The sequence below is a fragment of the Nonomuraea sp. NPDC050394 genome (assembly GCF_044459065.1).
Lineage (GTDB): Bacteria > Actinomycetota > Actinomycetes > Streptosporangiales > Streptosporangiaceae > Nonomuraea.
Map to the genome: position 1 here is coordinate 330,139 of NZ_JBITIO010000001.1, position 55,967 is coordinate 386,105.

General features: G+C 70.8%; 51 protein-coding genes (2 of these 51 only partly in view). 28 read left to right on the top strand and 23 right to left on the bottom strand.

Annotation, left to right across the window (positions count from 1 at the left end; genetic code table 11):
* Positions 1-116 carry the end of a succinate--CoA ligase subunit alpha gene (gene sucD, locus ACIBKY_RS01755; protein ID WP_379610089.1) on the top strand. 760 nt of this gene lie to the left of the window's left edge, so only the last 116 of its 876 coding nucleotides appear in the window; its start codon lies off the left edge, out of view; its stop codon occupies positions 114-116.
* Between the two features lie 348 nt (positions 117-464).
* Entirely contained in the window at positions 465-2,084 is a 1,620-nt protein-coding gene (locus ACIBKY_RS01760) for a DUF6350 family protein (protein ID WP_397093623.1), read from the top strand.
* A gap of 289 nt (positions 2,085-2,373) precedes the next feature.
* On the opposite strand, the gene ACIBKY_RS01765 is transcribed toward ACIBKY_RS01760, so the two are convergent.
* On the bottom strand, positions 2,374-2,793 hold the full coding sequence (locus ACIBKY_RS01765; RefSeq protein ID WP_379630580.1) for a hypothetical protein: 420 nt from the start codon (positions 2,791-2,793) through the stop codon (positions 2,374-2,376).
* A 74-nt stretch (positions 2,794-2,867) separates the two neighbouring features.
* On the opposite strand from ACIBKY_RS01765, the gene purN reads away from it, so the two are divergent.
* The 3 genes from purN to ACIBKY_RS01780 all read left to right on the top strand — a co-directional run bounded on the left by purN (position 2,868) and on the right by ACIBKY_RS01780 (position 5,339).
* Positions 2,868-3,485 carry a phosphoribosylglycinamide formyltransferase gene (purN, locus tag ACIBKY_RS01770; protein ID WP_397093625.1) on the top strand — a complete coding sequence of 206 codons (618 nt, stop codon included), beginning with the start codon at positions 2,868-2,870 and terminating at the stop codon, positions 3,483-3,485.
* Positions 3,478-5,043: a bifunctional phosphoribosylaminoimidazolecarboxamide formyltransferase/IMP cyclohydrolase gene (gene purH, locus ACIBKY_RS01775; RefSeq protein ID WP_397093626.1), complete on the top strand. Its 1,566-nt coding sequence runs from the start codon at positions 3,478-3,480 to the stop codon at positions 5,041-5,043. Before purN ends, purH begins: the two co-directional genes overlap by 8 nt.
* A gap of 119 nt (positions 5,044-5,162) precedes the next feature.
* Positions 5,163-5,339, top strand: coding sequence for a hypothetical protein (locus ACIBKY_RS01780; RefSeq protein WP_397093627.1), 177 nt, complete (start codon positions 5,163-5,165; stop codon positions 5,337-5,339).
* Here ACIBKY_RS01780 and ACIBKY_RS01785 read toward each other — a convergent pair.
* From ACIBKY_RS01785 to ACIBKY_RS01795, 3 genes are read right to left on the bottom strand one after another with little or no spacing between them, the layout of a single operon-like run.
* A complete protein-coding gene (locus tag ACIBKY_RS01785) occupies positions 5,299-6,216 on the bottom strand; it encodes an ROK family protein (protein WP_397093629.1) in 918 nt (305 codons plus the stop codon). The two genes, ACIBKY_RS01780 and ACIBKY_RS01785, sit on opposite strands and share 41 nt — an antisense overlap.
* The gene (locus ACIBKY_RS01790; RefSeq protein WP_397093630.1) at positions 6,216-7,082 is read right to left on the bottom strand and encodes a hypothetical protein; all 867 of its coding nucleotides are present in this window, start codon (positions 7,080-7,082) and stop codon (positions 6,216-6,218) included. Before ACIBKY_RS01790 ends, ACIBKY_RS01785 begins: the two co-directional genes overlap by 1 nt.
* Positions 7,079-11,182 carry a glycoside hydrolase family 38 C-terminal domain-containing protein gene (locus ACIBKY_RS01795; protein ID WP_397093632.1) on the bottom strand — a complete coding sequence of 1,368 codons (4,104 nt, stop codon included), beginning with the start codon at positions 11,180-11,182 and terminating at the stop codon, positions 7,079-7,081. Before ACIBKY_RS01795 ends, ACIBKY_RS01790 begins: the two co-directional genes overlap by 4 nt.
* A gap of 213 nt (positions 11,183-11,395) precedes the next feature.
* Between ACIBKY_RS01795 and ACIBKY_RS01800 the strand changes: the two genes are divergently transcribed.
* The gene (locus ACIBKY_RS01800) at positions 11,396-12,364 is read left to right on the top strand and encodes a LacI family DNA-binding transcriptional regulator (protein ID WP_397093634.1); all 969 of its coding nucleotides are present in this window, start codon (positions 11,396-11,398) and stop codon (positions 12,362-12,364) included.
* 14 nt (positions 12,365-12,378) lie between these two features.
* A complete protein-coding gene (locus tag ACIBKY_RS01805) occupies positions 12,379-13,233 on the top strand; it encodes a bifunctional methylenetetrahydrofolate dehydrogenase/methenyltetrahydrofolate cyclohydrolase (RefSeq protein ID WP_379610079.1) in 855 nt (284 codons plus the stop codon).
* On the opposite strand, the gene ACIBKY_RS01810 is transcribed toward ACIBKY_RS01805, so the two are convergent.
* Genes ACIBKY_RS01810 through ACIBKY_RS01820 form a run of 3 tightly spaced genes read right to left on the bottom strand, consistent with a single transcriptional unit; the run spans position 13,207 to position 15,271 of the window.
* Positions 13,207-13,992, bottom strand: coding sequence for an ABC transporter permease (locus ACIBKY_RS01810; RefSeq protein ID WP_397093635.1), 786 nt, complete (start codon positions 13,990-13,992; stop codon positions 13,207-13,209). The two genes, ACIBKY_RS01805 and ACIBKY_RS01810, sit on opposite strands and share 27 nt — an antisense overlap.
* The gene (locus tag ACIBKY_RS01815; RefSeq protein WP_397093637.1) at positions 13,989-14,903 is read right to left on the bottom strand and encodes an ATP-binding cassette domain-containing protein; all 915 of its coding nucleotides are present in this window, start codon (positions 14,901-14,903) and stop codon (positions 13,989-13,991) included. The genes ACIBKY_RS01810 and ACIBKY_RS01815 overlap by 4 nt, the downstream gene beginning before the upstream one ends.
* Positions 14,900-15,271: a helix-turn-helix transcriptional regulator gene (locus tag ACIBKY_RS01820; RefSeq protein ID WP_397093638.1), complete on the bottom strand. Its 372-nt coding sequence runs from the start codon at positions 15,269-15,271 to the stop codon at positions 14,900-14,902. Before ACIBKY_RS01820 ends, ACIBKY_RS01815 begins: the two co-directional genes overlap by 4 nt.
* Positions 15,272-15,335: 64 nt before the next feature.
* Here ACIBKY_RS01820 and ACIBKY_RS01825 point away from each other — a divergent pair, with 64 nt between their 5' ends.
* Positions 15,336-16,400, top strand: coding sequence for a winged helix DNA-binding domain-containing protein (locus ACIBKY_RS01825; RefSeq protein ID WP_397093639.1), 1,065 nt, complete (start codon positions 15,336-15,338; stop codon positions 16,398-16,400).
* Here ACIBKY_RS01825 and ACIBKY_RS01830 read toward each other — a convergent pair.
* Both ACIBKY_RS01830 and ACIBKY_RS01835 read right to left on the bottom strand, forming a co-directional pair.
* Positions 16,394-16,816 (bottom strand): nucleoside deaminase, encoded by a 423-nt coding sequence (locus tag ACIBKY_RS01830; protein WP_397093640.1) that lies wholly within the window; start codon positions 16,814-16,816, stop codon positions 16,394-16,396. The genes ACIBKY_RS01825 and ACIBKY_RS01830 overlap by 7 nt on opposite strands.
* Complete coding sequence (locus ACIBKY_RS01835; protein ID WP_397093641.1) at positions 16,813-17,655, bottom strand: LLM class flavin-dependent oxidoreductase; 843 nt, start codon at positions 17,653-17,655, stop codon at positions 16,813-16,815. Before ACIBKY_RS01835 ends, ACIBKY_RS01830 begins: the two co-directional genes overlap by 4 nt.
* Positions 17,656-17,748: 93 nt before the next feature.
* On the opposite strand from ACIBKY_RS01835, the gene ACIBKY_RS01840 reads away from it, so the two are divergent.
* Positions 17,749-18,198, top strand: a complete 450-nt coding sequence (locus ACIBKY_RS01840; protein WP_397093643.1) for an Lrp/AsnC family transcriptional regulator — start codon at positions 17,749-17,751, stop codon at positions 18,196-18,198.
* Here the strand turns inward: ACIBKY_RS01840 and ACIBKY_RS01845 are convergent.
* Complete coding sequence (locus ACIBKY_RS01845) at positions 18,195-19,052, bottom strand: MurR/RpiR family transcriptional regulator (protein WP_397093645.1); 858 nt, start codon at positions 19,050-19,052, stop codon at positions 18,195-18,197. The genes ACIBKY_RS01840 and ACIBKY_RS01845 overlap by 4 nt on opposite strands.
* On the bottom strand, positions 19,049-20,464 hold the full coding sequence (locus ACIBKY_RS01850; protein ID WP_397093646.1) for a glycoside hydrolase family 3 protein: 1,416 nt from the start codon (positions 20,462-20,464) through the stop codon (positions 19,049-19,051). The genes ACIBKY_RS01845 and ACIBKY_RS01850 overlap by 4 nt, the downstream gene beginning before the upstream one ends.
* Before the next feature lie 91 nt (positions 20,465-20,555).
* Between ACIBKY_RS01850 and ACIBKY_RS01855 the strand changes: the two genes are divergently transcribed.
* Both ACIBKY_RS01855 and ACIBKY_RS01860 read left to right on the top strand, forming a co-directional pair.
* Positions 20,556-22,082 carry a glycoside hydrolase family 10 protein gene (locus tag ACIBKY_RS01855; protein WP_397093648.1) on the top strand — a complete coding sequence of 509 codons (1,527 nt, stop codon included), beginning with the start codon at positions 20,556-20,558 and terminating at the stop codon, positions 22,080-22,082.
* Positions 22,083-22,090: 8 nt separating this feature from the next.
* Entirely contained in the window at positions 22,091-23,206 is a 1,116-nt protein-coding gene (locus ACIBKY_RS01860; protein WP_397093650.1) for an anhydro-N-acetylmuramic acid kinase, read from the top strand.
* On the opposite strand, the gene ACIBKY_RS01865 is transcribed toward ACIBKY_RS01860, so the two are convergent.
* On the bottom strand, positions 23,201-23,845 hold the full coding sequence (locus ACIBKY_RS01865; protein WP_184957917.1) for an FHA domain-containing protein: 645 nt from the start codon (positions 23,843-23,845) through the stop codon (positions 23,201-23,203). The two genes, ACIBKY_RS01860 and ACIBKY_RS01865, sit on opposite strands and share 6 nt — an antisense overlap.
* A 291-nt stretch (positions 23,846-24,136) precedes the next feature.
* Between ACIBKY_RS01865 and ACIBKY_RS01870 the strand changes: the two genes are divergently transcribed.
* Positions 24,137-25,249: a citrate/2-methylcitrate synthase gene (locus tag ACIBKY_RS01870; protein WP_397093652.1), complete on the top strand. Its 1,113-nt coding sequence runs from the start codon at positions 24,137-24,139 to the stop codon at positions 25,247-25,249.
* Entirely contained in the window at positions 25,236-25,535 is a 300-nt protein-coding gene (locus tag ACIBKY_RS01875) for a DUF3017 domain-containing protein (RefSeq protein ID WP_397093654.1), read from the top strand. The genes ACIBKY_RS01870 and ACIBKY_RS01875 overlap by 14 nt, the downstream gene beginning before the upstream one ends.
* A 42-nt stretch (positions 25,536-25,577) precedes the next feature.
* Here the strand turns inward: ACIBKY_RS01875 and ACIBKY_RS01880 are convergent, their stop codons facing one another.
* Complete coding sequence (locus ACIBKY_RS01880) at positions 25,578-27,779, bottom strand: NADP-dependent isocitrate dehydrogenase (protein ID WP_397093655.1); 2,202 nt, start codon at positions 27,777-27,779, stop codon at positions 25,578-25,580.
* A 190-nt stretch (positions 27,780-27,969) separates the two neighbouring features.
* Between ACIBKY_RS01880 and ACIBKY_RS01885 the strand changes: the two genes are divergently transcribed.
* On the top strand, positions 27,970-28,995 hold the full coding sequence (locus ACIBKY_RS01885; protein WP_397093656.1) for a polysaccharide deacetylase family protein: 1,026 nt from the start codon (positions 27,970-27,972) through the stop codon (positions 28,993-28,995).
* Here the strand turns inward: ACIBKY_RS01885 and ACIBKY_RS01890 are convergent.
* Positions 28,992-29,927: a hypothetical protein gene (locus tag ACIBKY_RS01890; protein WP_397093657.1), complete on the bottom strand. Its 936-nt coding sequence runs from the start codon at positions 29,925-29,927 to the stop codon at positions 28,992-28,994. The genes ACIBKY_RS01885 and ACIBKY_RS01890 overlap by 4 nt on opposite strands.
* Entirely contained in the window at positions 29,924-31,312 is a 1,389-nt protein-coding gene (locus tag ACIBKY_RS01895; protein ID WP_397093658.1) for a hypothetical protein, read from the bottom strand. The genes ACIBKY_RS01890 and ACIBKY_RS01895 overlap by 4 nt, the downstream gene beginning before the upstream one ends.
* A gap of 89 nt (positions 31,313-31,401) precedes the next feature.
* Between ACIBKY_RS01895 and ACIBKY_RS01900 the strand changes: the two genes are divergently transcribed.
* Positions 31,402-31,905 carry a hypothetical protein gene (locus ACIBKY_RS01900; protein ID WP_397093659.1) on the top strand — a complete coding sequence of 168 codons (504 nt, stop codon included), beginning with the start codon at positions 31,402-31,404 and terminating at the stop codon, positions 31,903-31,905.
* Here ACIBKY_RS01900 and ACIBKY_RS01905 read toward each other — a convergent pair.
* Entirely contained in the window at positions 31,902-33,017 is a 1,116-nt protein-coding gene (locus ACIBKY_RS01905) for a saccharopine dehydrogenase family protein (protein WP_397093661.1), read from the bottom strand. The genes ACIBKY_RS01900 and ACIBKY_RS01905 overlap by 4 nt on opposite strands.
* Positions 33,018-33,152: 135 nt before the next feature.
* Between ACIBKY_RS01905 and ACIBKY_RS01910 the strand changes: the two genes are divergently transcribed.
* The 3 genes from ACIBKY_RS01910 (at position 33,153) to ACIBKY_RS01920 (ending at position 37,098) form a co-directional block, all read left to right on the top strand.
* Positions 33,153-35,138, top strand: a complete 1,986-nt coding sequence (locus ACIBKY_RS01910) for a transporter substrate-binding domain-containing protein (RefSeq protein ID WP_397093663.1) — start codon at positions 33,153-33,155, stop codon at positions 35,136-35,138.
* Between the two features lie 54 nt (positions 35,139-35,192).
* On the top strand, positions 35,193-36,167 hold the full coding sequence (locus tag ACIBKY_RS01915; protein ID WP_397093664.1) for a malate dehydrogenase: 975 nt from the start codon (positions 35,193-35,195) through the stop codon (positions 36,165-36,167).
* Between the two features lie 130 nt (positions 36,168-36,297).
* Complete coding sequence (locus ACIBKY_RS01920; protein WP_397093665.1) at positions 36,298-37,098, top strand: hypothetical protein; 801 nt, start codon at positions 36,298-36,300, stop codon at positions 37,096-37,098.
* Here ACIBKY_RS01920 and ACIBKY_RS01925 read toward each other — a convergent pair.
* Both ACIBKY_RS01925 and galE read right to left on the bottom strand, forming a co-directional pair.
* The gene (locus ACIBKY_RS01925; protein ID WP_397093666.1) at positions 37,088-37,210 is read right to left on the bottom strand and encodes a hypothetical protein; all 123 of its coding nucleotides are present in this window, start codon (positions 37,208-37,210) and stop codon (positions 37,088-37,090) included. The genes ACIBKY_RS01920 and ACIBKY_RS01925 overlap by 11 nt on opposite strands.
* A 68-nt stretch (positions 37,211-37,278) precedes the next feature.
* Positions 37,279-38,226, bottom strand: a complete 948-nt coding sequence (gene galE, locus ACIBKY_RS01930) for a UDP-glucose 4-epimerase GalE (RefSeq protein WP_397093667.1) — start codon at positions 38,224-38,226, stop codon at positions 37,279-37,281.
* A gap of 86 nt (positions 38,227-38,312) precedes the next feature.
* Here galE and ACIBKY_RS01935 point away from each other — a divergent pair, with 86 nt between their 5' ends.
* Together ACIBKY_RS01935 and trpS are read left to right on the top strand one after the other, a co-directional pair.
* On the top strand, positions 38,313-39,629 hold the full coding sequence (locus ACIBKY_RS01935) for a hemolysin family protein (protein WP_397093669.1): 1,317 nt from the start codon (positions 38,313-38,315) through the stop codon (positions 39,627-39,629).
* Positions 39,630-39,643: 14 nt separating this feature from the next.
* Positions 39,644-40,648, top strand: coding sequence for a tryptophan--tRNA ligase (trpS, locus tag ACIBKY_RS01940; protein ID WP_397093671.1), 1,005 nt, complete (start codon positions 39,644-39,646; stop codon positions 40,646-40,648).
* A 615-nt stretch (positions 40,649-41,263) separates the two neighbouring features.
* Here the strand turns inward: trpS and ACIBKY_RS01945 are convergent.
* A complete protein-coding gene (locus ACIBKY_RS01945) occupies positions 41,264-41,860 on the bottom strand; it encodes an MBL fold metallo-hydrolase (protein ID WP_397093673.1) in 597 nt (198 codons plus the stop codon).
* Between the two features lie 74 nt (positions 41,861-41,934).
* Between ACIBKY_RS01945 and ACIBKY_RS01950 the strand changes: the two genes are divergently transcribed.
* Positions 41,935-42,861: a GlxA family transcriptional regulator gene (locus tag ACIBKY_RS01950; protein ID WP_397093674.1), complete on the top strand. Its 927-nt coding sequence runs from the start codon at positions 41,935-41,937 to the stop codon at positions 42,859-42,861.
* On the opposite strand, the gene ACIBKY_RS01955 is transcribed toward ACIBKY_RS01950, so the two are convergent.
* Positions 42,858-43,364 (bottom strand): MarR family winged helix-turn-helix transcriptional regulator, encoded by a 507-nt coding sequence (locus ACIBKY_RS01955; RefSeq protein WP_397093675.1) that lies wholly within the window; start codon positions 43,362-43,364, stop codon positions 42,858-42,860. The two genes, ACIBKY_RS01950 and ACIBKY_RS01955, sit on opposite strands and share 4 nt — an antisense overlap.
* A gap of 62 nt (positions 43,365-43,426) precedes the next feature.
* Between ACIBKY_RS01955 and ACIBKY_RS01960 the strand changes: the two genes are divergently transcribed.
* On the top strand, positions 43,427-44,620 hold the full coding sequence (locus tag ACIBKY_RS01960; RefSeq protein WP_397093676.1) for an amidohydrolase family protein: 1,194 nt from the start codon (positions 43,427-43,429) through the stop codon (positions 44,618-44,620).
* 134 nt (positions 44,621-44,754) lie between these two features.
* Positions 44,755-45,696, top strand: coding sequence for a YihY/virulence factor BrkB family protein (locus ACIBKY_RS01965; protein ID WP_397093677.1), 942 nt, complete (start codon positions 44,755-44,757; stop codon positions 45,694-45,696).
* A 10-nt stretch (positions 45,697-45,706) separates the two neighbouring features.
* Here ACIBKY_RS01965 and ACIBKY_RS01970 read toward each other — a convergent pair whose 3' ends face one another.
* The gene (locus ACIBKY_RS01970; protein ID WP_397093678.1) at positions 45,707-46,825 is read right to left on the bottom strand and encodes a D-alanyl-D-alanine carboxypeptidase family protein; all 1,119 of its coding nucleotides are present in this window, start codon (positions 46,823-46,825) and stop codon (positions 45,707-45,709) included.
* Between the two features lie 83 nt (positions 46,826-46,908).
* Between ACIBKY_RS01970 and ACIBKY_RS01975 the strand changes: the two genes are divergently transcribed.
* On the top strand, positions 46,909-47,121 hold the full coding sequence (locus ACIBKY_RS01975; RefSeq protein WP_397093679.1) for an SCO4848 family membrane protein: 213 nt from the start codon (positions 46,909-46,911) through the stop codon (positions 47,119-47,121).
* On the opposite strand, the gene ACIBKY_RS01980 is transcribed toward ACIBKY_RS01975, so the two are convergent.
* Positions 47,118-48,470, bottom strand: a complete 1,353-nt coding sequence (locus ACIBKY_RS01980) for a peptide ligase PGM1-related protein (protein WP_397093680.1) — start codon at positions 48,468-48,470, stop codon at positions 47,118-47,120. The two genes, ACIBKY_RS01975 and ACIBKY_RS01980, sit on opposite strands and share 4 nt — an antisense overlap.
* A 481-nt stretch (positions 48,471-48,951) precedes the next feature.
* On the opposite strand from ACIBKY_RS01980, the gene ACIBKY_RS01985 reads away from it, so the two are divergent.
* Positions 48,952-50,178 (top strand): M20 family metallopeptidase, encoded by a 1,227-nt coding sequence (locus ACIBKY_RS01985; protein ID WP_397093681.1) that lies wholly within the window; start codon positions 48,952-48,954, stop codon positions 50,176-50,178.
* Positions 50,179-50,531: 353 nt separating this feature from the next.
* On the opposite strand, the gene ACIBKY_RS01990 is transcribed toward ACIBKY_RS01985, so the two are convergent.
* Positions 50,532-52,409 (bottom strand): Xaa-Pro dipeptidyl-peptidase, encoded by a 1,878-nt coding sequence (locus tag ACIBKY_RS01990; RefSeq protein ID WP_397093682.1) that lies wholly within the window; start codon positions 52,407-52,409, stop codon positions 50,532-50,534.
* A gap of 269 nt (positions 52,410-52,678) precedes the next feature.
* On the opposite strand from ACIBKY_RS01990, the gene ACIBKY_RS01995 reads away from it, so the two are divergent.
* From ACIBKY_RS01995 to ACIBKY_RS02005, 3 genes are all read left to right on the top strand, one after another.
* Complete coding sequence (locus ACIBKY_RS01995) at positions 52,679-53,749, top strand: BMP family protein (protein ID WP_184957892.1); 1,071 nt, start codon at positions 52,679-52,681, stop codon at positions 53,747-53,749.
* A 180-nt stretch (positions 53,750-53,929) separates the two neighbouring features.
* Entirely contained in the window at positions 53,930-55,540 is a 1,611-nt protein-coding gene (locus tag ACIBKY_RS02000; RefSeq protein ID WP_397093683.1) for an ABC transporter ATP-binding protein, read from the top strand.
* Positions 55,540-55,967: the 5' portion of an ABC transporter permease gene (locus ACIBKY_RS02005; protein ID WP_397093684.1), read on the top strand. It continues 712 nt past the right edge of the window; 428 of the gene's 1,140 nt are visible here — the first part of the coding sequence; its start codon is at positions 55,540-55,542; its stop codon lies beyond the right edge, outside the window. The genes ACIBKY_RS02000 and ACIBKY_RS02005 overlap by 1 nt, the downstream gene beginning before the upstream one ends.

Here is a 55,967-nt window from a genome sequence, read left to right on the forward strand (position 1 = left end):
GTTCCGCCGGGACGGCGCAGGCCAAGAAGGAAGCGCTGGAGAAGGTCGGCGTCCGGGTCGGCAAGACGCCTTCCGAGACCGCCCGGCTGATGCGGGAGATCATGCAGGCCCGCTGAGCTCCGTCGCGTTCGCCGAACCCCTGTGCCGCCGTTCCCGGCGCGCGGGGGTTCCGGCTTTTCCCGGATGTACGACCCCCCTTTTCCCGGGTGTACGGTCTCCTTTTCCGGGTGTACGGCCCCGCCGCCGCCCCGACTGCCTTGGCCCGCGCCGTGGCCCACCAGACCGCCCGTGGGAGGGGCTCCTCTTGCGCTCCGGGATCGTGAGTTGGGATGTGCGGGCCGGCCCGGGTGTGAGCCTGGAACCCCGATGCGCGAAGCGGCTCCAGGGCGTAAAGGGGACTAATAGCAGTCGGGACGGCGCGGCGATGGGGGTGTAGGCGTCAAAGTTGAGGAAAATAGGTTCCCGTGACGGCGCTACTCGACCAGCTACGGACGGCTCCCCGCGCCGTCCTCGGCAAGATCCCCGGGGTCACTGGCGACGACGATGAGTCCAGGCGGCCGCTGCCGGTGTCGGGCATGCTGGCCGCCGCCTGTACGTTGGGCGTCGGGCTGGCGGTCCTCACCACCCTCACCCTGATCGGCTGGATGGCGGCGCCCCGCGGGGCGCTGGGGCCGGGTTTGCCGGGGGTGTTCCGTACCGCGGCGCAGCTCTGGCTGGCGGCGCACCACGCCGGGTTCGCGATTCCCGGTGGGCGGGTCGGGCTCCTGCCGCTGGGGTTGCTCATTCTGCCCGCCTTTCTGCTGTACAAGGCCGGGCGGTGGATGGCCAGGGACGCCGATCTGCGGTTGCGGCTGCCCGCCCGGCTGCCCAAGAACTCGCCCAAGGAGAAGGCCAACGCCCGTCGCCGGGCCCAGCTGATCCTGGTGGCGCAGGCGGGGGTCTCGCTGGCGGCGCCGTACGCGCTGCTGGCGGGGTTGATCGCGCTGGTCGCGCGCAACGACATCACCCAGCCCTACATCGGCGAGGCGCTGCTGAGCCACTTTCTGCTGGCGTTCGTCGTGGGGGCGCTGGCCACCGCGCGGACGATCGGGCCGTGGCGGTCGATGTTGCGGCTGCTGCCCGAGCGGGTGCGCGCGGTCACCGTGGGTACGGCCGTCGCCACCGCGATCATGCTGGCCGGTGGGCTGGTGCTCGTGGTCGTGGCCGTCGCCCTGAACTTCGGCGATGTCAGGGCACTGTCCGGGCAACTGTCGACCGGGTTCGTGGGCGGGGCGCTGCTGCTGCTCGTTCAGGGGCTCTACCTGCCCAACGCCGTGGTGTGGGCGATGTCGTACATCGCCGGTCCGGGGTTCGCCTTCGGCACGGGTACGCTCGTCGCGCCCACCGGGGTCCAACTCGGGATGGTGCCCAGCCTGCCGCTGCTCGGGGCGTTGCCCGACAGCGGGCCCGTGCCTGCGCCGATGATGGCGGTGATCGCGCTGCCGTTCGCGGCCGGGGCGGTGGCGGGGGTCATGGTGGCGCGGATCGCGCCGTCGCCGTCGTATGAGGTGGCTCCGCTGTGGGGGTTCTTCTCCGGGGTGAGCACCGGGCTGGTGGCGGGGTTGCTGGCGGCGTTGTCCGGCGGGCCGCTGCGGGGTGGACGGCTGGCGGCCGTCGGCCCGTCGCCTTGGGAGGTGGCGCTCTCGGTCTGCCTGGAGGTCGGGGTCGCGGCGGGCATCTCCGCCGGGGTGGCCAACTGGCTGCTGCTGAACAGGAAGGCACGCAAGCCGCTGGACAAGGCGGCCACGCCGGTGCGCAAGGCCGGTGCCGTACTCGCGAAGGCCGCCAGCAAGGTCGGCCTGGCTGAAGCCGACGCGCGCCCGCTGCCGGGCCACTGGATGGACGCCACAGAGGCGGACACGCAGCCGATCCCGGTGATCCGCGACGACTGGCAGGACGAACACGCCTCGGCGGCCGGGGCCGACACCGCCCCCCACAGCCGCTACGAACCCGACCGCCCGCCACGCCGCGACATCATCGACGAGTCGGACGACCGGGGCGGCCACGTCATCTACATCGACCCCTACGCCTGGGACCGCGACTAGCGGCCCCACGCACGGGAACCCCGGGCATAACTACCCGGCAGGCCCTTCGGGGCCCCGAAGAGCCAAGGGGACAAGCTTGTGAGCCCCGGTGCGCCGACGCCTTTGGGCGCGCGGGCCCCAAGCCGCGGAGCGTTCGGATTGCCGGGGTGCTGACCTCGGCGCGCGGGCCTCGGGGCGTCGCCGGGTGGAGACCCGGAGTACTTGGCCGGGAACCACTCGCAAGGCCCCGGGGTACCACCGGGAGCCGGGCGGGGCCGGTGGGCGCGCGAGTGAAGGCCGGGTGCGGGGGTCAGGGCTGGACGGTGTTGAGGATGCGGAGGACCTCCGGTGGCAGCTTCTTCTCCGTGGCGTCCCGGAACTGGGTGTAGCACTCACCCTGCGACGCCACCGTCCCCGCCCCCTTCATGCACTCCTGGTAGGCGGAGTACTCGTCCATCAGGTACAGCTGCAACGCGGTCGCGATGGCCGACAGCACCAGGGCCACGGTGGAGACGGCGATGCCGCCGGTCGCGGTCCCGGTGGGCTTCTTGGAGGCGCGGAGCAACGGCAGCGCCCGTATGCCGGTCATCATGGCGAAGACGGCCATCACCAGCCCGGCGAGGGGCAGCATGAACGTCATGGCCAGCGCTGCGATGGACAACCAGATCGCGCGGCGTCCCGCGGATTCCGCGGGCTGCTGGCCTGCCGGCGCCTGAACAGGTGTCGACACCTGACCTCCTCTGCGTCGCCGGGCGAGTGAGCAGATACGCTGTCAGCCCATCCCGGCTTCCAATTGGAGTGCGCGTGTCTAAGGCTGGGCGGCTCGTCGTCCTCGTTTCCGGCTCTGGAACCAACCTACAGGCCTTGCTGGACGCTTCCGCCGACCCGGCGTACGGAGCGCGCGTGGTGGCGGTGGGCGCGGACCGGGACGGCATCGAAGGCCTCGCCAGGGCCGAACGCGCACAGGTCCCGACGTTCGTGGAGAAGCTGCGCGATCACCCAGGCAGGGCCATATGGGATGAGGCGTTCGCGGCGCGCATCGCGGAGCACAAACCCGACCTGGTGGTCTCGGCCGGCTTCATGAAGATCCTCGGCGCCCCCACGCTGGAGGCGTACCCCGTGCTCAACACCCACCCCGCGCTGCTGCCGTCGTTCCCCGGCGCGCACGGGGTGCGTGACGCGCTCGCCCACGGCGTCAAGGTCACCGGCTGCACGGTGATGCTGGCCGACGCGGGCGTCGACACCGGCCCGATCATCGCGCAGGAGACCGTGAAGGTCCTCGACGGCGACGACGAGGCGACGCTGCACGAGCGCATCAAGACCGTCGAGCGGGAACTGCTCGTCGACATCGTGGGCCGCATGGCCCGAGAAGGCTGGACCGTCAACGGACGGACAGTGATCATTGGAGGGGCGCGTGACTGAGCGCAGCGAGGGAACAGATCAGCGGAGCACACGCATCGCCATCAGGCGGGCGCTGATCGCGGTGTACGACAAGTCGGGGCTTGAGGAGCTCGCGCGGGCTCTCGACGCCGCCGGCGTCGAGATCGTCTCCACCGGGGGTACGGCTGCCGCCATCGCCGCGGCCGGCATCCCGGTCACCAAGGTGGAGCGGCTGACCGGCTTCCCCGAGTGCCTCGACGGCCGGGTCAAGACCCTGCACCCGCGCGTCCACGCGGGCCTGCTGGCCGACCTCACCAAGCCGCATCACGTGGCCCAGCTCGACGAGCTGGAGATCGATCCGTTCCAGCTGGTCGTGGTCAACCTGTACCCGTTCCGGCAGACGGTGGCCTCCGGCGCCTCCGCGGAGGAGTGCGTGGAGCAGATCGACATCGGCGGTCCCGCGATGATCCGCGGCGCCGCGAAGAACCACGCCACCTGCGCGGTCGTCGTCGACCCCGCCGGCTACTCCGGGATCCACGCGGCCCTGGAGGAGGGCGGGTTCACGCTGGAGCAGCGCAGGAGCCTGGCCGGCGCCGCCTACGCGCACACCGCCGCGTACGACGTGGCCGTGGCGACCTGGTTCGCCGACGTCTACGCCGGTGACGGAGGGTTCCTGGGCGCGGCCTGGGAGCGCAAGGCGGTGCTGCGCTACGGCGAGAACCCGCACCAGGAGGCCAGGCTCTACACCGAGGGCGAAGGCGGCCTGGCCGACGCCAGGCAGCTCCACGGCAAGGAGATGTCCTACAACAACTACCTGGACGCCGACGCCGCCTGGCGCGCCGCCTGGGACTTCACCGAGCCCTGCGTGGCGATCATCAAGCACCAGAACCCGTGCGGCATCGCCACCGGCGCCGACGTGGCGGAGGCGCATCGCAAGGCGCACGCGTGCGATCCGGTCTCCGCCTACGGCGGCGTCATCGCGGTCAACGGTGAGGTCACGGCGGAGCTGGCCGGGCAGATCGCCGAGGTGTTCACCGAGGTCGTGGTGGCCCCGGCGTTCGCCGAGGACGCGCTGGCCGTACTGACGAAGAAGAAGAACCTGCGCCTGCTGGTCTGCCCGCAGGGCCCGGCGAACCCGACGGAGTTCCGCCGCATCGACGGCGGGCTGCTGGTGCAGCGGGTCGACCGGATCGACGCGCCCGGTGACGCGGCGGCGCGGTGGGAGCTCAAGGCGGGCGCGGCGGCCTCGCCGGAGGTGCTGGCGGACCTGGAGTTCGCGTGGCGGGCGAGCCGCTCGGTCAAGTCGAACGCGATCCTGCTGGCCAGTGACCGCGCCACGGTCGGCGTGGGCATGGGCCAGGTCAACCGGGTCGACTCCTGCCGTCTCGCGGTGACGCGGGCGGGCGAGCGGGCCGCCGGTTCCGTGGCTGCCTCGGACGCGTTCTTCCCGTTCGCCGACGGGCTGGAGGTGCTCATCGAGGCCGGTGTGAAGGCGGTCGTGGAGCCCGGCGGGTCGGTCCGTGACGAGGAGGTCATCGCCGCCGCCGAGAAGGCCGGCATCACCCTCTACTTCACCGGAACCCGGCACTTCTTCCACTGATCACTGTCCGATGCCACACCCGGGGTGCCCGCCCCGGGTGTGGATTTTGTGGTCAAAGAGCGGCAAAAATCCGGTTACCCTGATGGCTCCGTGCCGGTTCCTTCTCCCGGAGTGCCTCGATGCTCGATGTGATCCTGCGCGCCTACGTGGCGACGATGGACTTCGCGACCAGCCCGTTCGTCCTGGTGGGGCTCGCCTTCCTCGGCGCGTACCTGGGCGTGAAGGCCGTGGAGCGCATCCCGTTCACGCGCCGCATCATCGAGCGCCGCGAGGCTCAGGCGGCGGAGCGAGAGTAGTCCAGGCGAGCCTGGCGGCGCCGGCGAGGGCGGCCCGGACGCCGAGCGTGGTGGGGCGGACCTCGACCGCCTTCACGAACGCCAGCCCCGCCACCTCCGCGATGGCCCGGTCCAGCGGCTCGAACAGGACCTTGCCCGCCCCGGCCACGCCGCCGCCGATGACCACGGTGCTCACCTCGACCGCGGCGGCCATGGAGACGATCATCGCGGCCAGCGCGCGGGCGCCGCGCTCGAAGGCGGCGACGGCCGTCGCGTCGCCGTTCTCGGCGTCGGCGGCCAGGTCTTTGGCGTCGGCGCCGGTCCAGCCGTGTTCGCGGGCCCAGCGGACGAGGTTGGGGCCGCTGGCGTAGCGTTCGACGCAGCCTCGGCCGCCGCACTCGCATTCCTCGCCGTACGGGTCCACGGTCATGTGGCCGACATGTCCGGCGTTGCCGGTGGGGCCGAGCAGCGGGACACCGTCGATCACCAGTCCGCCGCCGATGCCGGTGGACACCACCATGCCGAGCAGCGACGCGCTGCCCCGTCCTGCGCCCAGCCAGTGCTCGCCGACCGCGAAGCACTGCGCGTCCCCGGCCAGCACCGTAGGCAGTCCGGTGAGCTCGGCCACCCGGTCGCGCAGCGGAAAGCCGCGCCAGCTCGGCATGTTCACCGGGCTGACCGTGCCCGCGACCGCGTCGAGCGGCCCGGCGCTGCCGATGCCGGCCGCCAGCGGCCGCGGGCCGCCTTCCGTGAGCTTGCGGACGAGGCCGGCGAGCGCGTCCATCACGTCGTCGCGCGGCGTGGGGACGGTGCCGTCGCGCAGCACCGCCCCCCGCTCGTCGACCAGCGCGGCGGCCAGCTTGGTTCCGCCGATGTCGATCGCGAGAACGCAGCCCATCAGTGCTTGTGATGGTTGTCGGGCTGGCGCGGGTCGCCCGGGTGTTCAAGACCCGGCACGAGCTCCACCCGCTCGGCCCGCAGCCCGTCCAGCCACCGCGCGAACGCGCGCCGCCGGGCGGCCTCCTCCAGCCCTCCATCCGGTACGCCCGCCCGGCCGGAGGCGGGAAGGGCGACGGCCACGTGCCAGCCCAGGGCGTCCTGGACCGGCCCGGCCAGGGTCCCGTACGGCTGCCCGCCCAGGGCCTCGGCCACGGCGGCGGGCAGGGTGGCGAGCGCGACCTCTCCCAGGGACTCCAGGTCGTCTTCCGACCAGGCGGCGGGCCGTTCCGCGTAGAGGCGGTGCCGTACCTCGGCGACCCCCTCGGCGGGCGTGGCCGACCGAGCCCGCCAGGCCGCGGGAACCTCCGCCGGGACGTGCTCGAACAGCGCCTTCACCCACGGGCTGCCGTTGTAGGCGGAGGCGTTGATGGAGCCCAGCTCGACCGCGGCCAGCCGGTCCAGGGCGGGACCCTCGACCGGGGGCAACCCCAGCCGCAGCGCCTCGTCCTCGCACAACACCTCGGTCAGGATCACCTGGGTCAGCCAGCGGGCCAGCTGCCGGTCCTCGGAGCTGCCCGGCACCGGCAGCGCGGCGCTGAGCGGCCCGTCGCGCAGTTCGGCGACGCGCCGGTCGAGGGGCTCGCGGGGGACCGGCCGGCCGTTGACCCAGCCGATCACCGCGCCCACGCCGGGCGCGGACGGCGCTCCGGTCGCGGGCGGGCGGGTACGGACGGGCGCCCGCCCGACGTCATGCCCGTGCCCATCTCCATGCCCATGCCCGTGCCCATCTCCATGCTCATGTCCGTGTCCATGCCCATGGCTCATCGGGTCACCTCCAGCCGCACGACCGGCGCGTACTGGCACCGGCCGAACCACATCACCTTCGCGAGAGCCCAAGCATGGCCGGGCGCCGCGTCCTGCGGCACCTCCACGGGGAAGTCCACCTCGACGCTCTGCCCGGCGGGCACGGTGAAGCCGCGGATGACCTGGGGCAGCATCTCCCACGTTCCCCAGGGCGCGGCCAGCTGGGCCTCGCCGCGGATCTCGCCGGCGGTGGTGTTGGCCAGCCGTACCGTGACCGCGTCGCGCGCGCCGGGACGGAGGGAGAGCGACTCCGCGGCCATCGTGACCGTCAGGCCGGTGGCGCGGCCCTCGGTGGCCTTGGTGCCCTGGGCGGCGGCCCAGTCGTCCTCGGGCGGCGGGCCGGCGACCGGGAGTTCGGGGGCCTCGCCGAGCGCCACGGTGGCGACGTCCTCGATGAGCTGTCCGTGGGCGAGGGTGCGGGCGGAGACGTAGTGGAGGCCCTGGCCGGGGGCGGGGGTGACGGTGGCGGTGAAGCGCACGTGGCCGTCGGCCTCCAGGCGGAAGGGACGGCGCTCGGGCGTTACGGCCCAGCCGTCGGGGACCTGAACGTCCACGACGCCCTCGTGGGCGTGGCGGCCCGCCACGACGACCTCGACCTCGAACGGGCCGGTCGGCGTGACCAGGCCGGGGGTGACCGCGACCGACAGCGGCAGGTAGCCGAGCGGGGCGGGACCCTTGTTGTGCAGCCAGTAGCGGCTGTAGACGGGCTGGGCGATCTCCGCGAGCGCGCCGGACTCCGCGTCGCCCAGGGAGACGGGCGCGATGAACGTCGCCACCTCCGATCCGGACAGTTCCAGCGAGGCGCCGGGCACGCGGGAGGATTCCAGCAGGTCGGAGCGGACGAGCCCGTCCAGGGGGAGCACCGGTGAGTCCAGGGACGCCGTGGAGCCAAGCCCGGTCGACTCCACCAGCCGGATCGTGACGCCGTCCGGCAGGTCGAGCGTGCCGTGGGCGTGCGGGTTCCCGGTGGCCTTGACGGTGCCGAACAGCACGTCGCGGGCGGGCGAGACGCTCAGCAGCGAATGAGCGGGCGGCAGCGTGCCCTGCCGGGCCTCGACCACCCGGGGCAGCATGGGCGTGACGAACTCCTGCCCGGCCGCCGGCAGGCTCAGCGCCCGCCAGTCGCCCTGCCCGGCCACCAGCGAGTAGTGGAACTCGTGCGTCCAGTGCTGCAGCTGGAACCCCGACCCGTCGGGCGTCGTACGGCGGGGCGGATCCAGCCAGATCCCCGAAGGCCACCCGGTGCACGAGCGCATCAGCGACAGATGCAGCGCCCCGGCCGGATCCACCGCGAACCCGGGCAGCCCGTAGGTGAGCAGCGCCACCGTCCGGTCCTCCAGCTCCTCGGCGCCCGCCGGGCAGACGGCCGAGATCCGCGCGTCGGCCAGGTCGGCCACCAGCTCGCTCACCGGCCCGGCCACGACCAGGGCGGGCAGGGAGCGTACGTCGCGCAGGTCCGCGCTGGGCTGCCACACCTCGGCCAGTGGCTTCTCGGCCGGTACCCAGACCAGCGGGGCGCCGGACTTCAACGCTTCCAGGTAGGCGGGGTCGCTGCGGGAGAGCAGCTCGTCGGCCAGCGGGTTGTCCTGCGGGCCGCCGATGATGACGCGGAAGTCGGGCAGGTTCGAGTCGACGTCCAGCCAGCCGTACCTGCTGCCGGAGGCGGTGGAGGTGGTGGCGGTTACGCCCGCCCGGGCGAGCGCCACGACCAGCTCGCGCGCCTTCGGCGCGTCCTCCGGGGATGGGACGACCACCTCGGCGACGCCGAGTGCCCGCGAGCCCGCCTCGCCGAGGTCGACACGGGCCGTCGCGGACAGGCCGAACCAGGTGTTGGCCGGGTTGTCGAGCGTCCAGGGGTGCTCGGCGGTGTCCACGTCGGGCAGCGCGAAGCCGCGGCCGACGACGGCGCCGGCGACGTCGGAGACCGGCAGCGCGCCGGGCACGCCGGCGGGGAAGCTCACGCGCAGGAGCCGGTCGGCGCCGGTGTAGTCGAGTACGCGGGTGCCGAAGTCGATCCGGTCGGAGCCGGTCAGCAGGGTGATCGTCTGCTCGTAGCCGAGCTCGCCGACCCGGCCGGTGACGATCAGCCGCTGGCCCAGCGGGCTGGTTTCGGCGCGGACGGTCGCGGCGGTCGTGCCGGATCCGGTGGACTGCCCGTTGGGCATGAGGTGCCAGGGGCCCTCGCCCATGTCGGGGTGGGCGGGATACTCCTCGTAGAGGCGCAGTTCGTTGCCGAGCCCGGTGAGGATCTCCCGGCCGTCCGCCTTGTCGTAGACGGAGGTGAGCGTGCCGCCCTGGGCGGGGTCGGCCTGGATCCGCCAGCGCTCGTTCTCGATCGTGGTACGGCTGTCGCCTGCCCACGACCCGCTATTTCCCGAAATAGCCGGACCTGAAATAACCGGATATGTGCGCCAGCCCATCGGAGGCACGTCCTCGGCCAGGAAGGTCGTGGTGCCGTTCTCGGTGACCGAGGGCACGCCATCGACGGTGAGGCCGGGCGCGAGCCGTACCGACACCAGGCCGTCGCGCGCGAACGACAGCGTGTTCGTCACCACCACGCCGCGCCCGTCGGCGGAGATCTGGGAGGTCAGGGCGTCGAGCGCCTGGTCGCGGGCCTCGGCGGCCAGGTCGTGGGCCTCCCGCCAGCCGGTGAGCAGGTCGATGTAGACCTGGTCGGACTCCGAGCCGGTGATCGCGTCGTGGTGGGCTCCGTAGGCGAGCTGCCGCCAGACCTTGTCCAGCGCGGTGTGCGGGTAGCCGCCGTGGCCGAGCAGGGCGGCGAACACCGACAGCCGCTCGGCGTCCAGCGCGGCCACCTCGGCGGCGCGCTGTGCCTGCTTGGTGTCGATGTAGGAGACGTCCTTGCCGGTGTAGATGGGGTTCATGTCCCGCGTCTGCGGGCTGAAGGACGTGACCTCGGCACGGACGGCGTCGAGGAAGTCGCGCGGCGTGCCGCAGACGAACTTCGGCCACACGTAGTGCCCGGCCCAGGTGCGGTGGATGTCGGTGACCCATTTGTTCGGCGGGGTGTAGTCGGTGCCGACGGGCAGCAGGATGTTCTTCGAGGCCGCGACCGGCTTCAGCGCGCGGTAGAGCTCGAAGACGGCCTGCGTGGCCTCCTCCAGCGAGGGCGAGGAGTCCATCCACCAGCCCGCGGAGTAGTGCGCGGGCATGTAGTGCGTCAGCACGCCCAGCCCCGACGGCGAGATCCACTCGAACTCGCTGGGGAACTGCATCAGGGTGGCGTCGTTCTTGGCCTCCTTGAAGTTCTTGCTGATCGGGCCCCACTGGTGGAACGGGCCGCGGGCCCACGCGCTGCCCGTCAGCCCGGCGGCGGCCAGGTAGCCGGGGAACTGCGGGTCGTGCCCGAACGCGTCGAGCTGCCAGGCGGTGCGCGGGTCGCCGCCGAGGATGTCGCGCTGGTAGCCGACGCCGTAGACGATGTTGCGGATCGTGGTCTCGGCGCCGGTCAGGTTGGTGTTGGGCTCGTTGTAGGTGCCGCCGAGCAACTCGACCCGCCCGGCGGCCATGAGCTCGCGCAGGTCCTTCCTGCGCTCGGGGTGGGTGTCGAAGAACGGCTTCAGGTAGTCCACCTCGGCCAGCACGAACTTGTAGTCAGGGTCGCGCAGCGCCAGCTCGATGTGCGCCTCCACCAGCGCGAACGCGTTGCGCTCCCAGAGCGGCCGGGTTGTGGAGTCCCCGGACAGGAACTCCCACGGGCTGGTGTAGGCGGCCTGCGTGTTCCACCAGACCGGGTCGTAGTGGAAGTGCGAGACCAGGAACATCGTCCACCCCGGCTCCTCGGCGGTGAACTCGGCCTCCAGCACCTCCCCGCCCAGCGTGACAACGATGGACACGACCGCCCCGGGAGCCACCGAGACGTCGAGTGGCACCTCCACGACCACCTCGCCGTCGCCGGCGCTCACCCGCGCCGGCCGCGCCTGCGCGACCCCCTCGCCGCGCACCTCCAGCGCCTGCTCCCGCTCGCCCTGAGCGGCTCTGACCTTCAAGATCTGGTACGGCGCGGCCTCCGACCCCACGAACAGATCGGTAGATTCCACGGACAACAGTCGAGCGGGCAAGGCGGACTCCTCGCTGGGGGCGACGCTGACGCCGTCACGATAAGCGCTCGCCGAACCGATGGCAACGTTGTCATCCGATCTTGGATGACAACGATGTCATTCTGGCTGGCCAGGCACATCCCCTACCCTTACCCGAAACCGCTGTCCGATCCGAGGTCCCCGTTGTCAGCACCGCTCCACCGCCGTCCGACCATGAAGGACGTGGCCCAGGCCGCGGGCGTCGCCCTGAAGACCGTCTCGCGCGTCGTCAACGGCGAGTCCACGGTCGCCCCCGACACCCTCGACCGGGTCAGGCGGGCCATCCACGAACTCGGCTACCGCCGCAACGAAGGCGCCCGCCAGCTGCGCCAGGGCCGCTCCCAGGCGATCGCCATGGTCGTGCGCGACATCGCCGACCCGTTCTTCGCCGCCATCGGCCGCGCCGTCGAGACCCGGGCCGAGACCGGCGAACTCGTCGTCATGATCGGCTCCAGCCACGACGAGCCCGCCCGCGAGCGCGAGGTCGCCCTCGGCTTCTGCGCCAGAAGGCCCAACGCGCTCATCATCGCGCCCATCGCCAAACGGCAGGACTACCTCCTGCCGGAGATGGCCGACGGGCTGCCGGTCTGCGCCGTGGACCGGCCGGCCCAGGGAATCGCCTGCGACGCCGTACTGTCGGACAACACCGGCGGCATCCGCGCGGCCGTCGACCACCTCGCCTCCCACGGCCACCGGCGCATCGGCTACCTCGGTGACGACCCCGCCGTCTTCACCTCCCGCGAGCGGGTGGCCGGCTTCCGTGCCGCCATGGCCGCACGCGGCCTGCAGGTCAACGAGGACGAGGTACGGCTCGGCGCCCCCACCCCCTCCTCGGTCGGCGCCGCCCTCCGGACCCTGCTCGACCCGTCCGACCCCGTGACCGCGCTGATCACCGCCAACAACCGCCTGACGGTGGAGGCCCTGCGGCAACTGGACCACCTCCAGGACCGCCCCGCCCTGGTGGCCTTCGACGACCTCGAACTCGGCGAACTGCTCCGCCCGGGGCTGACCGTCGTGGCCCAGAACCCGGAGGCCATCGGCAACGCCGTCATGGACCTGCTGGCGTCACCACACCCGGAACCGCGCGAGGTGCGCATCCCCGTGACGCTCATCCCCAGAGGCTCGGCGGAGTTCCCGCCGTGACAGGATGGCGAGCCATGACGGCAGTGAAACTCGACGGCAAGGCCACCGCCGCGAAGATCAAGGCGGACCTGGCGACCAAGGTGGCCGCCCTGAAGGACAAGGGCATCACCCCCGGACTCGGCACCGTCCTGGTGGGCGAGGACCCGGGCAGCCAGATCTACGTCGCGGGCAAGCACCGCGACTCCGAGGAGATCGGCATCACCTCGATCCGCGTGGACCTGCCGGCGACGGCCACGCAGGCCGAGGTGGAATCGGCCATCGACGAGCTCAACGCCGCCCCCGAGTGCACCGGCTACATCGTCCAGCTCCCGCTGCCGAAGCACCTGGACACCATGGCGCTGCTGGAGCGCATGGACCCCGCCAAGGACGCCGACGGCCTGCACCCCGTGAACCTGGGCCGCCTGGTCCACATGGTCGACGCGCCGCTGCCCTGCACCCCGCACGGGATCGTGCTGCTTCTGCAGGAGTACGGCATCCCGCTGAAGGGCGCCGACGTCTGCGTGGTGGGCCGCGGCATCACCGTGGGCCGCTCGCTCGGCCTGCTCCTGACCCGCAGGAGCGAGAACGCCACCGTCACCCTGTGCCACACCGGCACCCAGGACCTGGCCGGGCACGTCAGAAGGGCCGACATCGTGGTGGCGGCCGCGGGCGTACCCGGGCTGATCACCGCCGACATGGTGAAGCCGGGCGCGGCCGTACTCGATGTGGGCGTCTCCCGGGTGGACGGCAAGATCGCCGGAGACGTGGCCCCTGACGTCGCCGAGGTGGCCGGCCACCTCACGCCCAACCCCGGCGGCGTGGGTCCCATGACGCGCGCCCTCCTGCTGTCCAACGTCGTGGAATCAGCCGGACGTACGGCGCAGCCGTAGCACGGCCAGGGTCATGAAGACCGCGGTCAGGGCGAGAATCCAGACCGCGGTGACCAGGGCGGCATCGCCCGCCTCCCGGCCGGAGAACCAGGCGCGGAGCGTGTCGATCATGGCGGTGACCGGGCTGTGGTCGGCGAAGGCGCGTACCGGGCCCGGCATCGTGGCGGTCGGGACGAACGCCGAGCTGACGAACGTGAACGGCAGCACCCAGACCAGCCCCATGCCCTGGGCCGCCTCCCCGCTCCTGGCCATCAGCCCGATCCACGCCGCCACCCAGGAGAAGGCGAAGCCGAACGCCAGCAGCAGCCCGAACCCCGCCGCGATCCGGCCGGGCGAGCCGTGGAAGCGGAAGCCGACCAGCAGGCCGCAGCCGAGCATGACGGTCAGCGTGATGACGCTGCGCAGCACCTCGGAGGCGACGCGGCCGAGCAGCACCGACGAGCGGGTCATGGGCAGCGAGCGGAAGCGGTCCATGACGCCTTGCCGCATGTCCTCGGCCAGGCCGACGGCCACCGCGCCGATCGAGCTGAACAGGATCATCTGCACGAAGACGGCCGGGATGAGCGCCTGCACGTAGTCGCCGCCGGGCATCTGGATCGCGCCGCCGAAGACGTAGGCGAACAGCAGGATGAAGACGACGGGCTGGATCAGCGCGTACATGAGCAGCAGGCCGGGGGCGCGCACGATGCGCCTGGTGTTGCGGCCGGCCATCAGCCAGGCGTCGCGCAGCCACCATCGCGGGCCGGTCAGCCGGTTCACCGGTCTCCTCCGGTAAGGGCGAGGAAGGCGTCGTCGAGGGTGGGGCGGCGCAGGGCCAGGCCGGTGATGGGCACCCCGGCCGCGTCGAGGTCGCGCAGCAGGTCGGGCAGCACGCTCTCGGCCACGGGGACGGTGACGGTCTCGCCTTCCAGGGTGGGGCGGGTGCCGTACCTGCTCATGACCTCGGTCGCGGCCGGGGCCTGGCGGGGGTCGGCGAGGACGACCTCGGCGCGCGCGCCCCCGGCGCGGGCCTTGAGCTGTTCGGGGGTGCCGGTGGCGATGGACCTTCCCCGGTCGATGACGGTGACGGCGGAGGCCAGGCGGTCGGCCTCCTCCAGGTATTGGGTGGTCAGCAGGATCGTGGTGCCCTGCTCGGGCAGCCGCCGGATGGCCGACCACAGGGTGCGGCGCGAGCGCGGGTCGAGGCCGGTCGTGGGCTCGTCGAGGAAGAGCGCGCGTGGCCGCGTCATCAGGCTGGCGGCCAGGTCGAGGCGGCGGCGCATGCCACCGGAGTACGTGCCGGCCCGGCGTCCGGCGGCCGCGCCCAGATCGAAGGCGGCCAGGAGGTCGTCGGCCAGGCGGTGGGCCTCCTTGCGCGGCAGGCGGTAGAGACGGCCGACGAGCACGAGGTTCTCGTGCCCGGTGAGCAGGTCGTCCACCGCGGTGAACTGCCCGGTCAGCCCGATGAGCGCACGCACCTGGTACGGCTGCGCCGTCACCGACCGGCCGCCCACCTCGGCCCGCCCGGAGTCCGGCCGCAGGAGCGTGGCCAGAATTCTGATCAGCGTTGACTTGCCCGCACCGTTGGGCCCGAGCAGCGCGGTAATCGAGCCCTCCGCCACGTCAAGGTCGAGCCCGTCCAGGGCGACGACGCCGCGGTAGGCCTTGCGGAGGTTCTCCACGAGGATCATGGGGCTCCGTCCTGGTACAGGGCCTCGATGAGCTTGGCCAGCGCCCGCTGCGCGCTGGCCGAGGCGCGCGGCCCGACGGCGGCCAGCGAGGCGACCAGCGCGGACGCCTCGCCGGGTGTGAAGATCAGCGGCGGCAGCACGGAGCGGGCGTCGATGGCGTAGCCCCCTCCGGGTCCGCGCCGGGAGATGACGGGCACCCCGGCCTCCAGGAGATCGGCGAGGTCGCGCTCGATCGTGCGCGCGCTGACGCCCAGCCTCCCGGCCAGCGAGCCGGCGGAGAGCGCCCGGGGCGCGGTGGCCCTGAGTTCCTCGATCAGGCGGTGATGGCGTTCGACGCGGGGGACCAGCGCGTGGATGCTGATGAGCATGACTCCACGCTAAGCAGCGATACCCGACAAGCCCATGTCGGTCTTCGCTGCTACTAATGGCGATATGACGCCGATTTCTCTTCGCCAGCTCAACCGGACTCTGCTCGAACGCCACTTCCTGGCCGAGCGCACCGGCAGGTCCGTGATCGACGTCATCCGGCACGTGGTGGCGCTGCAGGGCCAGGAGCCCAACTGGCCGTACATCGGGCTGTGGTCGCGGGTGGAGGGTTTCCGCCGGGCCGACCTGGAGTCCTTGATCGCCGACCGGACGGTGGTGCGTTCGGCGATGGTGCGCAGGACCATGCACCTGGCCGACGCCGCCGACTTCGCGTGGCTGCGGCCGAGCGTACGGCCCATCGTGGAGGTGGCGCTCACGCACCCCTACTACGCCGACGAGATCGCCGGAGTCGACCTGCCCGCGCTGGCCGAGGCGGGCCGCGCGGCGCTGACCGGGCGCAGCCTCACCCGGGGCGCGCTGGGCGGCCTGCTCGCCGAGCACTTCCCGGTGCCGGTGCCCAGGCGGCTGGCCGACGCGGTGGAGCTTCTGCTGCCGCTGGTGCACACGCCGCCGGCCGCGGCCTGGGGACGGTGGGGGAGCCCGGCGGGCATCGAGATGGCGCTGGCCGAGGAGTGGACGGGCCGGCCCATGGAGCCGGGACCGGCGCTGGAGACGCTGGTGCTGCGCTACCTCGCCGCCTACGGCCCCGCCACCGTGATGGACGTGCAGGCCTGGGCCGGCGTGACCCGGCTGCGCGAGATCGTGGACCGGCTGCGCCCGAAGCTGGCGGTGTACAAGGGGCCGGACGGCAAGGAGCTGTTCGACCTGCCCGGCGCGCCGATCGCCGACCCCGACCGGCCCGTGCCGGTGCGGTTCCTCCCGGCCTTCGACACGGCGCTGCTCGGCCACCGCGACCGCACCCGGGTGATCAGCGAGGAGCACCGCAAGCGGTTCGCCAAGGGCGCCTCAGGCGGGGTGCCCATGTTCCTGGTGGACGGGTTCGTCCGCGGCACCTGGTCGGTCGCCGGGCAGGACCTGGTCGTGAAGCCGCTGACGCCCCTGTCGGACGAGGAGGACGCCGCCGTGGACGAGGAGGCGCGGCGCCTGCGGGAGTTCATCCGGGCTCAGTAGTAGCCCTCCACCGGGACGCGGGCCTCGTCGAAGAGCGCCGGGCCCTCCAGGCGCACCTCAGCGGAGGTGACGACCGACTTGAGGCCGTCGAGCTGGGCGCCGGACAGCGCGTAGACGACCCGGCCGAGGCCGGAGCGCTCGATCGCGCCGGTGCACATGCCGCAGGGCTGGCAGCTCGTGTACATCGTGGTGGCCGCCGCGGTGGCCGGGTCGAGCTCGCGCGCCGCCCAGCGGGCGAGCTTGAGCTCGGGGTGCGCGGTGATGTCGCGGTCGGTGATCGTGGTGTTGTGGTCCTCGACCAGGACGCTGCCGTCGGCGGCGGCCAGCAGCGAGCCGAAGGGCGGGTTGCCCGAGGCCCTGCCCTTGGCCGCCAGCGCGATGGCGCGGCGCAGCAGGCTTTCTTCGTCGGGTGTCACAGGTGCTCCCATCGTGCGGAGACGGTGGCCAGGGCCTGCCAGGCCACCTCTGGGTGAAGGGTCTCGTCCGGGTCGCCGTTGAACGGGTCGAGCAGGACGCTCTTGGCGCCGAGCGCGCGCAGTTCTTCCAGGTCGCCGAGGATCTGGCCGATCGTGCCGACGCCCGCCGGGCGGTCCCGGCCGCTCTCGGGGGAGTCGGTGAGCCGCAGGACGATGCGCGGGGCCAGCGCGGGCGCCGGCCGTTCCAGCTCGTCGGCGAGCTCGCGCAGCCGCGACAGGCGCTCGCGCAGCAGGGCCGGGGTGAGCCGCAGCGGGTGCCAGGCCTCGCCGAGCAGCACCGCCCGGCGCAGCGCGGCGTCGCTGCCGCCGCCCACCCAGATCGGGATGTTCCCCTCGCCGTAGTCGCCGGTGTCGGCCCACGCCGAGCGGATGGTCCGCAGGTGCTCGTCGGTCAGCTTCCCGCGGGTCTGGTACGGCACGCCGAGCGCCTCGAACTCCTGCCGGGCCCATCCCGCGCCCACACCCAGCACGAACCGCCCGCCGCTGAGCCGGTCGAGGTTGGCCGCCATCCGGGCGACCAGCAGCGGATGCCGGTAGGGCACGATGAGTACGGTGGTGCCGAGCCTGACCCGCTCGGTCACCCCGGCCAGCCAGGACAGCGTGGTGAAGGGCTCGTAGAAGGGCGCGGGATACTGCGCGGCCACGTCGGGCGTGATGGCCACGTGGTCGGAGACCATGAGCAGCCCGTATCCGAGCCCCTCGACGGTCTGCGCCCATCGCCGGAGAACGTCAGGATCGGTGCCGGGCCCGAAGTTGGGTACGTTGACGCCAAGTTCCACGTGATCAGGCTATCCACGGGCGACCTGGGGCCGGAAGGCCGACCCAACGGCATACGCGGCCGATCACCGGGAATCCGCCGGTATTTTGGACCCATGGCCGTGAATCTCGACGCCACCGACTGGGCGATCCTGGCCGAGCTCCAGCGCGACGGGCGCATCCCCCTGTCCGAGCTGGGCCGGCGGGTCAGCCTGAGCGCCTCGGCCACCACCGAACGGGTCCGGCGCCTGGAGTCGACCGGCGTGATCACCGGCTACTCCGCCGCGGTCGACCTCGCGGCGGTCGGCTACGCGGTCCTCGCCATCGTGCGCCTGAAGTACCCGGGCAGCCGCCACGAGCCCCTGCACCGGCTGCTCGGTCAGCGCCCGGAGATCCTGGAGTGCCTGCGCACCACGGGCGACGACTGCTACGTGATGAAGGTCGCCGCCTCCTCGATGGCGCACCTGGAAGAGATTGTCAACGACCTGGCCGAGTTCGGCAGCGCCAACACCAACATCGTCTACAGCCAGACCCTGCCCTACCGGGGCCCGCACCCCCGGCGCTAGCGGCCCTGGTAGCGGTCGGTGGCCTCCCGCGTGGCGCGGATGGCGGCGTCGGCCGTCTCGTAGGTGCGCTGGGCCAGGCCGACGAAGATGCAGTCCACGATGAGCAACTGGCTGATCCGGCTGGCCAGCGCGCCCGGCCGGAACGCGGTCTCGCGTCCGGCCGAGACCAGCGTGTGGTCGGCCAGGTGGGCCAGGGACGAGCGCGGGTTGTTGGTGATGGCCACGAGCGTGGCCCCGGTGTCCTTCGCGGTCTTCGCCGGGACGAGCACGTCCGGGGTCTCGCCGCTGCAGCTGATCGCCACCACCACGTCGTTCTCGCGCAGCAGGGCCGCGCTGGTCAGCGCCAGGTGGGCGTCGCAGAACGGGTGGGTGGACAGGCCTATGCGCAGGAGTTTCTGCGACATGTCGGTGGCGACCAGGCCGGAGGCGGCCACGCCGTACACGTCCACGCGGCGCGCCCTGACGATGGCCGCCACGACCTCGTCGAGCTGGTCGGGGTCGAGCTGGGCGGCGGTGTCGGCCAGCGCCTCGTACTCGGCCCTGGCCACCTTGGCGATCACGTCGGTCAGCGGGTCGTCGGGGCCCAGGTCGCCGGGCACCAGCCGTTCGGGCTCCTTGGCCACCGCGGCGGCCAGCGCGAAGCGCATCTGCGAGTAGCCGGCGAAGCCGAGCGCGCGGGCGGTGCGCACGATCGTCGCCTCGCTGGTGCCGGAGACCGCGCTGAACTCCGTGATCGTGCTCCTGACCACCAGGCCCGGATCGTCGAGGATGATCCGGGCGATGGCCTGCGCGGCGGGGGTCAGCGACGGCAGTACGGCCCGCACCGCCGCCACCGGGTTGGCCGGCTCGCTCACGTGGTGAGCCATTCCGCCGCGGCCTCGGCCGAGACGCGTGAGAGCCCGTTGGTCGCGACGAACGCCGCGCCCGCAGGTTCGCCGGGAATGCCGGTGTCCACGACGACCGTGTCCGGGCGTACCCGCACGGCCTGCGCGATCCGCTCCCTGACCCAGGCGTGCCGCGCCGAGTCGTGCACCACGAGGACGACGGGCCGTTCGTCGAAGGCGGGCAGCTCGCCCTCGGCGGCCATCACGACCCGCTCGGTACCGGGCAGCCGGGTCCCCAGCGCCGCGGTCAGACCGGTCGGCGTCGAGGGGTCGACGGCCTGGTTGAGCCGCGTGTTGACCTCGACGACGAGCGGCGCGTCCGCCAGCGTGGCGGCGCCGGTGACGGTCAGCGCGGCCCTGGCCGCCTCCAGGCCCACGCCGGGGTCCTCGGCGGCCGAACGGTCCTGCTTGCCGTACCACTCGGCGATCGCGCGCACCCGCGCGGCCGCTTCCGCCAGGCGCGACTCGGCCAGCTCGCCCGAGCGCACGGCGGCCGCGATCGCGTCGCGCAGTTCGCGCAGGCCCCGCTCGGTGGTGATGCCGACGCAGACGGCGTCCACGCCCGCGGCGAGCGCGCGCACGGCGATCTCGCCGGGCGTGTACCGGGCCGCGACGGCCTTCATCTCGATCGCGTCGGTGACGAGCATGCCGTCGAAGCCGAGCTCCTCACGCAGCAACCCCGTCAGCACGGTACGGCTCAGCGTCGCGGGCAGCGACGGGTCCAGGGCGGGCACCAGCAGGTGGCCGCACATGATCGAGCGCACCCCGGCGGCGATCGCCGCGCGGAACGGCGGCAGGTCGCGCTCCCACAGCTCCTCCACGGAGGCGTGCACGGTGGGCAGCGCCAGGTGGGAGTCGGTGATGGTGTCGCCGTGACCGGGGAAGTGCTTGGCGCAGGCGGCCACCCCGGCGCTCTGGAGGCCGCGGATGTAGGCGACGGCGTGCCTGGACACCAGGTCGGCGGCAGGGCCGAAGGAGCGGACGCCGATGACCGGGTTGGCGGGGTTGGAGTTGACGTCGACGGAGGGCGCGTAGTCGAGGGTGACGTCGGCCTCGGCCAGCATGCGGCCGATCTGCCTGGCGACCCGCTCGGTGAGCGCCTCGTCGTCGGCCACGCCCAGCGCGCGGTTGCCGGGGAAGGAACTGCCCGCCCTGGCCTCGAAGCGGGTGACGACACCGCCTTCCTCGTCGACGGCGATCACGGTGTCGGGGTTCTCGGCGCGGATCTGGGGGATGAGGCGCTCGCTCGGGAGGTTGCGGGCGAACAGTACGGCGCCCCCCAATCCCTCGCCGAGCGCCCTGCGCAGCCAGTCGGGGGCGGTGGTCCCCTCGAAGCCAGGCTGGAGCACGGCCATGGCGAGTCGGTGGAGGTCAGGCGACATACGGCATTTTCCTTCACAATCGTTGATCTGAAGGTAATTTTCTGTCATCGTCGCCCCAGACACAACCACTTCCCGAGAGGCCACCCCCCCAATGCCCAGCAGACGGACCGTTTTCAAGGGTCTCGCCCTCGCCGCCGCAGCCTCCGTCGTCCCCCTGCCCGCCTTCGCCGCCACCGACTACGTGCCGCCGTTGCGTCAGATGCGCGGCATGTGGATCGCCTCCGTGGTCAACATCAACTGGCCCTCGAAGAAGGGGCTGTCGGTCGAGGAGCAGAAGGCCGAGTACCTGGCCTGGCTCGATCTGGCCGTCGAGCGCAAGCTCAACTCGGTGTTCGTGCAGATCCGGCCCACGGCGGACGCGTTCTGGCCGTCGCCGTTCGAGCCGTGGTCGGAGTGGCTCACCGGGGTTCAGGGGCAGGACCCGGGTTACGACCCGCTCGGCTTCGCCGTCGAGGAGACCCACAAGCGCGGCCTGGCCTTCCACGCCTGGTTCAACCCCTACCGGGTCTCGATGCAGCCCGACCCGGCCAAGCTCCACCCCGACCACCCCGGCCGCAAGAACCCCGACTGGATCCTGCCGTTCGGCGGCAAGCTCTACTACAACCCGGGCATGCCCGAGGTCCGCAAGTTCTGCCAGGACGCGATGCTCGACGCGATCACCCGCTACGACATCGACGGCCTGCACTTCGACGACTACTTCTACCCGACCAACACCACGGCCTTCGACGACAGCGCCGCCTTCGCCAAGTACGGCGCCGGCTACCCCGACCTGGCCGCCTGGCGGCGCAACAACGTCGACCTCATGGTCTCGGAGATGCAGCAGCGCGTACGGCAGGCCAAGCCCGAGGTCTCCTGGGGCATCAGCCCGTCGGGCATCTGGCGCAACAAGGCCAGCGACCCGCTCGGCTCCGACACCGCCGGCGGCCAGTCCTACGACGGCCTGCACGCCGACACCCGCGGATGGGTGAAGAAGGGCTGGCTCGACTACATCGCGCCCCAGCTCTACTGGTACATCGGCCAGCCGCCCGCCGACTACGCCAAGCTCGTGCCCTGGTGGTCGGACGTGGCCAAGGGCACCGGCACCATGCTGTGGATCGGCCAGGCCGCGTACAAGGCGGGCGACCCCGCCCAGGCGCCGCAGTGGCAGGAGACGGGCGAGCTGTCCAAGCACCTCACGCTCAACCGCAACCACCCGGAGATCACCGGCGACATCTGGTTCAGCGCCGGGGACGTCCGGGCGGACCGCCTCAAGTCCGTCACCACCGCCATCAACGACCACCACCAGCGGCCCGCGCTGGCGCCGCTGCTGCCGCGCCTGGCCGGCGGGCGCGCGCCCGGCCGCCCGGTGCTCGCGCTGGCCCGCAGGGTCAAGGACGGGGTCGAGCTCAAGATGGTGGCGACCGGGCGCGAGGAGCCGTTCCAGTTCGCGGTCTTCCGCTCCGCCACCCGGCTCACCTCCTTCGAGGACGCGCGCAACCTGGTGGCCGTGGTGCCCGGTGACCGGATCGTGCGCTGGACCGACCCGGACGGCAAGCGGGGCGACTACTACTACGTGGTGGCGGTGGACCGGGTGAGCAGGACGTCCCGGCCCAGCAATCCCTTCCGAGTGGTGTTTTAGGGAGATTTATGCGGGTTCTTGGGTTGATGTCGGGGACCTCTCACGACGGGATCGACAGCGCCATCGTCGACTGGTCGATGGAGGACGGACTGCTCACCGGGACGATCCTCGCCACCGGCGAGCGGCCCTACCCCGGCGGACTGAGAGCCCGCATCGTCGCCGCCCTCCCACCCGGCGACGTGAGCATGGGCGAGGTCTGCGCGCTGGACACGCTGATCGGACAGGAGTTCGCCGAGGCCGCCCGAGCCGCCGGGCCCGCCGACCTGATCTGCTCGCACGGGCAGACGTTCTTCCACTGGGTCTCCGGCGGGCAGGTCCTGGGCACGCTCCAGCTCGGCCAGCCCGCCTGGATCGCCGAGCGCACCGGGCTGCCGGTCGTCTCCGACGTACGCGTGCGCGACGTGACCGCCGGTGGGCAGGGCGCGCCGCTGGTGTCCTACCTCGACCTGCTCATGCTCAACGGGATCGAGGGCCGCTCGGGGGCGCTCAACCTCGGCGGCATCGCCAACCTGACCGTGGCCGGGGCGGCCATCGCCTACGACACCGGGCCGGCGGGCGCGCTGATCGACGCGGCGGCGCCGCCGTACGACAAGGATGGGGTGCTCGGCGCGGCGGGGACGGTGGACGAGGACCTGCTGGAGGTGCTGCTCGCCGAGCCGTACTACCGCGAGGCGCCGCCCAAGACGACGGGCAAGGAGCTGTTCACGCCCGGGTACGTGCGGCGGGCGCTGGCGGGGCGCGCGGAGATCGCGCGGCCCGACCTCGTGGCCACGCTGACCGCGCTCACGGCCGAGACCGTGGCCGCCGAGATCCGGCGGCACGAACTCGACACCGTCGTCGTCTCCGGCGGCGGCGTGCGCAACCCCACGCTCATGGGCATGCTGCGCGCGCGCACGACGGCCCGCCTCGTGCCCAGCGACGAGGTGGGCGTGCCCTCGGACGCGAAGGAGGCCATCGCCTTCTCGCTGTTCGGCTGGCTGACCGCGCACGGTCTGCCGGCCACCGTGCCCAGCTGCACGGGTGCAGCCGGGCCGCGCGTCCTGGGCACGATAACGCCGGGCTCCGGGCCACTGGTGCTGCCGGAACCCCTCGCCGAAGCCCCGGTAGCGATCCGATTCCTATGAAGCCCTGCGCCCCGCCGCCGATGGTTGCTCGGTGGGGGAGCCTGACCGCTGTGGCGGCACCACGGGGGTGGGGCGGACCAGACCCAGCGCGACGACCTCGTTGGCCAGCCGCGTGCGCCGGTTGGTGCCCTCAGGGATCCTGAACTTCTGGTACAGCCGCAGCAGGTGCTGCTTGACCGCGGCTTCGGTCACCACCAGGTCGTCGGCGATCTCCCTTGCGGTCGCCGGTGCGACGAACGCCTCGTCCGACAGCGCGGGGCGGCACAGTGAGGTCAGCACGTCGACCTCTCTGCGGGTCAGCTCGGGGGCCGCCGCCCTTCTCAGCTCCACCTCGGGGGTGAAGTCCTCGCGCGGAACCCCGCCGATCCGGCCACGCGCGGCGCCGAAGGAGACGACGTCGCCGTCGTCGAGAACCCTCCGGGCGATCGGCCTGCCGTTCACCCGCGTGCCGTTGCGGGACAGCCCCAGGTCAACGACGTACAGGTAGGGTCCTCTCCGGACGAATTCGGCATGGAGCCGAGACACGCTGGGATCGGTGAGTCGGATGTCGACACCGCGACCTCTGCCGACCGTCGTGATCTCGGGGCGCAACGGGACGACCTCGCCAGTGTCCTCGATGCGTATGAACGGCCCCTCCACGGCAGTTCCCTTCCGTTAGCGGACGCAGCGTGAGACGGCGGCAGTTCCTCCTCGGGTAGCCCGCCGTAACTATTACTACAGCTCCGGCTTACCCAAACGAGGGGATGCGGAATCGCCTTTGCCATAAGGAGAATCCGGCGTGAAATTGGTCTGGACCTTTGCGGACGGTTTTGCCAGCTCACGGGTAGACTTCCAGGCACGATAAGCGGAGGAAACACTCGTGACGGGACATCCGCCGCGAAGAGCGGACAACTCCGCCACAACCGCGAGCGGAGCGAGCCAAGGAGCACGATGGACAAGCCCACCAAAGGCCTGGCCGACGTCGTAGCCGCGTCCACAGCGCTCAGCGACATCGACGGGAAGGCCGGCCGTCTGTTCTATCGGGGATACGACATCCACGATCTGGCCGGCCGAGCGACGTTCGAAGAGACCGCCCATCTGCTCCAGCGCGGTACGCTCCCCAACCGCGCCGAGCTGCGGGCCTACGGTGACGAACTCGTCGCCGGGCGCGAACTGGGCCCGCTGGTCTCCGCCAACGTCGCGGAGATCGCCGAGAAGCAGAAGCCCATGGAGGCGTTGCGCTCGCTGGTCTCGCTGGCCAGCGCCGACGACCCCGACCGCGACTCCATCGAGCCGGAAGCGGACCTGCGCAAGGCCGCCCGGCTGACCGCCCAGCAGCCGCTGCTGGTCGCCCGCTACCACGCCGCCCGCTCGGGCAAGGGGGTCCCGGAGAGCGACCCGGCCCTGAGCATCGCCGGCAACTTCCTGCACCAGGTGACCGGCCGTACCCCTTCCCCGCGCGAGGCGGAGATCTTCGACGCCTGCCTGGTGCTGCACGCCGACCACACGATGAACGCCTCGACGTTCGCCGCCCGCGTCTGCGCCGCGACGCTGTCGGACATGCACTCGGCCATCGTGGCCGCGATCGGCACGCTGAAGGGCCCGCTGCACGGCGGCGCCAACGAGCAGGTCATGAAGACGCTGGAGTCGATCTCGCCCGACGGCGTGGCCCAGACCGTACGCGACAAGCTGGCCGCCGGCGAGAAGATCATGGGCTTCGGCCACCGCGTCTACAAGACAGAGGACCCGCGCGCCACGCACCTGCGCCGGATGTCGGAGGAACTGTCCGGCGACGAGCCGAAGTTCTACCGGATGTCCAAGGAGATGGAAGAGGTCGTCTTCGAGACCAAGGGTCTCTACCCCAACGTGGACTTCTACGCCGCCTCGGTCTACCACTACCTGGGCATCCCGACCGATCTGTTCACGCCGGTCTTCTCCATCAGCCGCATGTCCGGCTGGACCGCCCACGTAATCGAGCAACACGCGGACAACCGGCTCATCCGCCCCGATAGTGAGTACATCGGGGAACGCGACCAGAAATGGAAGCCGATTGACGAACGATGATCAGAAGTGGGGGCCGTTTCCGCTGATCCTGGCGGGAGCGGCTCTTGCCATGCTCACGATCTTCTTCGTGGACGGCGAGTGGGGCGCGTTCGCGCTCGGCGCCGTGCTGATGGTCGCCGCCGCCCTGCGCTTCGCCGGGTACGGCGGGCTCATGGCCATCCGGACGAGGAAGACCGACATGGTGGTCTACGGGGGATTCGGCGCGGGCCTGGTGGCCGTCGGCATGTTCCTGGAATACGGCGGTGTGCTCAAGCCCGCCGTCCTCCAGCTCCTCGGGGGAGGATGACAAAGGGCGGCGGGCCGAGGCCCACCGCCCTTCCGATGTCGCCTAGAGGCTCTCGATCGCCTGGTTGAAGGTCTTCGAGGGCCGCATCACCGCCGCGGCCTTGGCCGGGTCGGGCTGGTAGTAGCCGCCGAGGTCCACCGGCGAGCCCTGTACGGCCAGCAGCTCCGCCGCGATCGCCTGCTCCTGCTCGGCAAGGGTCTTGGCCAGACCGGCGAACGCCGCCGCCACCTCGGCGTCGTCGGTCTGAGTGGCCAGTTCCCGCGCCCAGTACAGGGACAGGTAGAAGTGGCTGCCGCGGTTGTCGATCGAACCCAGCTTGCGGGCCGGCGACTTGTTCTCGTTGAGGAACGTCGCGGTCGCCCGGTCGAGCGTGTCGGCCAGGATCTGCGCCCGCGCGTTGCCGGTCGTGCGCGCCAGGTGCTCGAAGCTGGCCGCCAGCGCCAGGAACTCGCCCAGGCTGTCCCAGCGCAGGTAGTTCTCCTTGACCAGCTGCTGCACGTGCTTGGGCGCCGAGCCACCCGCGCCCGTCTCGAACAGGCCGCCGCCGCTGAGCAGCGGGACGATCGAGAGCATCTTGGCGCTCGTGCCCAGCTCCAGGATCGGGAACAGGTCGGTCAGGTAGTCGCGCAGCACGTTGCCGGTGACCGAGATCGTGTTCTCGCCCTTGCGGATGCGCTCCAGCGAGAAGCCGATCGCCTCGACCGGGGCCATGATCTCGATCTGCAGGCCGCTGGTGTCGTGCTCGGCCAGGTAGCCGTTGACCTTCTCGATGAGGCTGGCGTCGTGGGCGCGGGTCGCGTCGAGCCAGAACACCGCCGGGTCGCCGGTGGCGCGGGCGCGGGAGACGGCCAGCTTCACCCAGTCCTGGACGGGGACGTCCTTGGTCTGGCACATGCGCCAGATGTCGCCCTGGCTGACCGCGTGCTCAAGGACGGTCTCGCCGCCGGAGTTCACCACGCGTACGGTGCCGGTGGCCGGGATCTCGAAGGTCTTGTCGTGGCTGCCGTACTCCTCGGCCTTCTGCGCCATGAGGCCGACGTTCGGGACCGAGCCCATGGTCGCCGGGTCGAGGGCGCCGTGGGCGCGGCAGTCGTCGATGACGACCTGGTAGATGCCGGCGTAGCTGCTGTCGGGGATGACGGCGAGGGTGTCGGCCTCGTTGCCGTCGGGGCCCCACATGTGGCCGGACTGGCGGATCATCGCGGGCATCGAGGCGTCGACGATGACGTCGCTCGGCACGTGCAGGTTGGTGATGCCGCGGTCGGAGTCGACCATGGCCAGCGCCGGGCCTTCGGCGAGCTCGGCCTCGAACGACGCCTTGATCTCGTCGCTCGCGCCGCTGAGGATGCCGCCCAGGCCGTCGTTCGGGCTGAGACCGGCCTGCGCGAGGGCCTCGCCGTACTGGGCGAAGGTCTTCGGGAAGAAGGCGCGCACCACGTGGCCGAAGATGATCGGGTCGGAGACCTTCATCATCGTGGCCTTGAGGTGGACGGAGAAGAGCACGTCCTCGGCCTTGGCGCGGGCGATCTGCGCGGTGAGGAACTCGCGCAGGGCGGCCACGCGCATGACCGAGGAGTCGACGATCTCACCGGCCAGCACGGGCACGGACTCGCGCAGGACCGTCGTGGTGCCGTCGTCGCCGACCAGCTCGATGCGCAGCTCGGTGGCCTCGGGCAGGATCGCGGACTTCTCGGAGGAGCGGAAGTCGTCGGCGGTCATGTGCGCCACGTCGGTCTTGGAGCTGGGCGACCACGCGCCCATCCTGTGCGGGTGCTGCTTGGCGTAGGCCTTCACCGAGGCGGGGGCGCGGCGGTCGGAGTTGCCCTCGCGCAGCACCGGGTTGACGGCGCTGCCCTTGACCTTGTCGTAGCGGGCGCGGATGTCGCGCTCCTCGTCGGTCTTCGGGTCCTCGGGGTAGTCGGGCAGGTCGTAGCCCTGCTGGCGCAGCTCGGCGATGGCCGCCTTCAGCTGCGGGATCGAGGCCGAGATGTTGGGCAGCTTGATGATGTTCGCCGCGGGCGTCTTCGCCAGCTCGCCGAGCTCGGCCAGGGCGTCGCCGATGCGCTGGCTCTCCGTGAGCCGCTCGGGGAAGCCGGCGATGATCCGCCCGGCCAGGGAGATGTCCCGACTTTCCACCCGCACTCCGGCCTTGGCGGCGTACGCCTGGATGACCGGCAGGAACGAGTACGTGGCCAGCGCTGGGGCCTCGTCGGTGTGCGTGTAAATGATGGTCGAATCAGTCACCGGATGTCCGCTCCACGTCTGAGATTGCTTGACATCAAGATATCCGGTGGCCGCGCCGCCCGCGACCTGGCCGTGGCCGCCTCAGGTCCCCGGCTTGGTGATCTCTTTTGGAGCGGTTCGGAGTGGTTCCGCGCAGCGATGGGGAGGTCACAGGGCGTAATTGACGATCGCGTCATGAGGGAGGTTCCCGATGCGTCTGGGTGTTCTCGGGTTGGTCGCGGTGGGCGCGATCGTCGGCGGTTGCGGCTCGCAGCCGGCCGTGCAGACGGTCAGCAAAGCCGACGCCGCCATGAAGGTGCAGCAGGCCAAGGCGGCCAAGGCCGCCGCCGCGGCCAAGGTCAAGGCCAACGAACTGGGCCAGGTCCCGGTGCTCATGTACCACCGGATCGTGAAGAACCCCGGCTCCGACGACGACAGGACGCCGGAGAAGTTCCGCGCCGACCTGGAACGGCTGGTGCGCGACGGCTACGTGCCCGTCACCGCGGCCGAGTACGTGACCGGGAAGATCGGCATCCCCGCCGGCAAGCACCCCGTGGTGCTCACCTTCGACGACTCCTCGCCCTCCCAGCTGGCCCTGGACGACCTCGGCGTCCCCAGGGCCGACACGGCGGTCGCGATCCTTCAGGACGTGGCGGCGAAGAACCCCGGCTTCCGTCCCGTGGCGACCTTCTACGTCACCCGCGACATGTTCGGCAAGTCCCTGAAGGAGGAGCAGGCGCAGACGCTGCTCTGGCTCAAGGACAACGGCTTCGACATCGGCAACCACACGCTCGACCACGTCAACCTCGGCACCCGCTCGCAGAAGGAGGTGGCCGAGCAGATCGCCGCCATCCGGCAGCAGGTGCACTCCCTCGCCTCGCAGGACCCGGTGACGCTGGCCCTGCCGTACGGGAGCCAGCCGCGTAAGAAGGAGTGGGCGCTGCGCGGCAAGGGCAGCGCCGGGCCCTACAACCACAGCGGCGTGTTCCTGGCCGGGTACACGCCCGCGCCGGCGCCCTACACCAGGACGTTCGACCCGCTCGGGATCCCGCGGATCAAGGCCATGGACAAGAAGGGCGACTGCTCCCAGTTCTGCTCGACGGCCTGGCTGGACTGGCTCAAGAACAACCCGGACATGCGCTTCACCTCCGACGGCGATGCCGAGACCGTGGCCTTTCCCAAGTTCAAGGCGCCGTTCCTGCGCAAGAACTTCACCGCGCGGGCGCTGCCTTACTAGTTCAGGCGGCCGATGACCGTCGACAGGCCCCGCTCCTCGACGCCTCCGGGGAGCGGGCGGCCCGTGGTCAGGTCGACGATGTGGTAGGCGATGCGGTTCGCGGGGCCGCGCATGCGTACCAGGAGGCCGTCCTCGCCCCTCCAGCGCAGGATCGTGGTGATCGTCCAGCCCGCGGGCAGGCGCGGGGTCACGGCGCGCTCCCTGTTGATCAGGATGCTCGTGGTGGTCACGGACGTGGGCGTCACCTCCCTCATCAACGTGGCGAACTGGCGGCCCGAGGGTGACAGGACGCCGTCGGAGGACAGGTCGCCGGGGGAGGTGGACCTGCGCAGCCGCCTGCCCTCGGGCGAGCTGACGGTGAAGACCGTGACATTGACCCGGCCCGGTGTGCGGTCGTCGGGTTTCAGCGTGGAGGTGATCACGCCGCTTGAGGTCCAGCCGCGCGCCTCGCCGTTCAGCCGGTGTACGCGCCCCGTGGCCAGGTCGGCGACCTCGCGCCCGACGGCCAGATGGCGGCCGTCGAGGGAGAACATCGGCTCCCCCTCGCCCTCGACCCGCAGCGGTGTGACCGTGCCGGTCATCAGATCGTGCAGGACGAATCCCCCGCCATGCGGGTAGGCGGCGCGGGTGCCGTCGTCGCTGAGCACGAACGTGTCCTCCCCGCTCACGCCGGGCAGCCACCACTGCTCGCCGCGCGTGGAGACCAGATGCCACCGCAGGCAGGGGCCGCTCTGGCCGGGGCATTCCGGCTGATAGGCGTAGCGGACGGGCGCCGGGGCCGGGCCCTTGAGCTCGGTGGCGGGAGGAAGGGAAGCGGTGGCACCGGGCATGCTCCCGGCCATCGGCGGGCCGTGATCCTGCCGCTGCCAGAGGGGAAGCACGACCCACGCCGCGATCACGAGCACACCGGCGGCCAGCCCTCTGCGGATCACGTGACCCTCCCCGCGACGACGGTCTGGCCGGGTTCCGGCCACTCCGTCAGGCGCCGCGCAGTGCCGGTGCGCGGGTCGATCAGGAAGTGGCCGGACACGTGGGGTTCCTCCAGGGCGGCGCGCAGCAGCAGCCGGCCGTCGGCCGACCATCCCACCAGGGCGAGCTCGTAGACGGGGCCGGGGAGTTTCAGCGGCTCGCGGGTCAGCACTTTCGCGGTGGCCGGGTCCATGGTCAGCACGTCGGCGAAGGTGACGACGGCGAGCGTCCTGCCGTCGGGCGAGAGCCGTACGTCGAGGGAGGGGTCGAAGGGCGCGCGGGACACGACCTTGCCCCGCGTGTCGAAGGTGACGAGTTCGGTGGCGGCCGCGCCCGGCAGGGTGCGGCGGCCGGTGGTCGCGACGATCCGGCCGCCGCCGATGCCGATCACGCGAGCCACTCCGGGCAGGGGCGTGGCCGATCCGGTGGGCGTGTGGACGAGCGTGGTGCCGACCGTGGCGTAGGCGCCGTCGTGGGAGAGCAGGATCTCGCCGGCGCCGGCGATCTCACGGACGTCCGCCTCGCGCAGGTCGCGGTGGACCAGCTTGCCCGTGCCGAGCTGCCGGTAGATCAGGTGGAAGCCGTCACCGCTGAGCGCGAGGGGTCCGCGCGTGTCGGCCTCGCCGAACGTCGCTTCCCCGTTGGTCTCCGAAGAGAGCGCCCATCTGACGGGGCCGCCCACGATCCTGGCGAACTGGACCGGGCCCGGGACCGCGACCGGGGCGAGCATCACCGGCCGCACGGGAGTCGGCAGCTCGGCGGAGATGAAGCCGAAGGCCGGCCAGAGTGCCGCCGCGATCCCGAACGCCATCAGCGTCCTGGCCGAGCTCATCCGGGCGGCGAACTCGGCGCCGACCAGGTCGCTGGTCCCCGCGGGCACCGCACGCCGGTGCAGGTCTCTCAGCACCAGATGTACGGCCAGCAGCACGAAAGCCGGAATCGCCACCCAGAGCCGGTCGGGCACCGCCATCTCCCGGAAGAACGACCTGACCACGAGCACCGCCAGGACGCCCCAGCACAGGAGCGCGGACAACCGCCAGCCGACGGTGAGCGCCCGCGGCGTGAGGCGGAGCCGTTCTCCGAAGAATCGGGGCCGGGTGGCGGCGAGCTGGATCTCGGAGACGAGGACGCCGGTGAGCCAGCCGTACAGCAAAAAGGGGAAATTCAGATTTTCCAGGAAGTAAAGGGAAAGGGCGCCGCCCGCGGCCAGTCCCGCGCCCCGCCACGAGCGGACCGCGCGCAGGTAGGCGATGGTGTTGTCGCCGTTGTAGGGCGTGATCGTCAGCCGGTGGCGCCGGGCGAAACGATCCAGGTTCGGGTGGGGAAGGGATCGCGCGCTGAGTGCCAATCCGGCGATGACGGCTAAAACACCAATGGCTGTAAGTATCAGCAAAGGTGGACTTTCGTCATAGCCCGGAAAACTAGCAGAATACCGACGTGATTCCGAATGAGGTATGGGACCGTCTCAACCCGTCGGCGGCGGCCGTGCGCGCTCGATGGCCGGTCACGATCGGCATCGTCCTGACGCTGCTGCTCGCCGTCGGCTGGGGAATGATCCCGCGGATCACCTACCACGAGGGCGACACGGCGCGAGGCATGCTCGTCCGCGACGAACTGGGCAGAGTCCACGGGCGTATCGACGCCATGACCCATACCTTCACCAACGAGGCTCTCTATCCGATCACCCTGACCGGAGCGGGTGTGCGGGCCGAGCACTTCAGTATCGTCGGCGCCGCGCTGCCACGGGTCGTGCCCGCGGGCGGCAGCGTCCAGGTCGAGGTTCTCGTGGAGTACACCTCCTGCCTGGCGGCGGCGGCGGAGACGGCTCCGGTGATCCTCGAAGTGTCGGCCTGGTGGGGCAGCGCGCAGGTGGTGGCGAGCATGGAGGACGAGGCCACGCGCGGCCGGTGGAACGAGCGTTTCGAAGAAGAAGGCTGCTAGGACCGCACCGAGAAGGTGAGTGCTCGCGTCCGGCTCAGCCGTTCGATGAGCGGACCGCCCATCGCCGTGGCCGTCGTCACCTGACCCGACACCTGGGGCGTGTCGTCGAAGGCCAGGCACAGCGCGGCCTCGGCGACCATCACGGCGGTCCCGCCGTACCCCGGATCGCGTCCGGCGACCTCGGTGACCACGCGGACGCCGCCCCCTTCGCCGAGGAACGTCAGCTTGAACCAGCTCCTGGCCCGCTCCTCAGGAGTGGGACCCTCGCCCGGCTTGAGGCGGTTCAGGAGCCATTCCCGCGTGGGGCCGAGCTGGGCGAGCATCCCGAGGGCCGTCGCGCCCCCGGCCAGGGCCAGCGCGCCCGGCAGGCGGCGCACGGTCATGTACTGGCGGTAGGTGAAGTCCGGGCCGTAGCGGTCGAGCGCCCAGGCGGAGCGGCCCACGATCTGCGGGTCGATGGTGGGCATCGGCAGGGCGTACCCGCCCACGAACCTCGGCAGGCCGGGCAGCACGTCCACGGTACGCCCGCTTGGACGGGTCTCCGCCGCGCGGCGGCGCAGGCCCGTCTCGGCCATCTGCCGTGCCCGCGACATCGAGGTCACCGCCGAGTGGAACGTCCCGCCCGACGGCCGCCCGCCACCCCGCAGGAACGCGCTGACCTTGAGCGGCACGCCTTCCGGCAGTTCGCCGACCGTGTAGAGGACGCCGAGGTCGTAGGGGATGGAGTCGAAACCGCAGGCGTGCACGATCTTCGCCCCCGAGGCGGCGGCGCGCTCGTGGTGGCGGAGGTACATGCGGTCCACGAACTCCGGCTCGCCGGTCAGGTCGACGTAGTGGGTACCGGCTTCCGCGCAGGCCGCGACGAGCGGCTCGCCGTAGCGGACGTAGGGGCCGACGGTGGTGATGACCACGCGCGCCTGACGGGCGAGCGCGGCGATCGAGGCGGCGTCGTCCACGTCGGCCACCAGGACGGGCACGCCGTGGCCGAGCGCCTCCAGCCTGTCCCGGTCGCGGCCGGCGACCGCCCAGCCGAGGCCCTCGATCCCCGCCAGATAGCGGGCGATGAGCTTTCCGGTGTAACCGGTGGCGCCGAAGAGGACGATGTCATGCATGGCGACAGAATGTCATTCCAGTCGGCCGCGGAGAAGGGCGCTCGCGACGTCACGAACGGTTAACGGTTCCCTGAGAGCTTCATGAGCGTCGTAAAGTTTGCCTCGTTGGGATTTGTATACACGTGGGGATGGTCAATGCCGCAGATCGCGCCGCTCGTCGCCGGCGATCCCGAGCAGCTGGGCTCGTTCCAGCTGACCGGACGCGTGGGCGAGGGCGGTCAGGGCATCGTCTACCTGGGTGTCAACGAGCAGGGTGAGCGGGCGGCGATCAAGCTCCTGCACATCAAGTTCAGCGGTGACACCATCGCCAGATCCCGTTTCGCGCGGGAACTCAAGGCGGCCGAAAGGGTCGCCTCCTTTTGTACGGCCCGCGTCCTGGAAGCCGACCTCGACGGCAACACGCCCTACATCGCCAGCGAATACATCGACGGCCTGCCGCTGCGCGAGGTCATCGAGAACGACGGCCCGATGCGCGGCACCGCCCTCGACCGGCTGGCCATCGGCACCGCCACCGCGCTGACCGCGATCCACCACGCCTCGATCGTGCACCGCGACTTCAAGCCGGACAACGTGCTGATCGCCGCCGACGGCCCGAGGGTGGTCGACTTCGGCATCGCCCGCATCATCGACTCCACCGGCACGATCACCAGCCGCGCCATCGGCACGCCCGCCTACATGGCGCCGGAGCAGATCGCCGGAGACGACGTCGGCCCCTACACCGACGTGTTCTCCTGGGGCGCGACGATCGCCTTCGCCGCGACCGGGGTCACGGTCTTCGAGGGCAGCTCGATCGCGGTGGTGCTCAACCGGATCCTCAACCACGAGGTCGACGTCAGCTCGATGCCCGAGCCGCTGCGCGGGGTGGTCGCCTCGGCGCTGGCCAAGGATTCGCAGGCGCGGCCCACGGCCGACCAGTTGCTGCTGCGGCTGCTGGGTCAGCCGGAGACCGCGGGGGCCTCCACGGCGGTGCTGTCCAGGGGCGCCGAGGTGGCGAGCGACGACACCACGCCGTTCACCCGGGTACGCACCACACTGGCCGACGCCCGCAAGCCGGCCGAGCCGGGCGAGTCCGGGACGCCCGCTCCACCCGGCCACACGAGTCCGCCCGGCCACACGAGTCCGCCCGGCCACACGGCGCAGCCGCCGCCGGCCGTATCGGAGCCGGTGCGTACGAGCCTGTCGGACCGGCCCCCGATGCGGCAGGTGATGCCACCCAGGACGCCGCGGGTGCGGCGGCGCGGCCCGGGGCGCTGGATCGCGGTGGTGGTGGCGCTGGTGGTGCTGGCCGCCGCAGCGGTGCTGGCGGTGCTCAACGACTGGCCGGTGGCCTTCGGCGCGCAGCCGTCGGAGTCGGTGAACGGCGGGAACACGCCACCCCAGCCGGGCCCGTTCACCTCCGTGCTGGACAAGATCGCCAAGACCGGGAAGCTCACCATCGGCGTCAAGGGCGACCTGCCGGGCATCAGCCTGGGCCAAGACGGATCGTTCCAGGGTTTCGACGTGGACCTGGCCGGCCTGATCGCCAAGGCGCTGGGCGCCAAGGACGTGAAGTACGTCCAGGTCGGCCGCTTCGACCGGGCGACCGCCCTCAACACCGGCAAGGTGGACCTCGTGGTCGCCACCTACTCCATCGACCGCGACGAGGACGTGCTCTTCGCCGGCCCTTACTACGTCGCCCATCATGACGTGCTGGTCCGGGCGGGCACCGCCAAGAAGCTGGCCGACCTCAAGGGCATGAACCTCTGCGCGCCCCCCAGCCCGTCCACGCGCAGCGTGCAGGAGCGGGTCGAGGTGACTCCCATTCCCGCCGACCACTACGCCCAATGTATGGACATGCTGAAGAGCGGCAAGGTCGACGCCGTCCCCGGCGAGGATCTGCTGCTGGCGGGGTTCGCCGACCGGGAGGCGAGCATGCGCTTCGCCGTACTCGGCGCCAGGCTCAGCAGCCAGCGCTACGCCGTCGGCATGGAGAGCGGCGACGCCAGGACGTGCAAGGCCGTCACGGGGGTCATCGCCGGACTTCAGCGCGACGGCACCGTCAAGAAGCTCGTGAGCAGGCATTTCGGAAACGTGGATTTCAAACCGCAACTGAACCCGACCGAGATGGAACCCTGCGGATGACGACCGGGTAACATCCGAAAGTCAATGATTCATCCTGCGAGTTAGGGGAAGGCCATGGCCACGCCCGTCAAGGTAACCGTCACCGGTGCCGCCGGTCAGATCGGCTACGCGCTGTTGTTCCGCATCGCGTCGGGGCAGCTGCTCGGCGCCGACGTTCCGGTGAAGCTGAGCCTGCTGGAGATCCCGCAGGCGGTGAAGGCGGCCGAGGGCACCGCGATGGAGCTCGACGACTGCGCGTTCCCGCTGCTGTCGGGCATCGAGATCACCGACGACCCCAACGTCGCCTTCAACGGCGCCAACGTCGCCCTGCTGGTCGGCGCCATGCCGCGTAAGGCGGGCATGGAGCGCGGCGACCTGCTCGGCGCCAACGGCGGCATCTTCGGCCCGCAGGGCAAGGCGATCAACGACCACGCCGCCGACGACATCAAGGTCCTGGTCGTGGGCAACCCGGCCAACACCAACGCGCTCATCGCCCAGCAGAACGCCCCGGACGTCCCGGCCGAGCGCTTCACCGCGATGACCCGCCTCGACCACAACCGCGCGCTGTCGCAGCTGGCCGCCAAGCTTCAGGTCCCGGTCACCGAGATCAAGAAGATGACCATCTGGGGCAACCACTCGGCCACGCAGTACCCCGACCTCTTCCACGCCGAGGTCGGTGGCAAGGTCGCGGCCGAGCAGGTCGACCACGAGTGGCTGAAGGACACCTTCATCCCGACCGTCGCCAAGCGCGGCGCCGCGATCATCGAGGCCCGTGGCGCCTCCAGCGCCGCGAGCGCCGCCAACGCCGCGATCGACCACGTCTACGACTGGGTCAACGGCACCGACTGGACCTCCGCCGCGATCGTCTCCGACGGCTCCTACGACGTGCCGGAGGGCCTCATCTCCTCCTTCCCGGTCCGCGCCGCGGGCGGCAAGTGGGAGATCATCCAGGGCCTGGAGATCGACGCCTTCTCCCGCGAGCGCATCGACGCCTCCGTGCGTGAGCTCGCCGAGGAGCGCGACGCCGTCAAGGGCCTCGGCCTCATCTGAGCGTCTCCACCGGAAGGCGCGCGTCCGTCCGGGCGCGCGCCTTTCGCTTTCGGTACGGCTACCGCGTGTCGCGATGATGATCACCCGGGTCAGCACGTTCAATTGAGGCGTACTGCACGGGGGGTCGGACATGCGGCGCAAAATGCTCGCCGGGTTCATGGGAGTCATGCTGGCGGGCATTCCGGGACTCGCCCACGCGGGGCCGGGATGGGGCGCCGCCGACCTTTCCGTACGGCTGACCGCCCGGCCGGGTGTCGCCCAGCCGGGACAACCCATCATCTACCGGGCAGAGGTTGGCAACGCCGGACCCGGTGACGCCGTGCTGCCCGTGCTCAGGGTGACGCTGCCCGCGGGCGTCGAGGTCGTCAGCGTCGACGTGGCGACCTGCGAACGGGGTGCGGGCGCGGCCGAGGTGGTGTGCACCTCGCCCACGGACATCCGGGCGGGCGGCACCGGCGGCGTCACGATCACCGGCATCGTCCGGCCGGACGCGCGGGGCCCGCTGAAGGCGACGGCCACGCTCACCTCCGAAGTGCGCGACGACGACGAGAGCGACAACGCCGCCACCGTTTCGACCGCCGTGGACGAGGGTGCCGACCTGAGCCTGCGCCTGTCCGGCCGGGCGCGCGGCGGCAGGTTCGCGATGACCGCGCTGGTGCGCAACCGGGGCCCGCACATGGTCAGGGACGCCCGCGTCTACCTCAGGACGGGCCGCGCCAGGCTGGTGTCCGCGCTCGGCGCGCGCTGCCGGGCCCAGCTCGGGTACGTGGCGTGCCGGCTGCGGGCCGTCGGCCCCGACGAGCGCCTGCGGGTACGGCTCACGCTCAGGGCGCCCAGGCGGCCGGTCAACGCCAGCGCCGGCGTGTACTCCAGCCGTCTCGGCGACCGGCGGCCCGCCGACAACCGGGCCCGGCTGCGCGTCACGGCGTGAGTTGTTCGTGCAGGTGGCAGTGGGGAGGCGGAGCGGGGGCCGGGGACGGTGGCGACGTCGCGAACACCACCCCGGCCGCGGCCAGCGTGCAGCCACCTGCGACGAGTGCCACGAAGAGCACTCTAGGTGAAAGCATCCTCACATTTCGGTATCACAGCACATATCCCGCGGTGCTATGGCTCATATGCGGGAAAGCGCACTCCAGGCGTCCGAGACGATGGACGGCAGGTCCGTCCGCTCCGCCTTCCAGCCCAGCTCGGCGCGGATCTTCTCCGAGGACGCCACGAGGACCGCGGGGTCGCCCGGACGGCGCGCGCCGAGCTTCTCCGGGATCGCGTGGCCGGTCACCTCGCGGCAGACGTCGATGACCTGCTTGACCGAGAAGCCGGTGCCGCTGCCCAGATTGTAGATCTTGTGCTCGCCCTCCGTGACCGCCTCCAGCGCCAGCAGGTGCGCCTTGGCCAGGTCGGCGACGTGGATGTAGTCGCGCACACAGGTGCCGTCGGGCGTGGCGTAGTCGGTGCCGAACACCTGGACCTCCTCGCGCTCGCCGGTGGCGACCTTGAGCACGTTGGGGATCAGGTGGGTCTCAATGGCGTGGCGTTCGCGCAGCGTGCCGTATGCGCCGGCCACGTTGAAGTAGCGCAGGCTCACCGCGCCCAGGCCGCGCAGGGCGGCGAAGGTGGTCAGGGTCATGTCGACGGCCAGCTTGGTCTCGCCATAGGGGTTGGTCGGGCGGGGCGGGTCGGTCTCCAGGATCTGGTCGTGGATCGGCTCGCCGTACGTGGCGGCGGTGGAGGAGAACACGATGCGGCGTACGTCCCGGGCGTGCATGGCCTCCAGCAGGGCGAGCGTGCCGCCGAGGTTGTGCCGCCAGTAGAGCTCGGGCTTCTCCACCGACTCGCCGACCAGAGACTTGGCCGCGAAGTGCAGCACCGCCTCCTGGTTCTCCAGCGCGTCATGGGCGTCGGCGATGTCCGCCTGGATGAACCGGGCACTGTCGGGCACCGCGTCCCTGTGTCCCGTGGAGAGATCGTCGAGCACGGTCACCTCATGGCCCGCTTCGACCAGCTGCGCCGCCACGACGCTACCGACATATCCGGCACCTCCGGTGACCAACAGTCTCATGTGCACTCCTGGTGAAATATGTTGGATTTTGTACGGCTTGCCGTTCAGCATACGCGGGAAAGTCGCCGAGTACGCTGCCAACCACCATGTTTGACACCGTCGCGGCCAACGTCGCCCTGGTCCTGCTCTTCATTCTCGTGGGCGGCTTCTTCGCAGCCGCCGAGATGGCGATGGTCTCCTTGCGGGAGAGCCAGGTTCGCAAACTTGCCCAAAAAGGACGTCGTGGCGAGCGGGTGGCCAAGCTCGCCCGCGACCCCAACCGCTTCCTGTCCGCCGTCCAGATCGGCGTCACCGTGGCCACGATGCTGTCGGCCGCGTTCGGCGCCGACCGGCTCGGCGCGGCCCTGGGGCCGAAGCTGCGGGAGTGGGGCGTGCCCGAGGCCGTGGCGCCCGCGCTGGCCCTCGTACTGGTGACGCTGGCGATCTCCTACGTCTCGCTCGTGCTCGGCGAACTGGCGCCCAAACGGCTGGCCAGGCAGCGGGCCGAGGGGCTCTCGCTCGTGGTCGCGCCGTTCCTGGACTGGATCGCGACCCTGTCACGGCCGATCATCTGGATGCTGTCCAAGTCGACCGACGGCGTGATGAAGCTGTTCGGCGGCAACCCCGACGCCGACCGCGAGCAAATGACCACCGAAGAGCTCCGGGACATGGTCGTCGGCCACAGCGAGCTGACCCTCGACGAGCGCAACCTGATCGCCGAGGTGTTCGCCGCGGGCAAGCGGCAGTTGCGTGAGGTGATGCTGCCACGGACCGAGGTGGAGTTCATGGAGGCCGACACGCCGCTGGCCGAGGCGGCCGTGCTCGTGGCGGCCCTGCCACACTCCCGTTTCCCGGTCTTCCGCGAGTCCTACGATGAGATCTTGGGCTTCGTCCACGTACGCGACCTGCTCGACCCCGTCCTCACCGGCCGGATCGAACCCATCAGCGAACTGGTGCCCATCCGCCCGGTCAAGCTGGTTCCCGCCTCGAAGCGGGTGCTGAGCACGCTGTCGGAGATGCGCGACGAAGGACACCACCTGGCCATCGTCGTGGACGAGTACGGCGGCACCGCCGGGATCGTCACCCTGGAAGACCTGGTCGAAGAGCTGATCGGCGACATCAGGGACGAGTACGACATCGAGGACGACACGGTTATCCTGCCCGCCGGTGAGATCGAGATCGACGGCCTGACCAACCTCAACGACTTCGGCGCCCAGACCGGCATCCGGCTGCCGGACGGTCCGTACGAGACGCTCGGCGGCTTCGTCATGGCCATGCTCGGCCACGTTCCGGCGGCGGGGGAGAAGGTGGAGATCCCCGGCTTCGAGTTCACCGTCACCGATCTGGACGGCAGGAGAATCTCCCGGGTCAGGGTGAAACGCCGACCAGGCCTGATCGAGTCGCAGGCGGGTGGGGATACCTGACACAATTGCCAGCTATGGCCAGACCTCGTGTACTCTCCGGCATCCAGCCCACGGCGGACTCCTTCCACCTGGGCAACTACCTGGGCGCCGTCCGCCAGTGGGTGACATTGCAGGAGACCCACGATGCCTTCTATTGCGTGGTGGACCTGCACGCCATCACCGTGCCGACCGAGGCCGCCGCGCTGCGCCGCCGTACGCGGGTGGCCGCCGCCCAGTTGTTCGCCGCGGGTCTCGACCCTGAGCGCAGCACCGTCTTCGTACAGTCGCACGTACGCGAGCACACGGAGCTGGCCTGGGTGCTCAACTGCCTGACCGGGATGGGCGAGGCGGCCCGGATGACCCAGTTCAAGGACAAGTCGGCGAAGTTCGGCGAGAGCGCGGCCAGCGTGGGCCTGTTCACGTACCCGATCCTGCAGGCCGCCGACATCCTTCTGTACCAGGCCAACAGCGTGCCGGTCGGCGCCGACCAGAAGCAGCACCTGGAGTTGACGCGCGACCTGGCCCAGCGCTTCAACCACCGCTACGGCGACACCTTCACGCTCCCGGCCCCGCACATCCTCAAGGAGGTCGAGAAGATCACCGACCTCCAGGAGCCGACGGCGAAGATGTCGAAGTCGTCTTCCAGCCCGGCGGGCATCCTGGACGTACTGGAGCAGCCGGGACCGCTTCGCAAGAAGGTGATGCGAGCGGTGACGGACACGGGCAGCGAGATCGTCTTCGACGAGGAGAACAAGCCCGGCATTTCCAACCTTTTGCGGATCCACTCGGCTTTGACGGGGACGTCGATCGCCGAGCTGGTCGCCCGGTTCGACGGGCAGGGGTACGGCACGTTCAAGAAGGAAGTGGCCGAGGCGGTGGCGGAGACCTTCACCCCGATCCGGGAACGCACGGAGAAGCTGCTGTCCGACGAGACGGAGCTGGACAAACTCCTGGCCATCGGGGCAGGCAGGGCCCGAGAGGTAGCCCAGCAGACCATGGCCCAAGTCCGAGACCGCGTCGGCTTCCTCCCCACCCCTTAAAGGAACTCGCTGCGCTCACGCGCCTTCCCGGGCCCGCCCGTTGCCCGGCTGGGTGGTTGGGCGGTTGGATCCCGCCCCGGGGTTAAAGGTGCTCGCTGCGCTCGCGCGTCTTCCTGGGGCCCGCCCGCTGCCCGGCTGGGTGGTCAGCCACTTGGACCCCACCCGGGCAACGAGGTGCTCGCTGCGCTCGCGCGTCCCCTTTGGAGCTTGCGCCATCGGCAGCGCGGAGTCCGGGATCGTGTGTGGGCAGGTCAGGACCCGGCCCGATGCGATGCGATGCGGCGGGACGTTGTGGCCGGACCTGCGAGAGGTGGCGTGGGCGTGGACCCCATGTCGAGTGTCAGGCGGAGTGCTCCTGATGTCCTGGCTTCGCGTCATCTCGCGATGAGGCCGCTGTCCATCGCGGAGGTGTCTGCTGGGGCGATCCCGTGCGGATTGGGCTCACAGGGCGGCAGATGGAAAGTCACCCGCACGGCAGATGGAAAGTCACCCGCGCGGCAGATGGAAAGTCCGGCGAGGGCAGGCCTCATGGCGATCAAGGGGTGAAGGCGTGCTCGGGGCCGCTGGCGGAGGGCCGGACGCCAGGGCGCGCCGCCGGTTCCGGGCGCCGAGCTCTCACCGCACAGCGGCCGGTGAGGACGGGAACGGCTCTCCGTGGCCGGGCACGATCGTGTCCGCCGCCGCCAGCACCCGTTCCCGGCTGGCCCGCAGTTGCTCCCGGTCCGGCGCCACCGGGTCCTCGGCCGGCCCGTCGGGACGCCACCACAGGTCGCCGGCGAAGGCCACGACGCCGCCTGCCGTACCCGCGAGAAGGGTGATGTCCTCGGGGCTGTGGCCGGGCGTGGCCAGGAGCTTCAGGGAAGGGGTCAGTTCGTGGCCGTCGGGGTCGCGGTCGTGCCAGGTGTGGCCCCGGTAGACGGCCTTGTGGTCGTGGACGCGGGCGTGGGGGAACAGGCCGGCGTTCATGATGTTGTCGGGGTGGTGGTGGCTGAGGATGACGTCGGTGATGTCGGCGGGGGTGAGGCCGAGGCCGGCGAGTGGCCCGGTGATGGCGGTCGGGTCGGCCACCATGCCCGGGTCGAACACGATGCGCAGGTCGCCGTCGGTGATGTAGGAGACGGTGGCGGCGACGCCGGGGCCGGTGGAGGTCGTGTAGCCGACGTGCAGGATGTGGTGGACCGCGGTGCGTTCGCGGGGTGCTTCGGTGTTCATGGAGCCAGGGTGCCGGGATGGTCGATGGCGGGAAAGTGGCCAATATGCCACTCATGGGGGTATTCATGCCATCTATGGGATTCGCGACGGTTGTGGCCTATGCGCCGGACGGGGTGACGGCGCTCGGGCTGGGTGTCGTGGGCGAGTTGTTCGGCGGGTTCGACTTCGCGGTGTGTGGCGCGCGGCCGGGGCCGGTTCGGACTGATCTCGGGCTGCGGCTGCCTGTGGAGCATGGGCTGGAACGGCTGGCGGCGGCGGATCTGGTGCTGTCTCTGCCGGGCGACGCCTTCCGGACGCCGCCGCCGGAGCCGGTGATCGACGCCGTCAGGGCCGCGTATGAGCGTGGGGCGATCTTGGCGGCGCACTGTGTCGGTGTCTTCGGGCTGGCCGCCGCCGGGCTGCTGGACGGGCGGCGGGCCACCACGCACTGGCGGTTCGCGGGGGAGCTGGCCGCGCGGCATCCGGGGGTCAGGATCACGGCCGGCGAGCTCTATGTGGACGAGGGACGGGTGCTCACGGGGGCGGGCGCCGCGGCGGGCATCGATCTGGGGCTCCACCTGATCCGGCGCGAGCACGGCCCGGCCAGGGCCAACGCGATCGCCAGGGAGATGGTCACGCCGCCGCACCGGGAGGGCGGGCAGGCCCAGTACGTGTCCGCCCCGGTCCCCGCCGACGGCGAGGACGAACGCCTGGCCGGAGTGCTCGGCTGGGCCCGCGGGCACCTGGATCGGCGGTTGCCGATCGACGAGCTGGCGGCCAGGGCGTTGATGAGCCGGCGGACGTTCGCGCGGCGGTTCAAGGCGGCGACGGGCAGTTCGCCGCACGCCTGGTTGCAGGCGCAGCGCCTCGACCTGGCCGAGGAACTGCTGGTCACGACCACCCTGCCGATCGAGGAGATCGCCAGAAGGACCGGCTACGGCTCCGCCGCCCTGCTCAGGGAACGGTTCGTGGACCGCCGCAGGGTCTCGCCACGCGAGTACCGCAGGACCTGGTCCGGCTAGCGCACCCGCCGCCTGCCGACGATGAGCAGGACCTCGCGCAGCGCGTCGGCCGCCTGGCGGACCACGGGTTCCGGCACCCCGGCCAGCACGTCGTTGTTCGCGCGCACGGCCGTGTCCAGCGCCGCGGTGGCGACCTTCAGCCCCTCGGGGGTGAGCCGCACCCACCGGCTGCGCCCGTCGCCGTCGTCGGCCGAGCGCTCGACGTATCCGGCCGTGGTCAACCGCTGGAGCACGTTGCTGGTCCCGCCCGAGGTGAGCATCAGCGACCGGGCCAGCTCACTGGGCTTCATCCGGTACGGCGGAGCCGTACGGGCAAGGGCGGCCAGCACGTCGAACTCGGCGTAGGTGAGCCCGAGGGCGGCCAGCTCCCCCTTGAGCGCCTGCTCGAACAGCCCGTCGATCCGCGCCACCCGCTTGCTGAGCTCCAGCCCCGCGATGAGGGAGGGCGCCATGCCCGCCGCCGTCCAGCGGGCGGCCAGCGCGTCGACCTCGTCGTGTTCCACGCGACCGAGGATACCGCTCACCATATTGCTTTTCTAAAAGCTTTCTCGATAAGCTCTTGGCCATGAGAATCCTGATCAAGAACGGGACCGTCATCGACACCGACCCCGCCGCCACCGTCCTCGGCGAGCTGGACGTGCTCGTCGACGGCGAGACCATCGCGGCGGTCGGCCGGAACCTGAGCGCCGAGGACGCCGAGGTCATCGACGCGACCGGCCGCCTGGTGCTGCCGGGCTTCGTGGACAGCCACCGCCACACCTGGCAGGCCGCCCACCGCGCGGTGGTGGCCGACGACGACATCCAGGGCTACTTCCGCACGGTGATCGGCGAGCTCGCCCCCTCGCAAACCCCCGAGGACGTGCACGCGGGCAACCTGGCCGGGGCCCGCGAATGCCTCGACGCCGGAGTGACCACCCTGCTCGACTGGACACAGGTGGCGCACACCCCGGAGCACGCCGACGCGCTCGTCGCCGCGCTCAGGGAGTCGGGCATCAGGGCCGTCCTCGGATACAACCCCCAGGACCCGGGCGACGAGGCCCGCCGCGTGCGCGACACCCATTTCCGCACGCCGGGACGGCTGAGCATGGCGATCGCCGCCCTGGGCCCGGAGATCGCCGGAGAGGAACGCGCCCTGTGGGAGTGGCGGCTCGCCCGCGACCTCGACCTCCCGGTGACCGTCCACGCCGGGAGCCAGGGCGCCGACAGCGCCCGGCGAGCCCTGGCGTTCCTGCACGGCAACGGCCTGCTGGAGCGTCCCACCACCTACATCCACGGCGTCGACTACGCCGACGACGACCTGAAGCTCATCGCCGACACCGGCGGGAGCGTCTCGATCTCGCCGATCGACGAGCTGACGCTGGGCATCGGCTACCCGATCACCGGCCGGGCGGCGGCGGCCGGTGCGCCGGTCTCGCTCAGCGCCGACACGGTGACCTGCGGGCCGGGCGACATGTTCAGCCTGATGCGCGCGGCCTTCGCGATGGAACGCGGTCTGGGCAACCTCGCCTTCACCACCCGGGACGTGCTGCGGATGGCGACGATGGGCGGTGCGCGGACGGTGGGTCTCGCCGACGTCGTCGGTTCGCTGACTCCGGGCAAGCAGGCCGACGTCGTCCTCCTGCGCACCGACACCCCGGGCATGGCCGGGACCCGCGACCCCATCGGCGCGATCGTGCTCAACGCCGACACCAGCGCCGTCGAGACCGTCCTGGTCGCGGGCCGGGTGGTGAAGCGCGCGGGAGCGCTGATCCCCGCCTGAGCCCGGCGTGGCCTGTTCCCCGGGCAGCTCGCGGCGATGCCACACTTGATCGCCGGGTCCGCGGCCGATACAACGACCGTCACCGGGGCAGTCGCCTTGGAGGACCACCGGAACGCGCTGGAGTTTCCCGAGCGATGGCGAACCTGATCGAGAAGGCCGCGACGTGGCGCGAGCGCGCGATGCGGATCGTGGACCACTGGAGGGTACGCCGGCCGGGGGCCGACCACCTGATCAGGACGGTCCAGCGTTACCAGCTGCAGTTCGGCGACCGGCTGGCCGGAGCGGTCACCTACTTCGCGTTCCTGTCGTTCTTCCCGCTGATGGCGCTGGCCTACGCGGTGTTCGGCTACGTCCTGTCGGTCAGTCGCGAGCTGGAGCGGGCGCTCAAGCAGGTGATCGCCGAACAGTTGCCCGGACTGGCCCCCGCGCTGAACCTGGAGGACATCGCCCAGGCCAAGGCCACCGCCGGGATCATCGGTCTGCTGGGCCTGCTGTACGCGGGGCTCGGCGCCATCGACGCGCTGCGCGGTGCGCTGCGGGAGATGTCGATGACCACGGCCGCGCCGCTGAACTTCTTTCTCGGCAAGCTGCGCGACCTGAGCTCGCTGCTGCTGATCGGCGTGACCATGCTGGTGTCGGCCGGCGTGGCCGTACTCACTTCCTCGGCGACCAGCAAGGTCACCGAGTGGCTGGGTTTCCAGCCCGACGATCCGGCGGCGACGGGTTCGGTGTGGCTGGTCGGGCTGCTGGCCAGCGTGGCCGCCGACTGGCTGCTGTTCGTGATCATCTTGGGCTGGGTGGCGCGGCCGACCCGGCCGTTCAAGGCGATCGCCCAGGGCGCGCTGCTGGGCGCGATCGGCTTCGGGCTGCTCAAGCAGCTGGCCACGCTGCTGCTGAGCCACACGCTGAGCAACCCGGTCTACGGCACGTTCGCGGTGCTGGTCGGGCTGTTGATCTGGATCAACTTCTCCGCCCGTCTGGTCCTGTACGTCGCGGCCTGGACCGCCACCACCGGCTTCGCCCCGCCGCCCTCGCCCACTCCGGTGCCGTCGAACGGCAACGGTGAGCAGGCGTGAGGAGCGTGCGCTAGGACCTGGCCCTGCTCCGCCTGCGGAAGATGCCGAAGCCCAGCCACACCAGCCCGAAGAACAGCCCGCCGCCGATCACGGCCATGCCGACCGTCCGGCTCGTGTCCGTCTGCTTGGCCGCGGCCGAGTCGAGCAGCGGGGCGCTGGCGGGCGGCTGGGAGGCCGTGGCCTGCTGCCGGACGGGATCGGCCTGGGCGGGCAGCGGGTCCACCAGCTGGCCGACGGGCGTGACCTTGCCGCGGGCGGCGAAGCCCCAGTCGAGCAGCTTCTCCACTTCCTCCCAGAAGTAGCCCTCGTGCCGCATGATCGTCACGATGATCGTGTGGCCGTCGCGGCTGGCGGCGCCGACGAAGCTGCCGAGGGCCTTGGACGTCCAGCCGTTCTTGACGCCGACCATGCCCTTGTAGCGCCAGAGCAGCTTGTTGTGGTTGCTGATCTCGTAGAACTTCTTCGGCGCGGGGAATTTGGCGGTCTTAGTGCTGATATATCGCCTGAAATCGGGGTTGGCGAGGCCGGCTCGGGCGATCAGGGCCAGGTCGTAGGCGGAGCTGCTCTGGCCGGGCTTGTCCAGGCCGGACGGCGTCTTGGCCACCGTGTCGTTGGCCTGCAGGCGCTTGGCCTCGGCGTTCATGTCCCGCATGGTCTTGGCCAGGCCGCCGTTGGCCTCGGCCAGCGCCATCGCGGCGTCGTTGCCGGAGGACATCATCAGCGCGCGGAACAGGTCGTGCACCTTGTAGATCGGCTTGGTGGACAGACCGACCGCGGAACCCTCCTGGTTGACGGCGTTGGAGCTCGGCTTGACCGTCTTGCCCGCCTCAAGCTTGGGGATGAGCGTGAGCGCGGTCAGCGTCTTGAGCGTGCTGGCGGGGAGGAACCGGCCATGGGGGTTCTTGGCTGCCAGCACCTGCCCGGTCTCCGCCTCCGCGATCAGGAAGGACGTGGCCTTGGTCTTGGGCGGCGCCTTGACGCCGTCCGGCACGACGAGCCCGCGGCTGCCGAGACGGTCGCCGCCGATCGGGCTGCCGGAAGTCGCGGCCGCACCGGCAGGCGCGCCCGCGTATGCGGTCAGGGTGACCGTTGCGAGGAGTGCCGTGGCCGGCACCAGTTTCGTCCACATGGCGGTCTCAGCGTAGCTTCGAGTCGTTGCCCATGTGCGGTCACATCCCCCGATGATCCGCCCCTGATACTAGAGAAGTGGTTATGTCGCGAAAGATCGCCGGATTCCTGGTCGCGCTGGGCGCGTTCATGATCTTCGAGTGGATCAACCTTGGGTTTAACCTGGCAGATGGGCACAAAACCAGCTTCTACGTGGTCCACGGCATCCTGATCGCCGTCAACCTCGTGCTGGCCGTGACCGTGGGAATCATCGGATGGAAGGGCCTCAAGGGCAGCCGCCGGCCGAAGCCCCGCTAGCCACCGCAGAGGGCGAGCCGCGTGGCCCGGTGGAGTTCGTCGGCCTCGTCGCGCGAGTTGCCGATCGAGGTGAAGCCCAGCTTGCCGTGCTCGGGGATGGCCCCGAGCAGATGCAGCACATTCCCGGTACGGCGGGCCGCGTCGAACCCGAGCCCACGCTCCTCCACCATGCGCACCACCTCACCCGGTGTGCGCCCGCGCAGGCACGCCGCCGAGCAGTTGTCCGTGGCCGTGTAGTACTTCGGCTGGGTGCCGTCCATCAGCAGCCCGGTGGCCGGATCGTAGGTGGCGCCGGTGGTCAGCAGCGCCGCGCCGAACGGGTGCGTGGTCCCGCCGATCCGCAGGTTGATCTCGCACAGCAGGGCCGCGTACCCGGAGTCGGCCTTGAGCGCGAAGAAGTCCATCCCGAACAGTCCCACCACGCCGCGCCGGGCGAGGATCGCGGCGATCCTGGCGGCCGACTCGCCCACCTCGTGCCGGTACTCGGAGCGGGCCGGGAACGTGCAGCCCTGGTAGACGTCGGCGTTGGCGCCGCCGAGCACCTGGTCGTGGGTGGCCACGACGTCGTGGTGCCCGCCGGGCGTGATCCTGGCCAGCGCGCTGGGGAAGAACAGCGGCCGGTGCTCGATGAACTCCTCCACCACCGCCCCCCGCTCGGAGATCTTGGCGGAGAAGGTCTCCCACGTCTCGCCGTCGGCGGAGAAGCGTGTCCGTGACCAGTCGCTCTTGGTGACGATCGCGTTCCCGAGCCCGGAGTAGCCGTCGTTCAGCTTGACGATGACGCGCTCGCCGGGCAGCGAGAAGACCGCGTCCTCGATCTCGCCCTGGTGGTGCAGGTCGCCGAAGCCGCGCGCCATGGGCACCGCGGCCTCCGTGCCGACCTCGCGGGCGCCGCTCTTGGAGCCGTAGTAGGCCAGCGACATGGCCGGGCCGTAGATGGGCACGTTCAGCGACGACGCCAGCCGTTCCTCCAGGTCACTCATCACGAACGGGACCATCCACGCGTCGCCGTCGATCGCCTTGCGTATCCGGCGCAGCGCCTCGGGCCGGGCCAGCAGCGTTCTGGTGAGCGGCTGGGAGCGGGTGTCGTCCAGGCTGATCATCGTCAGTCGCCTGGCGGCGTCATCCGGGTCGGGTAAGAAGCCGAAGTAGTAGGAGACGATGTCCGGATCCACGGGGGCGGAGGAGACGTAGACGACCTTGACCCCGGGCCTGCGGAGCGTCAGGAGGAGGAACAGGAGTCTCTCCTCGTAGCACCTCGCGCCGGTGATCCGGCGCAGCTCATCCTGTGGAAGGGAGAGCGAGGGCACGACCACCAGGGTCCCCTCACTCGGCTCGAAGATGCTCAACTGTGCATGCTTCTCCCCGAACGGGATATTAGTGATCATATTGCGAGTGAAACACCGATTTATCGCAAATGCAGCCATCGCGGGCGTGTCATGACCAAGCCGGAAGGTGACAGGATTCGAAACCGCGCACAAGTTTGGGAGTAGCGACAACGGGTCACCATCTAATGATCCCTTGTGACTATTTCCGGGGTGGGACCGCCGGTCACGCAGCGTGGTGACCTGCGGTTACGGGCATGCCGTCGGCCAACTTTTGGTGTAGTTGTCCACGAGAGGGCCACCCGGAGCGATAAAGTCGAAGCATCGCCATCGGGTGCACGGCTACCGCTGACCCCCAGACCGCGGATGATCGTCCCGATCGGGTGTTGATCACCAAGCGACGCGGCTGCAACCGCAGTGCAAGAAATGACGAAGAACAGCGCAATCGGCTGTGCGAAGCTGGGTAGAGGCGCGCGCATGCCGCTTTTCGACGGGACGGTGAACGATGCGGGGACGTGAGCTGCGGGGGGAACTCGACGCGTTCCTGGCGGAGACGGAAAAGGACCTCGTGGCGTTCCGCCGCGACCTGCACATGCATCCTGAACTCGCCTTCGCCGAATACCGCACGACCCAGCGGATCGCCGAGCGGCTCAGCGCCGTCGGCCTGGTCCCCTCGGTCCTGCCGCGTGGCACCGGCCTGATCTGCGACGTGGGCAGCGGCGACGGCCCGACCATCGCGCTGCGCGCCGACATCGACGCCCTCCCGCTGCAGGACGAGAAGGACACGTCCTACCGCTCGACCGTGCCCGGCGCCTGTCACGCGTGCGGCCACGACGTCCACACCACGATCCTGCTCGGCACCTCGCTCTTCCTGGCCCAGCAGGCCGCGGCCGGTCTGCTGCCCGGCCGGGTCCGGCTGATCTTCCAGCCCGCCGAGGAACTGCCCGGCGGCGCGCTTGAGGTCATGGCCAACGGCGGCATCAGCGGCGTCGACCGCATCTTCGGCCTGCACTGCGACCCGCGCGTGGACGTCGGCCAGATCGGACTCAAGGCCGGCCCGATCACCAGCGCCTGCGACCGGCTGCTCATCCGCGTCTCCGGCCCCGGGGGCCACACCGCCCGCCCGCACCTGACCGCCGACCTCGTGTTCGCGCTCGCCAAGATCCTCACCGAACTGCCCGCCGCGCTCTCCCGCCGCGTCGACCCGCGCTCCTCGCTGAGCCTGGTCTGGGGCAGGGTCGAGGCCGGTTCGGCGGCCAACGCCATCCCCGACGACGGGGTGGCCGAGGGCACCGTGCGCTGCCTCGACGAGAACGCCTGGCACGCCGCCCCCGACCTGATCAAGGCACTCCTGGAGTCGGTCGCCGGCGCCTACGGCGTCGAGGCCACGATGGAGTACACCCGCGGCGTCCCGCCCGTGGTCAACGACGAGGTCAGCGTCGAAATGCTGGCCGAGGCGGCGGAACGCGCCCTGGGCAGCACCAGCGTCGTCCCGACCCAGCAGTCGCTCGGCGGCGAGGACTTCGCCTGGTACCTGGAGTCGATCCCCGGCGCCTTCGCCCGCCTGGGCACCCGCTCACCGGACAACGGCGTCACCTACGACATCCACCAGGGCACCTTCGACGTGGACGAAAGCGCCATCCCCACCGGCGTGCGCTTCATGGCCACCACCGCCCTCACCGCGCTCTGGGAAGGCGCCCCCATCCTCCCCATCACGTCTGCTCTCGCCTGACCGCTCTTTCTATCTTCTACGGCTTCGCCCAGGTAACCGCCGCCCGCCGACTTCGGCGGGCGGCTGTCTTTTCCACGCTCCCCGAGCGCGCGGGCCGAGCACCGCTACGGCCGCCCTCTTGCCCCGCACCCGCCCAACCCCCCCGACCAGCACCCAAGGCCAACCCCCTGGCCGGCGCCGGGCAGGTTTTCCGTGCACCAGCGCCGGCCATCCGGTTGCCCGGGCGGAGTGTCCCTTCCTTGCCCGCGCACCAGCCTCGACGCTTGTCCTTGGCGGTTGGGGTTGGGTGTTCGCGGGTTAGGTAGGGGGGCACGGGGTGGTTGACGGGTTCTGGGCCGGGACCCAGGGGGTTGCTAGTTCAGGGAGCCGAAGACGATCGGCAGGCGGAGGGAGGACAGGCCCGGGGCCACGCGGATGTTCGTGCCCGCCGGGTATCGCAGCGTGTAGTCGAAGTCCGTCGACAGGACGACCACGCCCAGCTTGTGGCCCTTCTTGAACAGGTAGTCCTGCGGCTGGAAGTCCCACGTGAACGTGTACTCCTTGCCCGGCCGCAGCGGCTCGGTCCGGTCCATGCGGTTGCGGTTGCGCACGTCCAGCCAGCCCCGGGAGACGATCTTGTAGGGCGTCTCGGCCACCGCGTGCGTACGGATCGAGGTGCAGCCGGTGTCGCCCGGTACGCCCTGCCCGTAGCACCACGTCTCGCCGGTCGGCACGAGCCCGCCGGTCGGGCGGGAGTCGGTGCCGAAGTCCACCAGCAACGCGGTCAGGTACGGCGAGGCGCCCTTGGTGAACGAGGCCCGCAGCGAGATCTTGGGCGTGCCCGAGACGCGGACGTCGGTCTTGAGTTCCTTGGTCACGTAGGCCAGGCGGTTGGGGTCGGCCGCGGGGACCGTCTCGACGAGATGCTCTGCCGTACGCGTCTTCTGGTCGACGAACGACTCGCGCGCCGACAGCGGCCGGGGCAGCAGCCCGAGCTTGCCGCCCGAGCCCAGCCACAGCGGGATGTTCGCGCTGCCCGGCAGCGGCCACGAGGCGTGCTGACCCCACTGGCCGGGAGCGATCTCGACGTCGGCCTGCGGCTCACGCATGATGCCGCTGTCGATGTTGTAGAGCCAGTGGTCGAACCAGCCGTGCAGCTGACGCAGCCACTCCTTGGCGCGCAGGCTGAACGGGTCGCGGTGGGTGCCCTGGTGCAGCCAGATCTTGCGGGGGACGTCGCGCTTGCCGAGCGCGTCCCACCACTGGACGGCCTGCTTGGTCTTGACGTTCCAGTCGTTGAGCCCGTGGGCGACGAAGACGCTGGCCTTCACCTTGCGCACGTCGTTGAGGTAGTTGCGGGCGTCCCAGAAGCGGCTGTAGTCGCCGGTGATCCGGTCCTGCTCGGACTCGATGCGGTCCATCAGGGCGCCGCAGACGGCCTGGCCGTTCTGCCTGGTCAGGACGTAGCGGGCCAGCACGTCGGCGTCTTCGCCCTGGTAGCCGCCGGGCGCGAGGACGCCGCCGTTGGCGCGGTAGTAGTCGTACCAGGAGGAGATCGCGGCGATCGGCACGATCGTCTTGAGCCCCTGGACGCCGGTGGTGGCCACGGCGTTGGGGAGGGTGCCGTTGTAGGAGGTGCCGATCATGCCGACGTTGCCGGTGGACCAGGTGGCCGCGACGGGGTTGCCGGTGGCGTCGAAGCCGCGGGCGCGGCCGTTCAGCCAGTCGATGGCGGCCTTCGGGCCGGCGGTCTCGGCGGGGTCGCCGGTGGTCGGGCAGCCGGTGGCGCGCCCGCTGCCGATGTTCTCGACGAGCGCGATGGCGTACCCGCGGGGCAGGAAGAAGTTGTCGTAGTAGCCGTCGAACGGCCCGGCGTCCTTCACGGTCAGCAGCGAGCGCAGCGTGCTCGGCAGCGGGTTGCCGTTCTCGTCGACGTCGACGGGGTGGTTGGCGACGTCGTTGCCGCCGGCGTAGTAGGGACTGGCCTCCATGATCACGGGCACCTTGAGACCCTGGTCGGTCTCCTTGGGCCGCAGGATGTCGACGGCGACCCGGTCGGCCTGGCCGTCGGCGTCGCTGTCGGTTCCGGCGACCTCGACGAAGACGGTCTGGGTGATCGCGTCGGCGCGCGAGAAGACGGGTTGTGTCGCGTTGTTCTCGATCTTGATCGTGGGAGTGTCCGCGGCTGCCGGTGTCGCGGTCAGCGACGCGATGAGCAGCAGCGATACGGCTAACGCCGTCCTGCGAAGCATGAGTGGCTCCAGGGAAGTTTGACGACCTACGACCGTAATCTCTGCCACTTGACGAGTCACGGCAAGATCTTGACAACCTCAAAAGTTCGGCAAAGGTTCACTTCCTGGATCCAGGTCACAGACGCGACTGATGTCGATAACGGAGCGGTTGCGGAGCTCTGTACGGTTTGGTATGCGCTGGTCAAGCAACTATCTTCCGAGCAGGGTTGCCGTGCATTTCTTCGCGCCTGCGATGAAGTTTGACGGCGGGGAAATGGAAGGGAGTCGCCTTGCTCAGCAAGCGATTCGGCAAGACGGCGATCGGCACGCTGGCCGGCGCCATGCTTATGGCGGCAGCGGCGTGCGGCGGCAGCGGCGGGGGGACCACCGCGAGCACCGCTCCGAGCAGCGGTGCGGCCAGTGAAGCACCCCAGGAGGGCGCGCTCAAGGTCGGCCTCGCCTTCGACGTCGGCGGTCGCGGCGACAAGTCCTTCAACGACGCCGCCTACGCCGGCCTCGAGAAGGCGAAGACCGATCTGAAGGCCGAGATCAAGGAGCTGAGCCCCGCGGGCGACGGCTCCAACCGCGGTGACCTGCTCCGCCAGCTCGCCGACGCCGGCTACAACCCGATCATCGGGGTCGGCTTCGCCTACGGCGAGGACATCAAGAAGGCGGCGACGGAGTACCCCGAGATCCAGTTCGCGGTCGTCGACTCCGCCTCCAACGCGCCGAACGTGACCGGCCTGCTGTTCGCCGAGGAGCAGGGCTCCTACCTGGCGGGCGTCGCCGCGGCGACCAAGGCCAAGAGCGGCCACGTCGGCTTCGTCGGCGGTGTCGAGAACGACCTGATCAAGAAGTTCGAGGCGGGCTTCGTCGCCGGCGTGAAGTCGGTCAAGAAGGACGCCAAGATCGACATCAAGTACCTCACCCCCGACGGTGACTTCTCCGGCTTCAAGGCTCCCGACAAGGGCAAGGTCGCGGCCGAGAAGATGTTCCAGGACGGCGCGGAGATCGTCTACCACGCCTCCGGCGACTCCGGCCTCGGCGTCTTCCAGGCGGCCGCCGCCGCCAAGAAGAAGGCCATCGGCGTCGACTCCGACCAGCGTCTGACGGTCAAGGAGGCCGACCTGCAGTCGGTCATCATGACCTCGATGATCAAGCGCGTCGACGTCGGCGTGTTCGAGTTCATCAAGGCCTTCCAGGGCGGCGCCAAGGGTGGCAGCAACGTCACCTACGACCTGAAGGTCGACGGCGTGGGCCTGGCCACCACCGGTGGCGAGGTCGACGACATCAAGACCGAGATCGACGCCGCCCGGGAGAAGATTGTCTCCGGCGAAATCCAGGTTCCGTCCAAGCCGTAACCTGGGTAGGAGAATCTCGTTCGAGGGCCCGGGGAGCGGACCCACCGTCCACTCCCCGGGCCTTTGTTCTATCCACCCTGGCTCGCTGGAGACCCACATGAGCTCGGAGCGAATGAGGAGCGGTGAGCGACCACATGAGCTCGCGAATCCGACGCAGCGATGAGGAGCGGTGAGCGACCAATGAGTTCCGACACGCTCGCCCCGGCGCAACCCGCCGTCGAGCTGGAGGGCATCACCAAGCGTTTCCCGGGCGTCGTCGCCAACCACGACATCCGGATCGCCATCCAGCCCGGCACCGTCCACGCCATCTGCGGCGAGAACGGAGCGGGCAAGTCCACCCTGATGAAGATCCTTTACGGCATGCAGAAGCCGGACGAGGGCCAGATCCGGGTGAACGGCACAGACGTGACCTTCCGCTCGCCCAGTGACGCGATCAACGTCGGCATCGGCATGGTCCACCAGCACTTCATGCTGGCCGACAACCTCACCGTGCTGGAGAACATCGTCCTCGGCGCCGAGCCGAAGCGGGCCGGCCGCCTCGACGTGGCCCGCGCCCGCAAGCGGATCAAGGAACTGGCCGAGGCCCATGGCCTGCGCGTGGACCCCGACCGCCTCGTCGAGGATCTCGGCGTCGGCGACCGGCAGCGCGTGGAGATCCTCAAGGTCCTCTACCGCGGCGCCCGCATCCTCATCCTCGACGAGCCGACGGCCGTGCTCGTGCCGCAGGAGGTCGAGGAGCTCTTCGACAACCTGCGCGAGCTCAAGGCCGAGGGCCTCACCGTCATCTTCATCTCCCACAAGCTCGACGAGGTGCTCGGCATCGCCGACGCGATCACGGTGATCAGGCGCGGCACCACCGTCGCCAGCCTGCCCCGCAGCGAGATCAGCAACGCCCGCCAGCTCGCCGAGCTCATGGTCGGCAGCGAGCTGCCCACCCCCGAGACCCGCGAGTCCACCGTGACGGAGACCGTCGCTCTGAAGGTCGCCGGCCTGTCGATGGAGTCCGACGGCTACCGTCCCGTCCCCAAGGGCACCTCCGTCCGCCTCTACGTCGACAAGCTCAAGGCCGAAGGCAAGCGGCTCCTGCTCGACGACGTCTCCTTCGAGATCCACAAGGGTGAGATCCTCGGCATCGCGGGCGTGGAGGGCAACGGCCAGTCCGAGCTGATCGAGGCCATCATGGGCATCCGCCAGGCGCACGGCGAGATCACCCTGGCCGGCCAGGACATCAGCGCCTGGTCCACGCTCAAGCGCCGCGAATCCGGCATCGGCTACATCCCCGAGGACCGCCACCGCCAGGGCCTGCTGCTCGAAGCCTCCCTCTGGGAGAACCGGGTGCTCGGCCACCAGACGCAGAAGCCCGCCAAGAGCGGCATCTGGATCAACCGCCGCGCGGCCAGGGCCGACACCCAGCGCATCATCAAGGAGTACGACGTCCGCACACCGGGCGCCGACACGCTCGCGCTCGCGCTGTCCGGCGGCAACCAGCAGAAGCTCATCGTCGGGCGCGAGATGAGCGGCGAGCCGGCCTTCCTCATCGCCGCGCACCCCACCAGAGGTGTCGACGTGGGCGCCCAGGCGGCCATCTGGGACCACCTCCGCGACGCCCGTGCCGCCGGCCTCGCCGTACTGCTGATCTCCGCGGACCTCGACGAGCTCATCGGCCTGTCCGACACGCTGAACGTGATCTACCGAGGGCGGCTCGTCGCCCGCCTCGACCCGTCCGACGTCACGCCCGAGCGGCTCGGCGGCTACATGACCGGCGCCATCACCGCCACCGAGGAGATGTGATGCCCGCAGGGCTCTATCGCGCGCTGCTGACCTTGGCGGGCGCGGTCGTCGCGATCGTGCTCGCCATCGCGATCTCCAGCGTGGCGATCCTCGCGGCCGGCGCGAATCCGGCCGCCGCCTTCGCCGCGTTCTTCGACTTCGGCGAGACCCCCCGGGCCGTGGTCAACGGCGTCACGACCATGGTCAACCGCGCGGTCCCGCTGTTCATCGCGGGCCTCGCGGTCGCGGTCGGCTTCCGGATGAACCTCTTCAACATCGGGGTCGAGGGCCAGTACCGGCTCGCGGCGGTCGTGGCGGCCTTCGTCGGCTCCACGTTCGTGGCGCCCGCCTGGATCCAGATCCCGGTGATCATCATCGTGGCGGCGGCGGTCGGCGGCCTGTACGCGCTGATCCCGGCGGTCATGAAGGTCAGCCGCGGCGTGAACGA

Excerpts from the sequence above, each read along its gene's own strand:
- ACIBKY_RS01780 (WP_397093627.1), top strand. The coding sequence starts at position 5,163 with ATGCTCGATGTGATCCTGCGCGCCTACGTGGCGACGATGGACTTCGCG.
- ACIBKY_RS01785 (WP_397093629.1), bottom strand. The coding sequence starts at position 6,216 with ATGGGCTGCGTTCTCGCGATCGACATCGGCGGAACCAAGCTGGCCGCC.
- ACIBKY_RS01790 (WP_397093630.1), bottom strand. The coding sequence starts at position 7,082 with ATGAGCCATGGGCATGGACACGGACATGAGCATGGAGATGGGCACGGG.
- ACIBKY_RS01800 (WP_397093634.1), top strand. The coding sequence starts at position 11,396 with ATGAAGGACGTGGCCCAGGCCGCGGGCGTCGCCCTGAAGACCGTCTCG.
- ACIBKY_RS01805 (WP_379610079.1), top strand. The coding sequence starts at position 12,379 with ATGACGGCAGTGAAACTCGACGGCAAGGCCACCGCCGCGAAGATCAAG.
- ACIBKY_RS01815 (WP_397093637.1), bottom strand. The coding sequence starts at position 14,903 with ATGATCCTCGTGGAGAACCTCCGCAAGGCCTACCGCGGCGTCGTCGCC.
- ACIBKY_RS01820 (WP_397093638.1), bottom strand. The coding sequence starts at position 15,271 with ATGCTCATCAGCATCCACGCGCTGGTCCCCCGCGTCGAACGCCATCAC.
- ACIBKY_RS01825 (WP_397093639.1), top strand. The coding sequence starts at position 15,336 with ATGACGCCGATTTCTCTTCGCCAGCTCAACCGGACTCTGCTCGAACGC.
- ACIBKY_RS01840 (WP_397093643.1), top strand. The coding sequence starts at position 17,749 with ATGGCCGTGAATCTCGACGCCACCGACTGGGCGATCCTGGCCGAGCTC.
- ACIBKY_RS01850 (WP_397093646.1), bottom strand. The coding sequence starts at position 20,464 with ATGTCGCCTGACCTCCACCGACTCGCCATGGCCGTGCTCCAGCCTGGC.
- ACIBKY_RS01855 (WP_397093648.1), top strand. The coding sequence starts at position 20,556 with ATGCCCAGCAGACGGACCGTTTTCAAGGGTCTCGCCCTCGCCGCCGCA.
- ACIBKY_RS01860 (WP_397093650.1), top strand. The coding sequence starts at position 22,091 with ATGCGGGTTCTTGGGTTGATGTCGGGGACCTCTCACGACGGGATCGAC.
- ACIBKY_RS01870 (WP_397093652.1), top strand. The coding sequence starts at position 24,137 with ATGGACAAGCCCACCAAAGGCCTGGCCGACGTCGTAGCCGCGTCCACA.
- ACIBKY_RS01885 (WP_397093656.1), top strand. The coding sequence starts at position 27,970 with ATGCGTCTGGGTGTTCTCGGGTTGGTCGCGGTGGGCGCGATCGTCGGC.
- ACIBKY_RS01905 (WP_397093661.1), bottom strand. The coding sequence starts at position 33,017 with ATGCATGACATCGTCCTCTTCGGCGCCACCGGTTACACCGGAAAGCTC.
- ACIBKY_RS01910 (WP_397093663.1), top strand. The coding sequence starts at position 33,153 with ATGCCGCAGATCGCGCCGCTCGTCGCCGGCGATCCCGAGCAGCTGGGC.
- ACIBKY_RS01915 (WP_397093664.1), top strand. The coding sequence starts at position 35,193 with ATGGCCACGCCCGTCAAGGTAACCGTCACCGGTGCCGCCGGTCAGATC.
- ACIBKY_RS01920 (WP_397093665.1), top strand. The coding sequence starts at position 36,298 with ATGCGGCGCAAAATGCTCGCCGGGTTCATGGGAGTCATGCTGGCGGGC.
- galE (WP_397093667.1), bottom strand. The coding sequence starts at position 38,226 with ATGAGACTGTTGGTCACCGGAGGTGCCGGATATGTCGGTAGCGTCGTG.
- ACIBKY_RS01935 (WP_397093669.1), top strand. The coding sequence starts at position 38,313 with ATGTTTGACACCGTCGCGGCCAACGTCGCCCTGGTCCTGCTCTTCATT.
- trpS (WP_397093671.1), top strand. The coding sequence starts at position 39,644 with ATGGCCAGACCTCGTGTACTCTCCGGCATCCAGCCCACGGCGGACTCC.
- ACIBKY_RS01945 (WP_397093673.1), bottom strand. The coding sequence starts at position 41,860 with ATGAACACCGAAGCACCCCGCGAACGCACCGCGGTCCACCACATCCTG.
- ACIBKY_RS01950 (WP_397093674.1), top strand. The coding sequence starts at position 41,935 with ATGGGATTCGCGACGGTTGTGGCCTATGCGCCGGACGGGGTGACGGCG.
- ACIBKY_RS01960 (WP_397093676.1), top strand. The coding sequence starts at position 43,427 with ATGAGAATCCTGATCAAGAACGGGACCGTCATCGACACCGACCCCGCC.
- ACIBKY_RS01965 (WP_397093677.1), top strand. The coding sequence starts at position 44,755 with ATGGCGAACCTGATCGAGAAGGCCGCGACGTGGCGCGAGCGCGCGATG.
- ACIBKY_RS01970 (WP_397093678.1), bottom strand. The coding sequence starts at position 46,825 with ATGTGGACGAAACTGGTGCCGGCCACGGCACTCCTCGCAACGGTCACC.
- ACIBKY_RS01975 (WP_397093679.1), top strand. The coding sequence starts at position 46,909 with ATGTCGCGAAAGATCGCCGGATTCCTGGTCGCGCTGGGCGCGTTCATG.
- ACIBKY_RS01985 (WP_397093681.1), top strand. The coding sequence starts at position 48,952 with ATGCGGGGACGTGAGCTGCGGGGGGAACTCGACGCGTTCCTGGCGGAG.
- ACIBKY_RS01990 (WP_397093682.1), bottom strand. The coding sequence starts at position 52,409 with ATGCTTCGCAGGACGGCGTTAGCCGTATCGCTGCTGCTCATCGCGTCG.
- ACIBKY_RS02000 (WP_397093683.1), top strand. The coding sequence starts at position 53,930 with ATGAGTTCCGACACGCTCGCCCCGGCGCAACCCGCCGTCGAGCTGGAG.